Below are 57,045 nucleotides of genomic sequence, written 5' to 3'. Positions count from 1 at the left end.
TCTCGGTCAGGGACGTCCGCTTCACCAGCTCGTGCTTCCACTGCCGGGCCGAGACGGTGTTGGTGACCAGGATCAGCGTGGTCGCCTTGGCCCGCGCCATCGCGCCGGCGCCGACCAGCGTCTTGCCGGCGCCGCAGGGCAGCACCACGACGCCCGAGCCGCCGTGCCAGAAGCCCTCCACGGCCTGCTCCTGGTACGGGCGCAGCGCCCAGCCGTTCTGGTCCAGCTCGATCGGGTGCGCCTCGCCGTCGACGTAACCGGCCAGGTCCTCGGCCGGCCAGCCCAGCTTCAGCAGCGTCTGCTTGATCTGGCCGCGCTCGGACGGGTGCACCACGACGCTGTCCGGGTCGATGCGGTCGCCGACCAGCGGCTGCACCTTCTTGGAGCGGAGGATCTCCTCCAGGACGGGGCGGTCGGTGGTGGAGAGCACCAGGCCGTGCGCGGGGTGCTTGGTGAGCGTCAGCCGCCCGTAGCGCGACATGGTCTCGGCGACGTCGACGAGCAGCGCGTGCGGCACCGGGTACCGGGAGAACTGCACCAGTGCGTCCACGACCTGCTCGGCGTCGTGGCCGGCGGCCCGCGCGTTCCACAGCCCGAGCGGGGTGACCCGGTAGGTGTGGATGTGCTCCGGCGCCCGCTCCAGCTCGGCGAACGGCGCGATGGCCCGACGGCAGGCGTCCGCCTGCTCGTGGTCCACCTCCAGCAGCAGCGTCTTGTCGCTCTGGACGATGAGGGGTCCGTTCACGCGCCTCGCCTTTCGCTCTGTGGTGCGGGCTGTGGTGCACAGTCGTGGGGACGTGGGCCGCCGGGGGCGGTCGAACGTGCCAAACGTCCAGTGTGCCGCATCGCACTGACAGGGCGGCCCGGGTCCGGCGGACGGGCTCGTGGGGCGCCGCGGGAGCCGGGCTCAGACCGCGTCGTCGGCCAGTTCCGCGACGCCCGTGATGCGGTGGAGGGGGTAGGTGCGGACCTCGTCGGAGGTGTGGTCGTAGGCGGTGACGAAGCCGCCCTCGACGCGGACGGGGGCGATCACCCGCTGGCTGGCGGCGCCGTCCGCGTTGACGTAGCCGATCCAGACGGGGGAGCTGGTGAGGACCGCGGCCTGCATGGTGGCCAGGGTCTCGGCGGAGGTGGTGCGGGGCAGGGCGCCCGGGGTGCGGGGCGAGGTGTCGGCGGGGGTCGACGGCGTCGCGGGGCGGGGGCCCGGGGATGGTTTGCGTTCGGCGGTGGCGGCGAGGTCGCCGGCGCGGATGGCGCGGACCGCGGCCGTAAGGAGGGTGGTGTCGGGCGGCGGCGGGCCGTCGGGCACGGGGGTGGGGGCGGTGCGCGGCGGGGTGCGGTAGGCGTCGGCGCGGGCGATCAGGACGTCGCCGGCGGCGGACTCCGCGGCCGGGGCGAAGCCCATCGCCCTTAGGCCGTCGAGGAGTTGGTCCGGGGCGGACTGGGCGGCGAGCACGGTCGGGGCCAGCCGGCGCAGCCGCAGGGCGGCGGCGCGGCGGTCGGCGAGGATCTCGGAGAGCAGCGCGTCGTCGTCGCAGCGGACGTAGGCGGTGGCGGCGCCGACCCGCAACTGGCCGTGTCTGCGGGCCACATCGTCGATGAGGTACGCGAGCGGCTGGGGCACCGGGGTGCGGGAGTGGGCGGTCAGGAACTCCTGGAGCTCGGCGGCGGACCGGCCGGCGTCCAGGGCGCGGCGCACCGAGCCCGGCGTGAAGCGGTAGACCGTGGCGCCGCCCTTGGACTCGATGTCGGCCAGGGTGCCGAGCGCCTCGGCGAGCGGGCGCTGCAACGGGCCGGGGGCGACGGCGGTCAGGTCGGCCTGGAGCAGGACGTGGTCGAGCGGTTCGGGCAGCAGCGGGGCGAGCAGGACGGCGGCGCGGCCGGCTGCGGTGGCCGCCTCGGCGGGGGTGAGCGGGCGGGACGGTTCCTCGGTGCCCGCCATGGGCGCGTCCGGGGCGGCGCCGATGAGGGCGCGGCCGTGGGCGGCGAGCGCGCCGCGGCCCGTCACGCCCAGCAACTCGGCCTCGGTGAGCGTCCATTGGGCGAGCCGGGAGCGCAGGTCGTCGACGGGTGCGGGCCCGGTCGGGGCGTCCGGGGACGCGGGCGCGGGGGCCGACGCCGGGGGCTGGGCGGCCGGTGCGGCGGCCCGGAGGGGGCGTTCCCAGCGCAGGCGGGCGAGCAGGGCCGGCTCCGGTACGGAGCTGCCGGGCGGGAGCGTGGCCAGGAGGGACAGGACGCGGTGGCGGACCTCGGGGGCGGGGGAGCGGTCGAGGTGCGGGCCGAGGGCGGCCAGGGCGCGGCCCTTGGTGTCGGCGGTGCCGACCACTCCGGGGGCGCGGGTGGCCGGCAGCCAGGCGGTGACCAGGATCGACCAGCGCTCGGGGTCGGGGAGTTGGAGCCACTCCTCGGCGGCCGGGGTGGCGGCGTAGCGCTCGTCGGCCTCGCCGTCGGAGGCGATCAGCCCGGCCGCGTAGGCGAGTTCGAGCCAGAAGGCGGCGAGCTGCTCGGTGGTGTCCAGGGCGGTCGCGGTCCGCTTGAGGTCGCGGACGCTCAGGCCGCCGGCGCGCAGGACGGGCGGGCCGCCGAGGTCCCACTCCTTGAGCAGCTCCTCGATGGTGGCCAGCGCGGTGAACGCCTGGCCCGCGGCGGTGTTGTCCACAAGCTGTGGATCGCGGGCGGTGGCGGCCGGGGCGAGGTCGGGCGGCGTCGGCTCCGGCGCGTGGTGCGCGCGCCCGGCGCGCAGGTGGAGCGCGGCCTCCCGGGGGAGGACGACGTTGCGGGCGCCGGCCGGGAGCAGCAGGCCGCGGTCGAGGAGCCACGTGAGATGGGCGGCCGGCCGGTCGGTGACCGCCCCGTACGGCGGGCCCCACAGCAGCCTGTCCAGGACGGCGACGGCCTCGGCGGGCGCCGCGTCCAGCAGCGCGGCCATCCGGGCGCGGTCGGAGAAGAGGTCGGTGAGGGCGGCGACCGCGGACACCGGGTCGTGGGTGCCGGGCAGGCCGGCCGCGGCCAGCAGTTCCTGGAGCCGGCCGGGCGACGTCCCGGCGGTGGCCTCGGCAACGGTCGGGCCGAGGCCGGTCGGCGACGGGCGGGCGGGGCTCGGGGTGAGCAGTTCGCGGGCGGTGCGGACCAGGCGCAGCCGGTCGTCCGGGCCCCACACCAGCGCCTGGGCGCGCAGCTCAGCCACCGCCCCGGGCAGCGCGGCAGCGACCGCCGCGTCGCCGGCGTCCCCGGCCATCAGCGCCGCCAGCGTCGGGTACGGGCACGGGTCCGGCGCGACCGCCAGCGCCTCGGCGGTCTGGAGGGCGAAGGCGTCGAGTCGTTCCACGGCGCGGACCACCGATGCCCGGGTGCCGGCCCGGGTGGCGAGCTGCGTCAGGTCGCCGGGTACCGGGTTGAGCAGGTCGGGCCGGGCCCGCAGCAGCCCGGCGAGCCCGTCGTCGGAACGCGTCCGGAGCTCCTCGGCGAGGGTGCGGGGGGTAGCGGTGGTCATTGGTCCAACGGTAGCCGGGCGGGGGTGGCGGCGGGAGCAGGCGACGGGCGCGGATCGGGACGGGCGGGGTGGTGGCGGGGGCGACGGGGGCGGGACGCCCGGCGCGGGCGCGGGCGGGCGGGTGTGCCCGGGCCCGGGTACGCCGCGGTGCCGGGGTGGGGCACGCGGTACCGTCGGAGCAGCAACCAGCGCACGCCGCAGGGGTTTTCGTGGGGATCGAGAGCGAGCAGCTCGTCTTTGACTATCTGAGCCGGGTGGGCGACCTGGCCCAGCAGTGGGGGCTGCCGTCGGGCGCCCGGATGCGGCTGGTGGCCTCGCTGCGGGCCGAGATCGACGCGCAGAAGGCCGAGCAGAAGGCCGATTCGGTGTCCGGCGTGAAACGGATGCTGGCCCGGCTGGGGACGCCGGAGGCGGTGGTGCGGGCCGCGGCCGAGAAGGAGGGCGGGGCCGGCCCGGAGGGCGGCGGGACGCCCCGGCCGGCAACCCCGGCGCCCGCACCGGCCCCCGCACCCGCTCCCGCGGAACCGGGCCGCCCCGCGCAATGGGCCGGCGCCCGCGAGAAGTTGGGCGGACTGCTGGGCAAGGTGCCCGCGCCGCGCGACGGCGACGAGCCGGAGCCGGGCGGCCGCCGGCCCGGTTTCCTGAAGAAGCGCCTCGACCCGCCGGCCGCCCCGGCCCCGTCGGTCGGCGCCCCGCCCCATCTGGCCGGCGCCGACGAACTGGGGGACGCCGAGGACCCGCCTGATTGGTGGCGGGTGGAGGCCGCGCCCTTCGGGATGGAGCCCATGGCCTCCGGGGCGGCGGACACGGTGCCCGGCTTCGTCGGCGGCATCGAGATCCCCGAGGTCTGGGACCACCCCGAGGACGAGGACGAGGACGAGAAGGAGGCCGGGGGCGAGGGCAAGGACGGGGACGGCGGGGACGGCAAGGGCACGCCGTCGCTGGTGAAGGGCCTCCCCAAGGGCCTGGCCTGGGGGCTGACGAAGGCCCCCTCGAAGGCCCCCTCGAAGGCCCCCTCGAAGGACCTGGCGCAGGACCCGTCGAAGAGCCCGTCCCAGGACCTTTCCACGGCCCCGTCCACGGTGCCGGAGGGGGACGGCGCCAAGGCCCCGGGCCCGATCCTGCCGGCCCTGTTGCGGCGGACGCTCGGGCCCCGGCGGGCGGCCGCCCCGGCCGGGCCCGCGCCCGCCGCGGAGCCCGTGCAGGACGGCGCGGGCAAGCCGGTGCCGATGCCGCTACGGGCCTGGCTCAGCCCGGTGTTGACGCTGGCGGTGCTGCTGTTGGTGGCCGGCGCGGTGGTCGGCTCCTGGCTGGCGCTGGCCGGCGGCTGGGGGCTCGCCTACATTTCGCACCGGCTCAGCCGCCGGGAGACCAAGTTCGCGGCGCTGGGCGTGCCCGGCCTCGTCGGCGGCAGCCTGATCGGCTGGATCTGGGGCCGGGCCACCGGCCGTTGGGGCGACCCGATTCCCCCGGGCCACCTGGGGCAGGAACTCCTCGCCGGTCTCCCGGTCGCGGTGCGCGTGGCGGCGATCGCCTCGGCGCTGTTCCTGCTGTGGCGGATGCGGCGGACGGCGGCGGGCTGAGGCGCGGCCCGGGCGGCGGCCCCAACCGCCGCCCGCGGCACGTCACTTCTTGGCCAGGCGCTGCTGGATCTCGTCGAGGATCTTGTCGGCGGCGGTGTAGCCGATGCCCTGGATCCAGAGCTGGTCGTCGACGCGGAGCGACTTGCCGTCCTTGACCGCCCGGAGGTTCTTCCACAGGGGGCCGGTGGTGATCTGGGCCTCCTTGGACTTCTCGGGGCTGCCGTAGGTGGAGTAGAAGACGGCGTTGGCGTCGGCCTTGGTGATCTGCTCCGGGCTGACCTCGACCATCAGGCCGTCCTGGGCGCCGTCGACGACGGAGGTGGGGCCGGTGCCGATGTCGTCGAGGAGGGTGCCGATGTAGCTCCGGCAGCCGTAGACGCGGGTGTCGGCGCCGTCCACGAAGCGGACGACGTTGGTGCGCAGGGCGCGGGCCTTGGCCGGGCCGCCGAGGGACTGGGTGACGCGTTCGGCGTGCGCCTGGTAGGCGGCGACGGTCCGCTTGGCCTCGGGGATCTTGTTCAACGCGGCGGCGTGGACGGCGAAGTTCTGCTTCCACGGGTAGCCGGTGGTCTCGGTCATGACGGTCGGCGCGATCTTCTTCAGCTCGGCGTAGCGCTGGCCGTCGCGGACCTTGCTGGTGAGGATCAGATCGGGTTTGAGGGCGGCGACCGCCTCCAGATTGGGGGCGCCGATCTTGCCGACGTCCTTGATGCCGGCCAGTTTGTCCTTGGGCAGGTAGTCCAGGAAGCCGGAGTCGGCGTCCGTGCGGGTGGCGCCGACGGGGGTGACGCCCAGGGTGAGCGCGGAGTCCAACTCGGCGGTGTCCAGCACGACCACGCGCCGGGGGGCGTCGGGGACGCTCACCTCGCCCATGGCGGTGTGGACCGGGTGGCTGCCGCCGCCCTTGGGTGCCGGCTCGGGCCAGGAGGTGGTGGGCTGCGCCGGGCAACTGGCCGCCTTGAAGCTGCCGTTGGGGCCGGCGGCGGAGGCGCCGGAGTCGTTGCCGTTGCCGCAGGCGGTGAGCAGCAGCGCGCCGGCGGCGACGGCGGCCGCGGCGCGCGCGGCGGTGCGGCGGGACCGGCCGGCGGCCGCGGTGGAGCGGGAGTTGGCCGGGTCGGGGGAGTGGGTCATCGCCGGGTGGGGGGAGTGGGTCATCGCTGCCCTTTCGGCTCGACGGCGGGACGGTCGGCGGGGTGGGTGCCCCGGGGAACGTGCGTCACTGCCGGGGTTTCCCCTCCCAGGGGCGGCCCGGAACCACCAGGGGCGAGCCGGTTACCGGGTCCGGCACGACCACCGACGCCAGGCCGAAGACCTCCTGGACCAGGTCGGCCGTGACGACCTCCGCGGGGCGGCCCTGGGCGACGACCCGGCCCGCCTTCATGGCCACCAGGTGATCGGCGTAGCGGGCGGCCTGGTTGAGGTCGTGCAGGACGGCGACGACGGTGCGGCCGCGGTCGTGGTTGAGCTGGCGCACCAGGTCCAGGACCTCCACCTGGTGGGCGATGTCCAGATAGGTCGTCGGCTCGTCCAGGAGGAGCAGATCGGTCTCCTGGGCCAGCGCCATGGCGATCCACACCCGCTGGCGCTGGCCGCCGGAGAGTTCGTCGACCGGGCGGTCCGCCAGCGCCGCCACGTCGGTGCGGGCCATCGCCTCGGCGACCGCCCGCTCGTCCTGCCCGGACCACTGCTGCCACCAGCGCTGGTGCGGCTGCCGGCCGCGGGCCACCAGGTCCGCGACGGTGATCGCCTCGGGCGCGACCGGGGTCTGCGGGAGCAGGCCGAGCGACTGGGCGATCTTCCGGGTGGGGATGCGGGCCAGGTCCGTGCCGTCCAGGAGGACCGCGCCGCGGCGCGGCCGCAGCAGCCGCCCCAGGGCGCGCAACAGGGTCGACTTGCCACAGGCGTTGGGGCCGACGACGACGGTGACCGCGCCGTCGGGCACGTCCAGGTCCAGGCCCTCGACGACGGTGCGTTCCTCGTAGGAGAGGGTGAGGTCGCGGGCCGTCAGGCGGGCCCCGGCGGGTTCCTGGGTGGCGGCGGCCGCCTCGGCGGTGGGCCGCGGTGTGCCGGTACCGGTCACGCTTGTCCTCCTGTGGCCCGGCCACGGGCCCGGTGGCCCCTGACGATCAGCCAGATCAGATACGGGGCGCCGACCGCGGCGGTCAGCACGCCCACCGGCAGCTCGGTCGGCGCGAGCAGCTTGCGGGCGAGCAGATCGCCGAGGACGACGATGACGGCGCCCAGCAGCGCCGAGCAGAAGAGCGGGATCTGCGCGGTCCGGGTCAGCCGGCGGGCGATCTGCGGGGCGAGCAGCGCCACGAAGTCCACCGGCCCGGCCGCGCCGGTCGCCATCGACGCCAGCACCACCCCGACCGCCACCAACCCGAGCCGGGTGCGGCCCAGATGGATGCCGAGCGCGGTCGCGGTGTCGTCGTCCAGGGAGACGGTCCGTTGGGCCCGCGCCGCCCACAGGACGGCCGGCAGCAGCACCAGCAGCGCCCATCCCAGGGGCGCCACCTCCGCCCAGCCGCGCCCGTTGAGCGAACCGGTCATCCATACCTGGGCCTGCTGGGCCACCAGGTAGTCGCCCTTGGTCAGGAACAGTTGGGTGACCGAGCGCAGCGCCACCGCGAAGCCGATGCCGATCAGCACGAAGCGGGTGGCGTGCAGCCCGCCGCGCCAGGCGAAGGCGTAGACCAGCGCGGCCGCCAGCACCCCGCCGGCCACCGAGACGTACGGCAGCATCGCGGAGGACGTGACGCCGAAGGTCATCGCGCCGACCGTCACCGCGCCCGCGCCCTGGGTCACGCCGATGATGTCGGGGCTGGCCAGTGGATTGCGGGCGACGGTCTGGATCAGCCCGCCGGCGACCCCGAAGGCCGCGCCGACCAGCAGCCCGACCACCATCCGCGGCAACCGCAGCGTCCTGACCACGAGTTGCTGCGCGGACTCCTCGCCCACCAGCACCCTGAGCACCTCGGAGGGCGCCACCCAGCTCTCGCCGGCGCACAGGTACGCCACGCACACCACGGCCAGCAGGGCGGCCAGCGCGGCGGCGACGACGGTGGCGCGGCGGTGCAGCAGGAAGGAGCCGCGGCCGGCCCGGACCAGCGCGTAGCCGGCGGGGCGGGCCACCGGGCGGGCGGCGGGAGCGGCGGGGGAGTGGGTGGGTGCCGTCATGCCGCCACCGCCCGCCGCCGGACCAGAGTGACCAGGAACGGCACGCCGATCAGCGCGGTCATCACGCCGGCCGGGACCTCCGACGGCGGGAAGAGGACCCGCCCGACGGTGTCCGAGACCAGCACCACGACCGGCCCGAGCAGCGCGGCCATCGGCAGCGCCCAGCGGTGGTCGCCGCCCACCAACGCCCGGGCCAGGTGCGGCACGGCCAGGCCGACGAACGCGATCGGGCCGGCGGCCGCGACACCCGCGCCGGTCAGCACCGTCGCGCCCAGCCCGCCGACGATCCGCACCACGGCGACCTTCTGCCCGAGCCCACGGGCGACATCCTCGCCCAGCGCCAGGGCGTCCAGGCCGCGCGCAACCGACAGCACCAGCACCGCGCCGACCAGCAGGAACGGCCAGATCTGGGCGGCCACCGCGGCGTCCCGACCGGTCAGCGAGCCGACCTGCCAGAACCGGAACTCGTCCAGCGCCGCGGCCTTGGTGGTCAGGATCGCCATCGACACCGACACCAGCAGCGCGTTGATCGCGGCGCCGGAGAGCGCCAGCTTGACGGGCGTGGCACCGCCCCGGCCGCGGGTGGCGATGCCGTAGACGACGACGGCGGCGACGCCCGCGCCGGCGAACGCGAACCACACGTAGCCGGTCAGGGTGTGCACGCCGGCGAAGGCGATGGCGGCGACCACGGAGGCCGCCGCGCCCTGGCTGATGCCGAGGATGCCGGGGTCGGCGATCGGATTGCGGGTCAGGCCCTGCATGACCGTGCCGGCCATCGCCAGCGCGGCGCCGACCATCAGGCCGATCAGGGTGCGCGGCAGCCGCAGGAACCGCACGACCTGTGCGGCGTCGTCGCTGCCGCCGTGCACGAGGGCGTCGAGGACCGCGGACGGCGCGAACGCGCGGCTGCCGACGGCGAGCGAGAAGACCACGGCCAGCAGCAGCGCCACCACCGCCCCCGCCGTCAGGACGAGCCGCCGGCTCCGCTTTCGGTGCGTCACGGGCATGGCATCACGGGTGTCGGGTCCATTCACGCGGTCTGGAGCTGTTGGTACGGACCCGCGGTCCATGCACGGCGGCCGCGGGTTAGGTAAGGCAAGGCTAACGGTACGTCCCGGTCGGGTCGGCACGCAGGCACAATGGCAGGCATGGCTGCGCACCCCCTGACCGTCGGGTTCGACCTCGACATGACGCTGATCGACTCCCGCCCCGGAATCAAGGCCGCCTACGAGGCGCTCGCCGCCCGCACCGGGACGTACGTCGACGCCGATGCCGCGATCACCCGGCTCGGACCGCCGCTGGAGCAGGAGATCCGCCGGTGGTTCCCCGAGGAGCGGGTGGCGGAGATCAGCGACCTCTACCGGGAGCTGTACCCGACGCACGCGATCGCGGGCTCGCTCGCCATGCCGGGCGCCCGGGAGGCGATCGACGCGGTGCACGCGGTCGGCGGCCGGGCCGTCGTCGTCACCGCCAAGTTCGAGCCCAACGCCAAGCTGCACCTGACCCACTTGGGCATCGCCGCGGACGCGGTCATCGGCTCGCTGTGGGCGGAGGCCAAGGCCGAGGCGCTGCGCGAGCACGGCGCACGGATCTACGTGGGCGACCACACCGGCGACGTGCGCGGCGCGCAGGCCGCGGGCGCGCTCTCCGTCGCGGTCGCCACCGGCCCGTGCGACGCCGCCGAACTGCGCGCGGCCGGCGCCCGGGTGCTGCTCGACGACCTGACGGACTTCCCGTCGTGGCTGGATCGTTACGTGGCGGATTCCGCTCGTTACCCGGCGGACGGCGCCGACGGGGACGGGCCGACCGCGGCCTGCGCCTGACGGCGTTGGGCGGCCACGGAACGCACCACTCCGGCACCCGCGATCAGGAAACCGGCGCCCATCAGCATGGACACCCAGTAGAACTCCCACGGCAGCGGGTGCGTGCCGAGGAACAGCGGCAGCACTGTGGCGAGAGTGGCCAGCGCGCCAACTAGGAATACGATCGCGCCGATTCGGACCAGCAGATCCCCGGCCTGGGGAGTTTCGTCAGACACCTGACCAGGGTAAGTCCGGCGCAGAGCCGCCGAGGATCCCCCTGGCGACGTCTTGTCACCGGGCCCCGGACCATTAGCCTTGGTGTAGGCGGGCTTGGCGGCCCGCTGCACTGTTATCCAGACCCATTTTTCCCCGCCGCGGCGCCCGCAGCGCCGCCGGCAAAACCAGCCCAGCATTTTCCCGACGAGTACGAGGACGAGGACAGACGTGCCTACCGGCAAGGTCAAGTGGTTCAACAGCGAGAAGGGCTTCGGCTTTCTCTCCCGCGACGACGGCGGTGACGTCTTCGTGCACTCGTCGGTGCTGCCCGACGGCGTGGACGCGCTCAAGCCGGGCCAGCGCGTGGAGTTCGGCGTCGTCGCAGGCCAGCGTGGTGACCAGGCACTGAGCGTCATCCTCCTCGATCCGGCCCCCTCGGTCGCCGCGGCCCAGCGCCGCAAGCCCGACGAACTCGCCTCGATCGTCCAGGACCTCACCACGCTCCTGGAGAGCGTCACCCAGCAACTGGAGCGCGGGCGTTACCCCGACAAGGCGCACGGCGGCAAGATCGCCGGCATGCTGCGGGCGGTCGCCGACCAACTCGACGTCTAGGACCGTCAGACGAACCTCAGCGCATCGCGGCCGAGGGGCGGCACCAGTCCCTCGGCCGCGGCACGCGTGAGCAGCCCGCGCACCGCGGCGTAGCCGTCCTCGCCGAGGTCGGCGGTGAACTCGTTGACGTACAGCCCGATGTGCTGGTCGGTGACCTTCGGGTCCATCTCCTGGGCGTGCTCCAGGACGTACGGCCGGGACGCCTCCGGGTCGTCCCAGGCCATCCGGACGGACGTGCGGATGGCATCGGCCAGCCCGCGCAGCACCCCGTCACCCAGCGACCGCTTGGCGATGATCGCGCCCAGCGGGATCGGCAGCCCGGTGGTCCGCTCCCAGTGCTCGCCCATGTCCGCCAGGCAGTTCAGCCCGTAGTCCTGGTACGTGAAGCGGGCCTCGTGGATGACCAGGCCGGCGTCGACCTTGCCGTCCCGCACGGCCGGCATGATCTCGTGGAACGGCAACACCACGACCTCGCCCACCCCGCCCGGCACTTGGTCCGCCACCCACAGCCGGAACAGCAGGTACGCGGTGGACCGCTCGCTGGGCACCGCGACCGTCTTGCCCACCAGGTCCGCCGCGCCGCCCGGCTGACGCGTCAGCACCAGCGGGCCGCAGCCGCGGCCCAGCGCCCCGCCGCAGGGCAGCAGCGCGTACTCCTCCAACACCCACGGCAGCACCGCGTACGACACCTTCAGCACGTCCAACTCGCCGCGCTCGGCCAGGCCGTTGGTGATGTCGATGTCGGCGAAGGTGACCGCCAACTCGGGCGCGCCCGGGACCCGGCCGTGCGCCAGGGCGTCGAAGACGAAGGTGTCGTTCGGGCACGGCGAGTAGGCGATGGACAGCGGGCCGGTCATGGGGTCCTCCGGGGGGTGTGGGGCGGCGGTGCCGCATCCGGGGCCGCCGCGCGGACGCCGGTCACGGCTCCGGGGAAGGCGCGGAAGGCGTCGGTGAGCGCGGCGAGGGCGGGGCCGATCCGCCAGGCGGCGCGGTCCCTGGGGCCGACCGCGTTGGAGATCGCACGGACCTCCAGCACCGGTAGGCCGTGCGCGGCGGCCGCCTCGGCGACCCCGAAGCCCTCCATCGCCTCGGCCAGCACGCCGGGGTGACGGGTCGCCAGCTCGGCGGCGCGGGCGGCGCTGCCGGTGACCGTGGACACCGTGATGACCGGGCCGACCGCCCCGCCGGACGCCGCGGCGACGGCCGCGACCAGCGCCGGGTCGGGGCGGTGCGCCACCGTCCCGAAGCCGAGCTCGGTGACCGGCACGAAGCCCTCGGGCGTCTCGGCGCCCAGGTCGGCGGCGACGATCGCGTCCGCCACGACCAGCGAACCCAGCGGTGCGGCGGGCGCGAAGCCGCCGCCGATGCCGGCCGAGACCACCAGCTCGTAGGGGGTGCCGGCCAGGGCCGCGGCGGTCAGCGCGGTGGCGGTGCCGGCGGCCGCGGCGGCGGGGCCGACGCCGGCGGCCAGCACGTCCGGGGCCGGGGCGCCGGCGGGCGCGCGGTGCAGTGCGCCGCCGCCCGGCAGCGTCGCGACGCGAGGGCCGTCCGCGGCCTCGTCGACGGCCAGCGCGGCGCACACCGCGTCGCGCTCCGCGGCCACCGCGGTGACGACCAGCGCCCGCATCAGGCGCCCTGCCCCGCGTGCCGGTCCCCGGCCCGTGCGCTCAGTGCGCTCAGTCCTTCTGCTTGAGGTTGAAGTGCCACATGGCCACCGGGCCCTGGCCGGTGCTCTTGCCGGCCTCGGCGACCAGCAGCGTCACCTCGTCCAGCGAACCGGTCTGGCCGGTCGCCGGGTTGGTCTGCTTGAAGAGGTCGTCCGCGTTGAAGGTGCGGTACGTCTCGGTGCTCGGCGCGCGCATCAGCGGCTGCCCGCCGATGACGAACCAGCCGGCCTTGGCCACCTTCGGGTCGACGCCCACGCGGACCTGCTCACCCGGGCGCACCGTGATGGTGTCGCCGCCCTTCTTGGTGATGCAGGTCTTGAGGGCCGCCTGGTCGAGGGACTTGCCGTCGCCGTCGCAGCCGGGGGTCACCTCCGCCGTCACCGTCTTCGTGCCGACGGTCACGGTCGCCAGCGCGGTCGGCTGCTGGCAGGCGGAGAGGGTGAGCAGGCCCAGGGACACGGCACCGAGGGCAGCGGCGGCGCGGCGGCCCTTGCCCCGGGAGATCAACGCAGCGGTCATACGGGCAGGCTATCGGGCGTCCCGGTGCTCGCCACGCGCGGGTGCGGCGCGCCGCACCCGCGCGCGCCGCCGGAGGGCGCCAGCGACGCCGTCACGCCACCCGGGGCGTCGGCCGCCCGCCCCGCCCGCCCGCGTCGAGCAGCCCCCGCACGGCCAGCACCGCACCCACCGCCACCAGCACCGCGGCCATCGCCAGCCCCAGCACGCCCAGCAGCGGCAACGCGATGCCGAGCGCGCCGCCCACCACCCACGACATCTGGAGCACCGTCTCGGACCGGGCGAACGCCGACGTCCGCACCGCCTCCGGCACATCGCGCTGGATCATCGCGTCCAGCGACAGCTTCCCCAGCGCCTGGCACAGCCCCGCGGCGGCCGCGGCCGCCGGCACCACCAGGACCGCCAACACCGCGTAGAACAGCGCCGCCACCACCATGACGCCCAGCGCCAGCCCCAGCACCGCCGCGACGATCAGCTCCGGGGCGCGCGCCTTCAACCAGGCGCCGACCGCCGTGCCCAACGCATTACCGGCGCCGGCCGCCACCGCGACCAGCGCCAGCGACACCGCCGGGCCCAGCCCGCCCAACGGGCGCTCGCGCAGCAGGAACGCCAGGAAGAAGGTGAGGAAGCCGGAGAGCGCGCGCAGCGACGCGTTCGCCTGGAGGCCGTGCAGCACCGACGGGCCGACCGTCCGCAGGCCGGGCCGCGCCCGTCGGCCGCCCGGGCCGGCCGTCCCCGCGCCGTTCCGGGACGCCAACCGGGCCCGGGCCTCGCCCCGGCCCGAATCCACCTTGTGCGGCAACGAGAACGACAGGAACGTCCCGGCCACGAACACCGCACAGGCCGCGTACAACGGCCAGGCCGGCCCGATCAGATGCAGCCCGGCGCCCAGCGGCGCCGCCGCCGCGGTCGCCAGCAGCCCGGCCAGCGTCACCCGGGAGTTGGCCCGCACCAGCGAGATCTGCCGGGGCAGCAGCCGCGGCACCACCGCGCTGCGCACCACCCCGTACCCCTTCGACGCCACCAGCACGCCCAGTGCCTCCGGGTACAGCGCCAGCCCGCCGCCGGCCGCCGCCCCCGTCAGCATCAGCGCCAGCACCGCGCGGGCCAGCATCGCGCCCGCCATCGCCGCCCGGCGGCCGTGCGGCAGCCGGTCCAGCAGCGGCCCCACCACCGGCGCCAGCAGCGCGAACGGGGCCATGGTGACCGCCAGATACAGCGCCACCCGCCCCCGCGCCTCGTGCGTCGGCACCGAGAAGAAGACCGTCGAGGCCAGCGCGATGGTGATCAACACGTCACCCGCGGAGTTCACCGCGTGCAGCTCGATCAGCTTGGCCAGCCCGGATTCCCCCGCGCCCTGTGCGTGGGTGGCGCGCCGGACTCCCCGGGCCGCGCCGGTCAGCGGCCGGTGCAGCGCGCGCCCGGCCGCCCGGCCCGCCCGGCGGGCCCGCGACCCCCTCGACGCCCTCGCGGCAGCCACCCGGCCATAGTGCCCCAACTCGCCGCAGATACGGCGTTTTCTCCCTGACCCTGGGCGGGGCGTCCGCGGGCGCCCGGATCGGGCGCCGGCCCACCCGCCGGGTCACCCTCGAAGAGATTTGCCGCTCCCGCCGAGGGGTCGCACAGCGCTGAAGGGGTAGCGTGTCCAGAGCGCCACCGGCGGTCCCTTCCGGCCGCGTACCTCATTTCCCTGCGATCGCGCAGAATAGGACGTAAGAGGTGCGCTTGACCGAACGATCCAGCCGGGCGCGGACGTCGACGCGGTCCCCAGGTCCGCTCCGCCCGCCCCCGGTACCCACCGGTCGTCCGGACAGGACCAGGACAGCTCCGGCTGGCGCGCTCGTGAGACGGCGTGGAAGAGAGAATCGATTCTTGTGAGTGCAGCGATGCGAAGCCGTACCCCTGACCGCCTGTGCGCCGAGGCGGTTGACCTCGCCCGCACCGCGGCCGAAGAGGTCGGGACGCCCGGCATGGTCGGCGACCACATCACGGCCGTTGCCGAGGGGGACCGCGTCGTCACCCACCTCTTCGACTGCAGGGAGCCCGGCTACCGCGGCTGGCGCTACGCCGTCACCGTCGCCCGGGCCTCCCGCGCCAAGGTCGTCACGCTGGACGAGTCCGTCCTGCTGCCCGGCCCGGACGCCATGCTGGCCCCCGAGTGGGTGCCCTGGAGCGAGCGGCTGCGCCCCGGCGACATGGGCCCCGGCGACCTGCTGCCCACCGAGGCCGACGACCTCCGCCTGGAGCCCGGCTTCAGTGGCGAGGACACCCCGCCGCCGAACTCCCCGGTCGCCGAGGGCATGGCCGCCGACGTCGCCGACACCGAGGAGGCCGACGTCGTCGCCGGCTCGCCCGCGGTCCAGCCGGTGCCGGCCCGCGGCAGCATCGCCGCGGTCGCCGAGGAACTGGGCATGGGCCGCGCCCGGGTCCTGTCCCGCTACGGCCTGCACGCCGCCGCGGACCGCTGGGAGGAGTCCTTCGGCCCCAAGACCCAGATGGCCCAGTCGGCCCCCGCCACCTGTATGACCTGCGGCTTCCTGGCGCCGATGGCCGGCTCGCTGCGACCGGCGTTCGGCGTCTGCGCCAACGAGTTCTCCCCCGCGGACGGCCGCGTCGTCTCGCTGTCGTACGGCTGCGGGGCGCATTCGGAGGCGGCGGTCATGCCGAAGCCTCCGCGGCCGGCGGAGCCGGTGCTGGACGAGACCGTTGTCGAGCCGGTCTCGATCCGGCCGGCGGCCGATGGCGGCTCCGTTGAGGACGGCGGGCCGGCCGAGGAGCTCGGCCACAGCTAGGCGCTCGGCGCTGGGCCTGCTTCCCACGTTTGTGGGTTTCCCGCCGTGGGGGTTGCTCGCTGTTGGCGAGGGGGTTGTTGGGCGGGGGCGCCGCGGTCTGTTCGTGGTGGCGGGAGTGGGCCTGCGGCGCCGGTGTTGTGGACTGCTTCGCTTTACGTCCACAACACAGGCGCCGCAGGCCCACCCTCTCCCGTGATGTTGGGCGGTGCCCGCCCGGTGGTGGGTGGGGGGACCACCAGGCCGTCGTGGTAACCCTGAGGCCAGAGGCGTGGGTTGGGGACGTCCACCCGGAGCCTCGTTCTTCACTCCCCCCGCATCCGGCACCCACCCCACAACCTCCCGCCCACGGCGCAAACCCCCGCGGCGGGGCAGCCGACAACGTGGGAACCCCGTCGGGACAGTACGGTCGGGGCAGACACGTCATCACGAGGGAGACGAGAAACGTGGCAGGTATGCCGTGGGTGCGGGGCGCGGACGACGGCGCCGACCCGTTCGGTACGGCCCGGTTGCGGCGCGGGGTGCTGGACGCCTGGGCCGCCTCGCCGGCCCGGTTCCGGGAGGACGCCAACGCCGAGGAGGACCTCGCGCTCGGCGGCTACCGCGACCGGCTCGCCGTGGAGCTGGCGCAGAACGCGGCGGACGCGGCGGCCAGGGCCGGTGTCCCCGGCCGGCTGCGGCTGACCCTGCACGCCGCGAACGGCGGTGCGCCCGCGGTGCTCGTCGCCTCCAACACCGGTGCCCCGGTGGACGCGACCGGCGTCGAATCGCTCTCCACGCTGCGCGCCTCGGCGAAGCGGGAGAGCAGCGTGGCGGCCGGCACGGTCGGCCGGTTCGGCGTCGGGTTCGCCGCGGTGCTGGCGGTCAGCGACGAGCCGGCGCTGGTGGGCCGCACCGGTGGCGTCCGCTGGTCGCTCGCCGAGGCCCGGGAGCTGACCGAGGCGGTGGCCGCGCACAGTCCGGGACTGGGTGGTGAGTTGCGCCGCCGCGAGGGCCACGTGCCGCTGCTGCGGCTGCCGTTGCCGGCGGAGGGCACCGCGCCCGAGGGGTACGACACCGCGGTGGTGCTGCCGCTGCGCGACGGCGCCGCGCAGGACCTCGCCGAGCGGCTGCTGGCCGGGATCGACGCGGCGCTGCTGCTGACCCTGCCGGGGCTGGCCGAGGTCGTGGTGGAGACGCCGGAGGGCGCCCGGACGTTGACCCGGCGTCAGGACGACGCACACGTCCTGATCGAGGACAGCGAGCGGGGGAGCACCCGGTGGCGGGTGGCGAGTGCGGGCGGCTCGCTGGACGCGGCGCTGTTGGCGGACCGGCCGGTCGAGGAGAGGCTGCGGCCGTCCTGGTCGGTGACCTGGGCGGTGCCGGTGGACGAGGCCGGGGCGCCGGTGCGGCCGGGCACCGCGCCGGTGCTGCACGCGCCGACCCCGACCGACGAGCCGCTGGGGCTCCCGGCGCTGCTGATCGCCTCGTTCCCGTTGGAGCCGACCCGGCGGCACGTCGCCCCGGGGCCGCTCGCGGACTTCCTGGTGGGCCGGGTGGCCGCCGCGTACGCGGAGCTGCTCGGCGCCTGGCAGCCGGTGTCGACCGGCACCCTGGACCTCGTTCCGGGGCCGCTGGGCAAGGGCTGGCTGGACGGCGAACTGCGGCGGCAGGTACTGGAGTTGCTGCCCCGGGTGCGGTTCCTGCCGAGCGCGGCGGCCGGCGTCGGGGCGGCGGAGGCCGCCGGGTGGGACGAGGAGGAGGCCGCCGAGCGGTGCGTCCTGCGTCCGGTGGATGCCGAGTTGCTGGAGGGCGCGGGCGCGGCGACCGTCGCGGTGCTGGCGGAGCTGTTCCCCAGTCTGCTGCCGGCCGGCCTCGAACGGCGTTCGGAGCTGCGGGCGTTGGGCGTGGGCCGGGTGCCGCTCACCGAGATGATCGACCGGCTGGCGGGCGTGGAGCGCTCGCCGCAGTGGTGGCGGCGGCTCTACGACGCGCTGGCCGGCACCGACCCGGACCGGCTCAGCGGCCTCCCGGTGCCGTTGGCGGGCACCGGGCGGACCGCCATCGGGCCGCGCCAGGTGCTGCTGCCGCTGCCCGGCGGGGACGCCGCGGACGAGGGCGCGGGGAGGCACGGCGCGCTCACCCGGCTCGGCCTCAAGGTCGCCCACCCCGACGCGGTGCACCCGCTCCTGGAGAAGTTGGGCGCCACCCCGGCCGCCCCGCGCGCCGTGCTGACGACCCCTCAAGTGCGGGCCGCGGTCGCCAACTCGCTGGACGCCGACGAGGACGCCTACGACATCCTGGAGGACGAGCTGGCGCCGGGCGCCGGGGTGCCGCTGGGCGCCGAGGAGCTGGCCGAGACGGTCCTCGGGCTGGTCCGGGACGCCAATCTGACGGCCGGAGACGAGCCCTGGCTGGCCGCGCTGGCGCTGCCGGACGAGGACGGCGAGCTGGCGCCGGCGGGTGAACTGGTGCTGCCCGGTAGCGACTTCGAGCGGATCATCCGTGCGGGCGAACTCGCCGGGTGCGACGCCGAGTTGGCGCGGCGCTGGGGCGAGCAGCCGCTCGCCGCGGTGGGCGTGCTGGCCACCTTCGCGCTGGTGCGGGCCGCCGATGTGGTGCTCGACCCGGACGAACTGGAGCCGCGCGACAGCGACTTCCCCGAGCCGGACGACGCCGGGCTGCTGGACGCGGTCGACGTGTGGTGCGAGGACCTCCTCGACGCGCTGCAATCGGGCGACGAGTGGGCCGCTGTGCCGCCGGTCGTCACCGAACTGGTCGCGGTCCGCGACCTCGACCTGGTCGCCGACGACGCCTGGCCGCAGGTCCTCGAACTGCTCTCCCAGCCGCCGCTGCGGGACGCCCTGACCGCCCCGGTGCGGGTGCTGCTGCCGGACGGCACCACGGAGTCGGTGCGGCCGTACACCGCCTGGTGGCTGCGCGGTCACCCGGTGCTGGACGGGCGCCGCCCCGCCGGGTTGCGCGCCGCCGGCGGCGACCCGCTGCTGGCCGGCCTGTACGAGGCGGCGGACGCGGGGCGGGTCGACGCCCAGGTGCTGCGCGCCCTCGGGGTGCGCACCTCGGTCGGAGCGCTGCTCGACGAGCCGGGCGGCTCGGCCGAGCTGCTGGCCCGCCTGGCCGACCCCGACCTCACGGTGGGCATCGGGCAACTCCACGCCCTGTACGGCCTGTTGGCGGAGCTCGACCCGGACCAGGTGACGCTGCCGGACGAGCTGCGGGCCGTCGTCGACGGGGCGGTCCGGGTGGTGGACGCGGTGGACGCGCTGGTCGCCGATGCCCCGGACCTGATGCCGCTGGCGGGCGGACGCGCGCTGCTGCCGGTGCGGCCGGCCCGGGCCGTGGAGCTGGCCGAGTTGTTCCAGGTGCGGCGGCTGAGCGAGGAGATCGCCGCGGAGGTCCGCTCCGAGGGCGCGGTGCACGAGGTGCCCGGGGCGGTGCGGGCGCTGCTCGGCCCGGCCACCCCCGCCTCGTACGTCGAGCACGAGGAGCTGCGGGTCGAGGGGCCCGACGGCGCCGCCGAACTGGACTGGCGGTGGACCCCGGACGGCACCCTGCACGCCGCGACGCTGGAGGGCGTGGCGGCCGGGCTGGCCTGGGCGAGCGGGCAGTGGCCGCGCCGCTTCGAGGTCGCGGCGCTGCTGGAGGACCCGGAGCGGGTCGACGAGCTGGCCCGGGCGCGCTGGTTCGACTGAGGCTGGCGCCGCGACGGCCCCTGTCGGGCGACAGGGGTCGTCGCGGAAGCTGCACGGGGTGACTCAGGCGGGGAAAACCTCGTGGGCAACGGCAGCGACGAAGGTTGTCCACCCCTCCGGCTTGATCAGAAAAGCCGGACCACTGGGCTCCTTGGAGTCGCGGACGGCGACTCTGCCGTAGGGGGGCCGGGTCAGGTCGGCGACTTCTGGCGGAAGCCAGTGGCAAGTAGGCGCCGACGGCCCGGTGTTGGTCGCGGGCGCATGCCCGGCGTGCTGCGCGCGCCTCACGCGGGGAACCGTCTCCCCACCCACCGCCAGGCCACCTCCAGCAGCACCGCCGCCACCGCCGCGATGGCCACCGCCGTCCACGGCATCGTCGTGCCGACCAGCCGCAGTTCGAAGAAGCGCTGGAGCCAGGGCGTCGCCAGGACGACCAGGAAGCCCAGACCCATCAGCAGGACCAGGCCGATCCGCCACCACGTGTAGGGGCGGGCGATGATCGCCAGGACGTACAGCGCGGTGAGGAAGAGGGTCAGGGTGGCGACGCTGGTCTGTGCGCTCAGGGCGTCCGGGCCGGTGTAGTAGGAGCGGGCCAGCAGATAGGTGGCGAACGCCGCGACGCCGGTGATCAGGCCGGACGGGACGGCGTAGCGCATCACCCGGCGGACGAAGTGCGGCCGGGCGCGCTCCGTGTTGGGCGCCAACGCGAGGAAGAAGGCCGGGACGCCGATGGTCAGCGTCGACAGCAGCGTCAGGTGCCGGGGCAGGTACGGGTAGGGGATCTGGCAGCAGGCCACCAGGACGGCCAGCAGCACCGAGTAGACGGTCTTGGTGAGGAAGAGGGTGGCGACCCGGGTGATGTTGCCGATCACCCGGCGGCCCTCGGCGACCACCGAGGGCAGCGTCGCGAAGCTGTTGTTCAGCAGCACGATCTGGGCGACCGCCCGGGTCGCCTCGGAGCCGGAGCCCATGGCGACGCCGACGTCGGCGTCCTTGAGGGCCAGCACGTCGTTGACGCCGTCGCCGGTCATCGCGACGTAGTGGCCGCGGGACTGCAGCGCGCCGACCATCTCCCGCTTCTGTTGGGGCGTGACCCGCCCGAAGACCGCGCCCTCCTCCACGGCCCGCGCCAGCGCCTCCGGATCGTCGTGCGGCAACTGCCGCGCGTCCACGGGGGAGTCGGCGCCGGGCAGCCCCAGCTTGCCGGCGACCGCCCCCACCGACACCGCGTTGTCGCCGGAGATCACCTTCGCCTGGACGCCCTGGTCCGCGAAGTAGCGCAGGGTGTCGGGGGCCTCCGCGCGCAGCCGCTGCTCTAGGGCGACCAGGGCGACCGGGCGCACCTCGCGGGCGACGTCGGGGTGGTCCAGCGGCCGGGTGGCGCGGGCCAGCAGCAGCACGCGCAGGCCCTGGGCGCCGAGTTGATCGATCTCGGGCAGCAGCGCGTCGTCGGCGGGGAGCAGCACGTCGGGCGCGCCGAGCAGCCAGTCACCGTGCTCCCCGTCGGGCGCGGTGAGGGCCGCGCCGCTGTACTTGCGGGCGGAGGAGAACGGGAGGGTGGAGGTGCACTGCCAGGACTCCGGGGCCGGGCAGGCGTCGACGATGGCCTGGAGGGAGGGGTTGGGGCGCGGGTCGGAGGCGCCGAACGCGCCGAGCACCCGCCGCAGGTGGTCCGCGTCCTGCCCCTCCAGCGGCCGCAGTTCACGGACGTCCATGCCGCCCTCGGTGAGGGTGCCGGTCTTGTCCAGGCAGACCACGTTCACCCGCGCCAGGCCCTCGATCGCCGGCAACTCCTGTACCAGGCACTGCTGGCGGCCCAGCCGGATCACGCCGATCGCGAAGGCGACCGAGGTCAGCAGCACCAGCCCCTCGGGGATCATCGGCACGATCCCGGCGACCATCCGGCGCACCGCGGCATCGGCCGGCAGCCCCAGCGTGAGCAGATGACTGAAGATCAGCCCCAGCGCGGTCGGCACCATCATCCACGTCACGTACTTGAGGATCTGGCTGATGCCGCTGCGCAGTTCGGAGTGGACCAGGGTGAACCGGCTGGCCTCCTCGGCGAGCCGCGCCGCGTACGCCTCCCGGCCCACCTTGGTCGCGGTGAACGCGCCGTTGCCGGCGACCACGAAGCTGCCGGACATCATCGGGTCACCCGGCTTCTTCACCACCGGGTCCGCCTCGCCGGTGAGCAGCGACTCGTCGACCTCCAGGCCGTCGGCCTCCAGCACCTCGCCGTCGACGATCACCTTGTCGCCGGGGCCGAGTTCGAGGACGTCGTCGAGGACCACCTCGGAGGTGGGCACCTCCACGGCCGCCCCGTCGCGCCGGACGACCGGCCGGGACTCGCCGATCAGGGCCAGGCCGTCCAGCGTCTTCTTGGCGCGCAGCTCCTGGATGATGCCGATGCCGGTGTTGGCGATGATGACGAAGCCGAACAGGCCGTCCTGGAGCGGGCCGACGATCAGGATGATCACGAACAGGACGCCGATGATGGCGTTGAAGCGGGTGAAGACGTTGCCGCGGACGATGTCCGCGGTCGAGCGGGAGGACCGCAGGGGAACGTCGTTGACCTCGCCCCTGGCCACCCGCTCGGCGACCTCGGCGGCGGTCAACCCGCGGCGCGCCACCTCCCGGCCCCCGCTGGCGGGCCGGCCGCCGGGCTCCGGTTCCTCGACTTCGGTCTTCGCCGGGTCCGTCATGCCCTAGACGTTACGGGCGGATTGCCCGCTTCACCCGCTGGCGGTCGACAGAAGTGATCTGCGGGATTCTGTCCGGTTGCGCGGCAACCTTCGAAGGTGCGGGCGGCGTCCGGTGGGGCGGGTGGGGCGTCAGGAGACCTCGGAGGCGGTGGCCGCGGCGGCGGCCCGCTTGATCGCGGCGTCGCGCTTGCGGACGTACCAGACGCCGAGCAGGCCGAGCCCGCCGCCGGCCAGGCAGGTCCACAGGAACCAGGTGTGCCCGTGGTCGGCGTACCAGCCGTAGAAGGGGAGTTGGGCGAGGAAGAGCACGAACCAGATGACGGTGCCGCCGGTGATCGTGCCGACGACGGGACCTTCGAGCGGCGGCGGGGCGGCGCGCAGTTCGGACTTCTTCCACATGGGGTTCAGCTTACGGGGCCGGGTGCGGCGGCGATCCGGGACCGCGGACCGGGCGCCCGCGGGGGCCTCCGGGCAGGCCGCACAGGGGTCTACGCGCGGAGATAGCGATCAACGAATTGTTTATTCATACTGAACCTTTCCGAAACTGACTGGTTCGGATCGTTGATTCCTCCAATCTGATCCCTCCATGCTGTTCCGGTTCATTGGTTGTTTGCTCCGCCGCCCGTGCGCGTCCCGGCTTTCCCGACGGGCCGCCCGCTCCGGCCCGTACGACTGAGGTCCTGCATGTCGCCCTCGACCCCCACGCCGGTCGACACCGTGAAGAGCCCTGGCGCTCAGCCGCCCAGGAACGGACTCGACCGCTTCTTCAAGATCTCCGAGCGGGGGTCGACGGTCGGCCGCGAACTGCGCGGCGGACTGGCCACGTTCTTCGCCATGGCGTACATCGTCGTGCTGAACCCGATCATCCTCGGGGCCGGCGTCGACAAGTACGGTCACCACCTCGACAACGGCCAGCTGGTCACCGCCACCGCCCTGATGGCCGGCCTGGGAACGATCCTGATGGGCCTGATGGGCAACGTCCCGATCGCCATCGCGGCCGGCCTGGGCATCAACGCCGTGGTCTCGCTCCAGCTCGCCCCCAAGATGAGCTGGCCGGACGCGATGGGCATGGTGGTGCTCGCCGGTCTGGTGCTGATGATCCTGGTCGCCTCCGGGCTGCGGCAGCGGGTGATGGACGCCATCCCCAACGGGCTGCGGCGGGCCATCGCGATCGGCATCGGCCTGTTCATCTCGCTGGTCGGCCTGGTCGACGCGGGCTTCGTCAGCCGCAATCCGGACGCCGCGCACACCACCGTCCCGCTCAGCCTGGGCGAGGGCGGTCAGCTCAAGGGCTGGCCGGTGCTGGTGTTCGTGCTCGGCCTGGCGCTGATGTTCGTGCTGACGGTCCGCAAGACCAAGGGCGCGATCCTGATCGGCATGGTCACCATGGCCGTCGTCGCGATCATCATCAACGCGGTGGCCACCATCCCGGACGCGGCCTGGGGTCTGGCCGTCCCGAACGTCCCGGACAAGATCATCGGGGCGCCCGACTTCGGACTGATCGGACACATCAGCCTCTTCGGCGGCTTCAAGGAAGTCGGCGTGCTGACCGGCTGCCTGTTCGTCTTCACCGTGCTGCTGTCCGGCTTCTTCGACGCGATGGGCACCATCATCGGCGTCGGCGAGGAGGCCGGGCTGCTGGACAACGAGACCGGCAACCTGCCCAACATGGGCCGCATCCTGATGGCCGACGGCATCGCGGTCGCCGGCGGCGGCTTCGGCTCCGCCTCCGCCAACACCTGCTTCGTGGAGTCCACCGCCGGCGTCGGCGAGGGCGCCCGCACCGGCCTGGCGAACCTGGTCACCGGCGGGCTGTTCCTGCTCGCGCTGATCTTCACGCCGCTGGCGACCGTCGTCCCCTCGCAGGCCGCCACGCCCGCGCTGCTGGTCGTCGGCTTCCTGATCATGTCCGCGAACGTGCGGGACATCGACTGGAGCGACTTCACCGTCGCCGTCCCGGCGTTCCTGACCATCGTCTCGATGCCGTTCACCTACAGCATCACCAACGGCATCGGCCTCGGCGTGCTCGCTTTCATCCTGCTGCGGTCGGTCACCGGACGCTTCAAGGAGATCCCGTGGCTGCTGAACGCGGTCGGGGTGTGCTTCCTCGTCTACTTCCTGCTCAACCCGATCGAGCAGGTGCTCGGGGTCAGGTAGGGGCCGGCGCGTAGCGCCGTCTTCTGGGGGCGGAGGTCGGGTGACGGGAGGGCCGGCCGGGGCCCGCGGCCGCCCCCGTCACGAGGGGCTGGCCGCCGACCCCCAGCCGTGCAGTCGCTCGGTCTCGTCGACCGAGATCGACAGTCGTTCGTCGAAGTCCTCGCGGATGAGCGTCCGGACCACATAGTCCTGGACGCTCATTCCGCGTTTTGCGGCATGCCGCCGAATGCGCTCCAGTAGCTCCCCGTCCACGCGCAGGCTGAGCACTCTCGATCCCATACGGACACGGTCCTCGCAGGGCGCGGTCAGGTGTGGCGCTTTCCCAGACGTCCTCACTCATATGGGTGATTCCGGGGCACCGGGAGAACCGTGGACGGGCGCTTTCTTTAGAAAGGCTAATGAGCTATGCTAACGACCATGCCGGAACTGTCCAACGGCGCCGACGCTGACGCCGTAAACGCGCTGCGCGGCGCCGTGATGCGCCTGTCGCGCCGCCTCAAGCACCAGCGGGTCGACGAGTCCCTGAGCCCCACCGAGATGTCGGTGCTCGGGACCCTCGCCCGGTGCGGTCGCGCCACCCCCGGCGAGCTGGCCCGCAAGGAGCACGTGCAGCCGCCGTCGATGACCCGCATCGTGGCGATGCTGGAGGCCAAGGGACTCGTCCGGCTTGAGGCGCACCCCGACGACCGCCGCCAGAAGGTGGTCACCCAGACCGAACAGGCCGAGGCGATGCTCGAAGAGAGCCGCCGCCGGCGCAACGCCTGGCTCGCCGAGCTGGCCTCCGGGCTGGACGAGGACGAGTGGGCCAAGCTGCGGGCCGCCGCGCCCGTGCTGGAGAAACTCGCACAGCTGTAGATCCCTGCCCTAGGAGGCGAACCCACGTTGAGTACGGGACCCGGAGCACACTCCGCCCCCGCACCGAACTCCGACGACGCCCCCGGCCGTGACGCCGGTGACCCCGCGCCGCGGACGGGCATGTTCAGCTCCCTCCGCATCCGCAACTACCGCCTCTTCGCCACCGGTCAGGTCGTCTCCAACACCGGCACCTGGATGCAGCGCATCGCCCAGGACTGGCTGGTGCTCAGCCTCACCGGCTCCTCCGGCGCGGTCGGCATCACCACCGCGCTCCAGTTCCTGCCGATGCTCCTCTTCGGCCTCTACGGCGGCGTCCTCACCGACCGCTTCGGCAAGCGCAAGCTGCTGCTGTGCACCCAGTCCGCGATGGGGCTGATCGGCCTGGCGCTGGCCGGCCTCACCCTCACCGGGCACGTCCAGGTCTGGCACGTCTACGCCGGCGCCTTCCTGCTCGGCCTGGTCACCGTCGTCGACAACCCGGCCCGGCAGGCGTTCGTCTCCGAGATGGTCGGCCAGCGCGACCTGCGCAACGCGGTCAGCCTGAACTCCGCCAACTTCCAGTCCGCCCGACTGATCGGCCCGGCCGTCGCCGGCGTCCTGATCACCGCCTTCGGCAGCGGCTGGGCCTTCCTCTTCAACGGTCTGTCGTTCCTCGCCCCGCTCACCGGCCTGCTGATGATGCGCACCGCCGAGCTCCACAAGGTGGACCGCGTCCCGCGCAGCAAGGGGCAGCTCCGGGAGGGCCTGGCCTACGTCCGTCACCACCCCGAACTGATCTGGCCCATCGTCCTGGTCGGCTTCATCGGCACCTTCGGCTTCAACTTCCCGATCTGGCTGACCGCCTTCACCTACAAGGTCTTCCACGCCGGCGCCGGCACCTACGCGCTGTTCAACGGGCTGATGGCGGCCGGCTCGCTGATCGGCGCGCTGCTCGCCGCCCGCCGGGCCGGCTCCCGGCTGCGGATGCTGGTCGGCGCGACCCTGGTCTTCGGCCTGCTGGAGTGCGTCGCGGCCCTGGCCCCCGGGTTCTGGGTCTTCGCGGCGCTGCTCGTCCCCATCGGCATGGTCGGCCTGACCATCAACGTCACCGCCAACTCCAGCGTCCAGATGGCCACCGACCCGGCCATGCGCGGCCGGGTGATGAGCCTGTTCATGATGGTGTTCATGGGCGGCACACCGCTCGGCGCACCGGTCGTCGGCTGGGTCACCGACGCCTACGGCCCGCAGGTCGGCTTCCTCGCCGGCGGCGCGATCTCCATGGCGGCCGCGGTCCTGGTCGGCCTGGCCCTGGCCCGGTCCGGCGGGCTCCGCCTCAAGATCGACCTGCGGCGCGGGCACCGGCACGTCGCCTTCGTCCCGCGGGTGGGCCCGCCCGGCGAGACGTCGGAGGGGAAGCTGACGGCCGCCGCCTAGCACGCTGCGCGGCGGCGGGGGTGGGGCAAGACTGGCCCCATGAGACTCTTCGCCGCCGTGCTGCCCCCCGACCACAGCCTCGGGCAACTCGCCGCGGAGATCGGCCGGTTGAAGCGACTGCCGGGCGCCGACCGGCTGCGCTGGACCGGCCACGACGGCTGGCACTTCACCCTGGCCTTCTACGGCGAGGTGCCCGACGACGCCCTCCCCGAACTGCGCGAGCGGCTGGCCCGCGCCGCCCACCGGCACGCCCCCTACGAGCTGCGGATCGCCGGCGGCGGCCGGTTCGGCGACCGGGTGGTGTGGGCCGGGGCGGACGGCGACCGGCCGGCCATGCGGCACCTCGCGGACGCCGCCGAGGCCGCCGGCCGCCGGGCCGGCCTGTCCAGGGGCGAGCACCGCCCCTACACCCCGCACCTCACCCTGGCCAGGAACCGCACCGGCCGCCTCGACCTCGCCCCCTACGCAGCGGCGCTCGCCGACTTCGCGGGCAGCGCCTGGACGGTCGAGGAGATCGCCCTGGTCCGCAGCCACCCGCCGACGCCCGGCGTCCCGGGCGCCCAGCCGCACTACGAGCCGATCGGACGCTGGCCGCTGGGCGCCTGACGCCGCCCGGCCGGCCGTTGGGACCGGGCCGGTGCGGCGCCCGCCGGCGCCCCGGTTACGCTCAAAGGGTGGATCCCAAGACCCGTAACCGGATCATGTCCGGGCTGCTCGCCGTGCTGCTGATCGTCGTCATCGTGGCGGCCGCACTGCGCTGATCCGCACCGACCTGTGCCGTCACCCGCCGCCGCTCACCAGGCGAACGCCTCCGGCGACGGCCCGGGCCCGGGGAAGACCTCGTCCAGCCCCGCCAGCAGCTCCGCCGACAACTCCAGCTCCACCGCGCGCAGCGCCGAGGCGAGCTGCTCGGCGGTGCGCGGGCCCACGATCGGACCGGTCACCCCCGGCCGGGTCAGCAGCCACGCCAGTGCCACCTCGCCCGGCGCCAGACCGTGCCGGTCGACCAGGTCCTCGTAGGACTGGATCTGCGCCCGGATCGCGGAGTTGGCCAGTGCGTCCGCCGACCGGCCGGAGCCCGACCGGCCCGACCCGCCGCCCTCCTCCGCCTTCCGCAGCGCCCCGCCCAACAGCCCGCCGTGCAACGGCGACCAGGGGATCACGCCCAGCCCGTAGCCCTGCGCGGCCGGGATGACCTCCATCTCGGCCCGCCGCTCGGCGAGGTTGTAGAGGCACTGCTCGCTGACCAGCCCGTACGAACCGCGGCGCGCGGCCGCCTCGTTGGCCTGGGCGAGGTGCCAACCGGCGTGGTTGGAGGAGCCCACGTAGAGGATCTTCCCCTGCTGGACGAGGACGTCGACGGCCTGCCAGATCTCGTCCCAGGGCGTGTCCCGGTCGACGTGGTGGAACTGGTACAGGTCGATGTGGTCGGTGCCCAGCCGCTTGAGGCTGGCGTCCACGGCCCGGCGGATGTTGAGCGCCGAGAGCTTGTCGTGGTTGGGCCAGGCCGGCGGCCCCTCCGGCGCCATGTTCGCGTACACCTTGGTGGCCAGCACGGTCTTGTCCCGCCGCCCGCCGCCCTTGGCGAACCACGAGCCGATGATCTCCTCGGTACGGCCCTTGTCGGCGCCGAACCCGTAGACGTTGGCGGTGTCGAAGAAGTTGATACCGGCGTCCAGCGCCGCGTCCATGATGGCGTGACTGTCGGCCTCGTCGGTCTGCGGCCCGAAGTTCATCGTCCCGAGGACGATGCGGCTGACCTTGAGTCCGGTGCGCCCCAACTGCGTGTACCTCATGGTCGCCCAGCCAAGCGGTTGGAGTCCGCTCAAGGCAAGGGCTCGGGCGGGCGGTCGACGACGGCGGGGTTCTGCGCCGGCCCCGGCTAGCGGGCGTAGGGGCCGCCGACCTCCCACGCCTGGTGCATCGCGTCGGCGAACGCGCCCGCGAGCAGGTGCTCGCCGAGCGCCGACGGGTGCGTGCCGTCGTACGTCGACCGGTCGATCTCCCACCCGGCCGGCTCGGAGGCCAGCAGCAGCGGCGAGTTCGGGGTGGAGAGGTCGGCCACCGCCTTCGCCAACAGCTCGTTGAAGCGCGCGCACTGGGCGCCGAAGGGCGGGTCCGCCAGCGCCCGCACGTTGGGTATCACCGGCAGCAACACCGCCCGCACGCCCGGCCGGGCGGCCCGCGCACCGGCCACGAAGCGCCGCACGTTCTCGGCGGTCTGCTCCGGGTCGGTGTAGAAACCGAGGTCGATCAGGCCGAGCGACACCAGCAGGGTGTCGGCCCGGTACGTCCGCACGGCGTCCTCGATGGCCGGCGCCATGTGCAGCCAACCCTCGCCCCAGCCGGCGAGGTGACACCGAGCGGCCTCGGGGAAGGCGGGGTCCGCGTAGGCGGCGGAGTCCGGGCTGTCGGTGGCCGGATCATGAAGGGCCCGCCGCGGCCCGACGAAACGGTGCGGGCGGGGATACGTGGCGCTCAGGTGCTGCCACATGCGGTAACGCCACGTGTAGTCGCCGGAGCGGCCGATGGTCATCGAGTCCCCGACGCACATGATCCTCATCGGCCCAGCGTAAGCGCTGCGCTGGGCTGGGTTCCCACGTGGTTGGCTGTCCCGCCGTGGGCCTGCGGCCGGCTGGTTCCCACGTGTTGGCTTTCCCGCCGCGCGGGTTGCGGCTCCGCTGCCGGTCCGCTGCGCGGGGCGGGTGGGGTTGTTGTCCGCTGCGCGGGGCTGTTGGGGTGCGGTGACGGGCCTGCGGGGTGGGTGTGCAGGACTGCTTCGCTTTACGTCCTGCACACCCACCCCTCCGGCCCGTCCCCTCCCGTTGGGGGTGGGTGAAAAACGGTGAGTGGAGTCTTCTCCCGGTGGGTCAACTCGGGTCGCTGGGTTGAGTGGTGACCGTCAGGAGACATAGGCGTGTGAGCCTGAGTGGTGACCGTAAGAGGACAGGCGGCCCAAGCAACCGGGCGGTGACCGTCAGCGGACCACAGTGGCCAGCCCCATCCCAGAGAAATCCACCCACTCAACGGGAGGGGACGGGCCGGAGGGGGTGGTGTGCCAGACGTAAAGCGAAGCAGTCTGGCATGCCGCCCCCGGAGGCCCGTCACCGCAGCCGACAGCCCCGCGCAGCGGACCAGACAATTCGACCCGCCCCGCGCAGCGGACCGGCAGCGGACCGGCCCGCGCCGCAGGCGCAAAGGACAGCAACCCGCGCGGCGGGAGAGCCGACAACGTGGGGGCACGCCGACATCGGCGTTACAGGCGCCCGACGACGTGGTCGATGCAGGCCGTCAGGGCCTCGACGTCGGCCGGGTCGATCGCCGGGAACATCGCGACCCGCAACTGGTTGCGGCCCAGCTTCCGGTACGGCTCCGTGTCGACGATCCCGTTCGCGCGAAGGACCTTCGCGACGACGGCCGCATCCACGTCGTCGGTGAAATCGATCGTGCCGATGACCTGCGACCGCTTCGCGGGGTCCGTGACGAACGGGGTCGCGTACTTGGCGTCCTCGGCCCAGTCGTAGAGCGCGCGGGAGGACGCGGCGGTGCGGGCGACCGCCCAGTCCAGGCCGCCCTGGCCGTTGATCCACTCCAACTGCTCGTTGAGCAGGAAGAGGGTGGCGAGGGACGGGGTGTTGTACGTCTGGTTCTTCAGGGAGTTGTCGATCGCCGTGGGGAGCGAGAAGAACTCCGGGACGTGGCGGCCGGACGCGTGGACGGCGCGGGCGCGCTCCAGGGCGGCGGGGGAGAAGACGCCGAGCCAGAGGCCGCCGTCGGAGGCGAAGGACTTCTGGGGGGCGAAGTAGTAGACGTCGGTCTGGGCGATGTCCACCGGGAGGCCGCCGGCGCCGGAGGTGGCGTCGACCAGGACCAGGGCGCCCTCGTCGGCGCCGGCCACCCGCTGGATCGGGGCGGCGACACCGGTCGAGGTCTCGTTGTGGGTGAACGCGTAGACGTCCACGCCGGCTTCGGCGACCGGGTCCGGGTGGGTGCCGGGGTCGGCGGAGATGACGGTGGGCTCGGCCAGCCACGGTGCCAGCTTGGCGGCCTTGGCGAACTTGGAGGAGAACTCGCCGAACGAGAGGTGCTGCGACTTGTTCTCGATCAGCCCGTGGGTCGCGATGTCCCAGAACGCGGTGGAACCGCCGTTGCCGAGAACGACCTCGTAACCCTCGGGGAGTTGGAAGAGGTCGCGCACGCCCTGCCGTACCTTGCCGACCAGGTTCTTGACCGGGGCCTGGCGGTGTGAGGTGCCGAGCAGGGAGCTACCGGTGGCGGCCAGCGCGTTGAGCGCCTCCGTACGCACCTTGGAAGGGCCCGCGCCGAAGCGTCCGTCGGCGGGCTTGATGTCAGCGGGGATCTGGATATCAGCCACGAGGGGCAGCCTAAGGGGTCGCGCGGGTGCCGGGTGGAGAGTCCAGCCGGTGAGATGAGCGACAGTTGGAGTGTGGACACGGGGTGTCATGGAGGGCGGCTTGATGTGACCCGCTGTGGTCGCGGCCGGGGGCGCTACCGGCGGTCCGTCGCGACGGGGGATGCGTAGCGGGACGAGAGCGCCGCGGCGGTGTCGGCGAGGACCCGGCGGGCCTCGGGCGGGTCCAGGACCTCCAACGAGTCGCCGAACTGGAGGAGTTGACGGACGGCGGGGAGGACCGGGTAGCCGAGCTCCAGGATGGCCCAGTCGGTGGCGTCGTCCGTCCGCGGGGGCGCCGCTGCGCGCGGTCGGCCCGGCCCTCCGCGACGAGCTGCGCGAGATGTCGTACGCGGAGTCCGACACCATCCACCGCGACCCCGCCGACCCGCACGCCTACGACGGCGACAACGCGCTGCTCGACGGGTTGGACGCGGCGGCACTGCGCCGGGTCGCGGCGCTGACCGGGCCGGCCGCGCCGGTGATGGTGGTGACGCAGCTCAACCACTTGGGCGGCGCGCTGGCGAGCGGCCCGGCGGGTGCGGTGGGCCACCGGGAGGCGCGGTTCGCGCTGCGGGTGCTGTCGCCGCTGGGCGAGGCCGGCCGATCCCGAGGGGGACCTGGCGACCGTACGGGCGGTGCACGCCGAGGCGTTGGGCGTCGTCGAGCCCTGGCGGCTGGGCCGGAGCGTGAACTTCGTCCTCGGCGCGCGGCGGGGGCGGGCGGATGCCGCGGAGGTGGGGCGCAGCACCCATGGCGCGCCGGATCGTGCCCGGTTGGCGGGGCTCAGGGCGGCGCACGATCCGGAGAACGTGTTCCGCTGCCATGTGTACGACGGGGCGTAGGAGAGGCGGGGACGCGGCGGCGCGGGGCGATGGCCGGTCGCCCGTCCCGGCCCCGACTCTTGATCCGGGACGCCCCCTAGTGGGCAGGCTGGGGGCATGGCTGATCGCACGGAGACGGACAAGTACGAGGACGGCGGGCCGGAAGCGGGCGGGCGGAGCGGCGGCGGGCACCGCCCGGGCCGGTCCGGGACCGACCGGGCGGCGGCCGCCCGGCGGGACCTGGCGCGCGAACTGGCCGCGGCGGTACGGGGCGAGGTCTCGGCCGCCGCCGGGGACCGGGCGCTGATGACGATGGACGCCTCCAACTACCGGCGGGTCCCGGACGCGGTGGTCGCGCCCATGGACGCCGAGGACGTCGCCGCGGCCCTGAAGGTCTGCCGGGAACGCGGCGTTGCGGTGGTGCCGCGCGGCGGCGGCACCAGCATCGCCGGGCAGGCCACCGGCACCGGCGTCGTCCTGGACTTCACCCGCCATCTGCGCCGGATCGTCGCCCTCGACCCGGAGGCCCGCACCGCCGTCGTCCAGCCCGGCGTCGTCCTGGACGACCTCCGGGCGGCGGCCGCCCCGCACGGCCTGACCTTCGGGCCCGACCCGTCCACCCACAGCCGCTGCACCCTCGGCGGCATGATCGGCAACAACTCCTGCGGCTCCCACTCGGTGGCCTGGGGCACCACCGCCGACAACGTCCACACCCTGGACCTGCTCACCTACGGGGGCGAGCCGGTGCGGGCCGGCCGCGGCACCGACCACGAGGGCCGCCCCACCGGCCTCCCGCCGCGGCTGCGGGACGGCGTCAAGGCGCTGGTGGACGGCGAGTTGGCGCTGCTGCGCACCGGATACCCCACCGGCCTCCCGCGCCGCATCTCCGGATACGCCCTGGACGCGCTGCTCCCCGAGTCCGGCACCGACCTGGCCCGCGCCCTCACCGGCAGCGAGGGAACCCTCGGCGTCCTCACCGGGGCCACCGTCCGGCTCGTCGAGGCGCCCGCCGCCCGCGCGCTGGCCGTCCTCGGCTACCCGGACGAGGGCGCCGCCGCCGACGCCGCGCACACCCTGCTGCCGCACTCCCCGCTGACGGTCGAGGGCATGGCCACCGACCTCGTCGGGGCGGGCGCGGCCGGGCTGCCCGCCGGCGGCGCCTGGTTGTTCGTCGAGATGGGCGGGGCGAGCCCCGCCGAGGCCGCCGCCCGGGCCGAGGCGCTGTGCCGCGCGGCGCGGGCGGACGGCGCCGGCGACCACCTCGTCGTCACCGACCCGGCCGACCAGCGCGCCCTCTGGCGCATCCGCGAGGACGCCTCCGGCACGGCGACCCGGATGCCGGACGGCAGAGAGGCGTGGCCGGGTTGGGAGGACTGCGCGGTACCGCCCGCCCAACTGGGTCACTACCTAAGGGACTTCCGGGGTCTGCTCGCCCAATACGGGCTGCGCGGCACCCCCTACGGGCACTTCGGGGACGGCTGCATCCACGTCCGGATCGACTTCGACCTGCTCACCCCGCCCGGCATCCGCCGCTTCCGGGAGTTCTCCGGCGACCTCGCCGACCTGGTGGTGGCGCACGGCGGCTCGCTCTCCGGCGAACACGGCGACGGACAGGCCCGCGCCGAGCTGCTGCCCCGGATGTACGGCGACGAACTGGTCGGCCTCTTCGGGCGGTTCAAGGACCTGTGGGACCCGGCCGGTGGCCTCAACCCCGACATCCTGGTCCGCCCCGCCCGCCTCGACGCCAACCTCCGCTTCGCCCCGCTGCCCCAAGGGCCGGTCCCGGTGGAGTTCGGCTACCCGCACGACGACGGCGACTTCTCGGCCGCGGTGCGGCGCTGCGTCGGCGTCGCCAAGTGCCGTACGGAGACGCTGGGTTCGGGGTCGGCGGACGTCATGTGTCCGTCCTTCCGCGCCACCGGTGAGGAGCGGCACTCCACGCGCGGGCGCGCCCGGTTGCTGCACGAGATGCTGGCGGGCGAGGTGGTCACCGAGGGCTGGCGGGCCCCGGAGGTACGCGACGCCCTCGACCTGTGCCTCTCCTGCAAGGGGTGCCGCAGCGACTGCCCCGTTGGCGTCGACATGGCCACCTACAAGGCGGAGTTCCTGCACCACCACTACGAGGGCCGGATCCGGCCCGCCGCCCACTACGCCATGGGCCGCCTGCCGCAGTGGCTGCGCGCCGCGGCCCCCGCGGCGCCGGTCCTCAACGCGCTGGCCCGCACGCCGCTGGCCGCGGTCGCCAAGCGGGTGGCCGGGATCGCGCCGGAGCGGGAGATCCCGGCACTGGCGCGGGAGACGTTCCGACGGTGGTGGTGGCGTCGGCACGCCACGGCGGGTGCGCCCACCGGCGGCAGGACGGTGGTCCTGTGGCCCGACACCTTCACCGACCACCTCTCCCCGGAGGTGGGACGGGCCGCCGTCCGGGTCCTGGAGGCCGCCGGGCTGCGCCCGTTGCTGCCGCCCACCGCCCCCCTCGGGACGCGCTCCCCGTTGCCCCGCCTCCGCCGCCCCGGCCTGTGCTGCGGCCTGACCTACGTCTCCACCGGCCAACTCACCCAGGCCCGGGCGGTGATGCGGCGCACCCTGGACGCGCTGAGCCCGCTGGTGCGCCCCGGCCGCCCCCTGGTCGTCCTCGAACCGAGCTGCGCCGCCGCCCTCCGCACCGACCTGCTGGAGCTGCTCTCCGACGACCCCAGGGCGGCCCGACTCGCCGCCTCCGTCCGCACCTTCGCGGAGGTCCTGGAGGAACTGGCCCCCGACTGGGACCCGCCCCGCCTCGACCGGCCGGTCGCCGGCCAGACCCACTGCCACCAGCACGCCGTGCTCGGCGACGCCGCCGACCGGCGACTCCGTGAACGGGCCGGCCTGGAGGGCACGTTGAGCGGTGGCTGCTGCGGCCTCGCCGGCAACTTCGGCTTCGAACGCGGCCACTACGACGTCTCGGTCGCCTGTGCCGAGGACCAACTCCTGCCCGCCGTCCGGGCCGCGGACCCGGACGCCGAGCTCCTCGCCGACGGCTTCTCCTGCCGGACGCAACTCGCCCAGCTGGGCGACCGCGCTCAACTCGGCGGGCGCCGGGGGCGGCATCTCGCGGAGGTGCTGGCGGAGGCGTTGGATCAGGGTCGGGAGGTGGAGGGAGAACTAGAGGGGTAGCGGGCGGGTTAGCGGGAGGGCTGGGGACGGTGTGGGTCTGTATCCGTTGGTCTCCGGGCGTCCGCGGGTCCGTTGGGGGCGGGGCTAGCCCAGGACCTCGTGGGCCAGGGTCACCAGGTCCGGGATGCGGGGGTGGCCAGGGCCGTCGCGCCAGGCGAGGACGACCGGGACGGGTGGGGCGTCGGTCAGCGGGACGTAGGCCATCGCCGGGTGCGGGTGCATGCCGGCGGTGGCCGAGGTGGTGACCCCGATCGCGCGACCGCCGGTGATGGCGGCGATCCAGTCGTCGGTGTTGCCGATGGTGATCGTGGCGGAGGGGCGGGCGTCCGGGGGCCAGAGGTCCAGGGTGGTCGTGCCGGAGACCGTGTTCAGGGCGAGGGTGCGGTGGGCGAGGTCGGCGAGGGAGAGGGCGGGGCGGGCGGCCAGGGGGTCGTCGGCGGGGAGGCCGGCCACCCGGGGCTCGGTCGTGAGCTGCTCGGTGACCAGACCGGGGACGTGCACCTCGCCGCGGAGGAGGGCCGCGTCGACGTCGCCGCGGGCGAGGCCGGCCGTGCGGTCGTCGATGCGGAGGAGTTCGAGGGGGGTGTCCGGGTGTTCCTCGTGCCAGCGGCGGAGCAGCGTGGTGGTGTCCGCGCCGGCCGCGGACCAGGCGTGGCCCAGGCGGAGCGGCCAGCCGGTGCGGTGGCGGCCGTGGGCCAGGGCGCGGTCGAAGGCGGAGACGGCCAGGGCCGCCTGGTCGCGGAAGGCGAGGCCGTCCGGGGTGAGGGCGAGGTGGTGGGTGGTGCGTTCGACGAGGCGGGTGCCGAGGGTCTCCTCAAGCTGACGGAGGGTGCGGGAGACGGCGGGCTGGGTGAGGTGGAGGCGTTCGGCGGCGCGGGTCACGCTGAGGGTGTCGGCGATGGCGAGGAAGCAGCGGAAATGGCGCAGCTCGGTGCTCATGCGTGCGGAGCATAACAGCGGGCGAAATGGCATTTCAGGTGCCGGATCGGGGGCCTTAGCGTGGGGGTGTGAACGCTTCCCCCGGGTCCTTTGAGGCTGCGCCGTCGGGTCGGTCGTCGGCCGCGTCTTCGTCGTCTTCGTCCTCGCCTTCGTCCTCGCTGTCGTCCTGGTCCTCGTCCTCGTCGTCTTTGTTGTCGTCCTCCGGGTCGTCCGACGGGTTGGGGGGCGGTGGCGGGATAGCCCAGCCCGTGCCGGCGTCGCCCGAGGTGTTGTCGGCCGAGGCAGGGGCGGCGGCGCATGGGCTGGGCGGTGGCGGTGGCGATGGCGGGAGCGGTACGGCTTCGGCGCGGGCGCGGGCGCGGGCGCGGGCGCGGGCGCGGTTGGGGTCGGTGGCGTTGGTCATCGGCGGGATCGTGTCGGTGCAGTTCGGGGCGTCGGTGGCGGTGCTGCTGTTTCCGCGGGCCGGGGCGTTGGGGGTCGTGACGCTGCGGCTGATCGTGGCGTCGTTGGTGCTGTTGGTGGTGTGCCGGCCGAAGGTGCGGGGTTACGGGCGGGGGGATTGGGCGACGGTGGTGGCCTTCGGGGTCGCGTTGGCCGGGATGAACTCGCTCTTCTACCAGGCGATCGACCGGATTCCGTTGGGGGCGGCGGTCACGCTGGAGTTCCTGGGGCCGTTGATCCTGTCGGTGGCGACGTCGCGGCGGATGCTGAGTGCGGTGTGGGCGTTGCTGGCACTGGGGGGCGTGGGGTTGTTGGGGCGCGCGGGGTTCGATGGGCTGAATCTGGTGGGGGCCGGGTGCGCGGTGGCCGCGGGTGGGCTGTGGGCCGCGTACATCCTGTTGTCGGCGCGGACGGGGCAACGCTTCCCGCAGGCCGATGGGTTGGCGTTGGCGATGACGGTGGCGGCGGTGTTGAGCCTGCCGTTGGGGGTGGCCAGTGCGGGGGCGGCGCTGCTGAATCCGGTGACGGTGGGGTTGGGGGCGGCGGTGGCGTTGATGTCGTCGGTGCTGCCGTACACGTTGGAGTTGTTGGCGCTGCGGAGGCTGCCGGCGTCGGGGTTCGCGGTGATGATGAGCCTGGAGCCGGCCGCGGCGGCTACGGCGGGGTTCTTGGTGTTGGGGCAGGCGTTGGGGTGGGTGGAGTTGGTGGCCATTGGGTTGGTGGTTGTGGCCAGTGCGGGGGCCGTGTTGAGCGGGGCGCGACGCTGAGTTGAGGTCGGCTTCGGCCGCTGTTTGGTAGCTGCGGCTTGGTGGGGGCGGGCCCCTTGCGGGTTCCCTTACGGGGTGGGGCCGGAGGGGCTGTCCCGGGGTACGTCCTCGGTGCGGGCGCCTCTGGTCTGTGAGATGAGGAATGCCCGGGGCTTTGCTCCAGATCCTGCGGGCGCACCCCGGGACATCCCCTCCGGCCTACGCCGTTGCCGACTTTCCGCCGGTGGGCCTGCACGCCGGACACGCGCAGGGTGGGAAGCGGCCCGGCATGTCGTCGACGAGCTGTGCTGGGTCGTCGGCCCGGACGACGACGGTACGGAGCGGGGTGCGCTTGCCGGTCGTCGATACCCGGTAGACGGAGAGCGTCATCCGACGCGGGCTGATCTTCACCGGGGCCGCCCGCGGCGCATTTCCGTACGCTCACGAATCCAGGCGGCCAGCCGGAACACCTCGGAAGCGGAAATTCCGCCCAGTTCGACCCGCCCCCGTTCCATGACGGGATAACCGCCGCGGAGCGACGGAAAGACGAACCCGGCTGTTGCTAATGCCGACGCCAACTCCTGCGCGGCCTGCTGTCCTTGGGCCAAAGCACTGTCCCCGGATGAGGGGTTCTGCTGATTCATGCCTCCCAGCGTCGACGGGTCTGCATAGCCTGAAAAGTAATGACGCGCGTACGGAGCGTGTCTGTCGCTGTGCCCAAGGAGGCGTGATGAATGCAGGCGATGGTGGGGAGCGGGTGTCGACGGCGCTGCGGGTGTTCGGGACTCAGTTGAAGCTCTTCCGCGAAATGAACTCGCTGAGTCGCGAGGAGTTGGGGCGCCGACTTGGCTACGCGTCCCACACCATCAAGGCGTACGAGTTGGCCCAGCGCATCCCGGAGGCGGAGACGGTCGAGCGCGCGGACGAGGTGCTGGGCGCGAGGGGAGTGCTCCGGGCCGCGATTCCACTGCTGGAGGAGGCACAGTACCCGCCGTTCTTCCGGGACTTGGCGAAGTTGGAGCGGTCGTGTGAGCGTCGATGCTCGTACGAGACGCTGGTCGTGCCGGGGCTATTGCAGACGGAGGACTATGCGCGTGCGGTGATCGAATCACATGTCCCTGTTCATGCCGACGACCAGGTGGAGCGACTGGTTGCAGGCAGGCTCGAAAGGCAGGGGCTACTCACCCGCGGGGGCCGGCCGCCGGTGCACTTCGTCGTCGAGCAGTGTGCGCTGGAGCGTCCGATCGGCGGTCGGAAGATCCACCGAGAGCAGATGGCAAGGATCTTGGAGCAGCTACAACTGCGCAATGTATCCCTTCAGGTTATGCCTACGGACACCGAGGAACATCCGTGTATCGACGGCGCGTTGGTCTTGCTGGAGATGCCCGATTCGCGCACGCTGGGTTACGTCGAGGGCCATGCAAGGAGTCAGCTCGTGTCCGACCGGAAGAAGGCCTCCGAACTCGTGGAACGCTATGCCATGATCCGTACGCAGGCCCTGTCCACCAGGGAATCCATGCAATTCATCGAGAAGTTGGTGGGGTAGGAAATGAACAACGAACTGACGTGGTGCAAGTCGAGCTACAGCGGCTCCGCCGGCGGCGAATGCATCGAGGTTGCCACCGGCCCGGCTGCCTCGCGCGTCCACATACGTGACTCCAAAGACGCAACCGGCCACCACCTCACCGTCAGCCGCGTCGCCTGGGCTGCTTTCGTCCGCGACGCCGCTGGGTTCAACTCCTAGGGCGCGTGGATGCGGTTGATCCGCGCACTGGCGTTGCCCATCAAGCAATCCACCCAAATCGTCGAGCAGTTGGCGAGGTAGGAATGAACATCGACCTGACGTGGCGTAAGTCGAGCTACAGCGGTTCCGAGGGTGGCGAATGCGTCGAGGTTGCCACCGGTCCGGCTGCCTCGTGCGTCCACATACGTGACTCCAAAGACGCAACCGGTCCCCACCTGACCCTCGGCCCCGTCGCCTGGGTGGCGTTCGTGCGTTATGCGGCCGAAGTCGTGCCTGTCCGGAGGTAGTTCGGGGCGCGGGGTCGGCGCGCCGAGACGTTCCTTGGTGCGGCATGGCAGAAAATCATGCAGGCGTGCTTGATTGTTTCTCGTTGCGCTGGCACTCTCGGGGCCGCATCACCGCAGCGTTCAACGTGCCCTGCCCGTAGGGGAGATGGGCTTTCGGCGTGGATGAGGAGACCGGGCGATGGCCGATCCGCGGGAGGTTCGGGAGGTCCTTGAGGATCTTCGGGCCGAGGGTGAGGAAGTGGACGGGCTGGTGGCGGGGTTGCCGGAGGGGGAGTGGCGGCGGGCCACGCCGGCCGTCGGGTGGAGCATCGCGCATCAGGTTGCGCACCTGTTGTGGACGGACGAGCGGGCGGTGCAGTCCGCGGTGGACCCCGAGGGGTTCCGGCGGGAGGTGGCGGCGGCGTTGGCGGCGCCGGAGACGTTCGTGGACGAGGGGGCCGAGCGCGGGGCGCGGCTGCCGGCGGCGGAGTTGTTGGGGCGGTGGCGGGCCAGTCGGGCCGAGTTGCTCACGGTGCTGGCGGGGCGGCCGGTGGGCGAGAAACTCCCGTGGTACGGGCCGCCGATGAGCGTGGCGTCGATGGCCACCGGGCGGCTGATGGAGACCTGGGCGCACGGGCAGGACGTGGCGGATGCGCTGGGGGTGCGACGGGTGCCGACGGCCCGGTTGCGGCATGTGGCGCGGATCGGTGTCAGGGCCAGGGACTACGCGTATGCGGTGCGTGGACTGACGCCGCCGGAGGGGGAGTTCCGGGTGGAGTTGGTCGGTCCGGGTGGGGAGCAGTGGGCGTTCGGGCCGGAGGACGCCGGTCAGCGGGTGAGCGGGGCGGCGTTGGACTTCTGTCTGCTGGTGACGCAGCGGGTGCATCGGGACGATGTGGCGCTGGTGGCGGTGGGGGCGGACGCCGAGCGGTGGCTCGGGATCGCGCAGTCCTTCGCCGGACCGGCGGGGGCCGGGCGGGCGCCGGGCGAGGCGCGGCGGTGACGGGCGTGCGGGAGCCGCTGCGGATCGGGAACGCGTCCGGTTTCTACGGGGATCGGTTCGAGGCCGTGCGGGAGATGTTGACGGGTGGGGCGCTGGACGTCCTGACCGGCGACTACCTGGCCGAGTTGACGATGTTGATCCTGGGGCGGGACCGGCTGAAGGATCCGCGGTGGGGGTACGCCAAGACGTTCCTGCGGCAGATGGAGGAGGGGCTGGGGCTCGCCGTCGAGCGCGGCGTGCGGATCGTCACCAATGCGGGGGGACTGAATCCGGCCGGACTCGCCCGCGCTCTGCGGGAGTTGGGGGAGCGGGTCGGGGTTCCGGTGCGGGTGGCGCATGTCGAGGGTGATGACCTGGTGGGGCGGGGGTGGGGGGAGGGGGTCCTCACCGCCAACGCGTATCTGGGGGGTGCTGGCATCGCGGAGTGTCTGCGGGCGGGCGCGGACGTCGTGGTGACCGGGCGGGTGACGGATGCGGCGCTGGTCAGTGGGCCGGCCGCGGCGCACTTCGGGTGGGCGGCGGACGACTACGACCGGCTGGCGGGCGCGGTGGTCGCGGGGCACGTGGTGGAGTGCGGGACGCAGGCGACGGGTGGGAACTACGCGTTCTTCCGGGAGTTGGGGGACGTGCGGCGGCCTGGGTTTCCGGTGGCGGAGATTCATGCCGATGGCAGCGCTGTCATCACCAAGCACCCGGGGAGCGGGGGCGCGGTGAGCGTGGGGACGGTCACCGCCCAGTTGCTGTACGAGACGGGGGGTGCGCGCTACCTGGGGCCGGATGTGACGGCGCGGCTGGACACCGTGCGGCTGGCGGAGGTCGGGCCGGACCGGGTGCGGATCGACGGGGTGCGGGGGGAGGCGCCGCCGGCCACGCTGAAGGTCGGGCTGACCCGGATGGGCGGCTGGCGCAACGAGGTGGTGTTCGTGCTCACCGGGCTCGACATCGACGCCAAGGCGGCGCTGGTGCGGGGGCAGGTGGAGGACGCGTTGGGGCGTGTGAAGCGCCGTCCGCGGGAGGTGCGTTGGTCGCTGGCGCGGACCGGTCGCGCGGACGCGGGGGTGCAGGAGGAGGCCAGTGCGCTGCTGCGGCTGGTGGTGCGGGATCCGGACCCGGAGGCCGTGGGGCGGGCGGTGAGCGGGGCGGCGATCGAGCTGGCGTTGGCCAGTTATCCCGGTTTCCACGTGACGGCGCCGCCGGGGAAGGGCGCCCCTTACGGGGTGTTCGAGGCGGCGTACGTGGCGGCGGAGGGCGTGCGGCAGGTGGCCGTGAGGGACGACGGGGAGCGGGTGGAGGTGCCGCATGTGCCGCCCGTTGTCGGTGAGTTGGAGGTGGTGGCGGCGGAGCTTCCGGTGCCGTTGCCGGACGGGCCGACCCGGCGGGTTCCCCTGGGGATCGTCGCCGGGGCCCGTAGTGGGGACAAGGGCGGGGCGGCGAACGTCGGGGTGTGGGTCCGGACGGAGGACGCGTGGCGGTGGCTGGCGCATGAGCTGACGGTCGAGCGGGTGCGACAACTGCTGCCGGAGGTCGCCGAGTTGGAGGTGCGGCGCACGGTGCTGCCGAATCTGCGGGCGGTGAACTTCACCGTCGAGGGGCTGTTGGGGGAGGGGGTCGCCGCGCAGGCGCGGTTCGACCCGCAGGCCAAGGCGCTGGGGGAGTGGCTGCGCTCCCGCCATGTGGAGATACCGGAGGTGCTGCTGTGACGGTGCTGAGGAGTGCGCTCGATACCGCCGGCGCCGAGTACCGCGAGCGGCGGGCGGCGATGCGGGAGAAGCTGGGGGAGGTGGCGGGGGAGCATGCCAGGGCGTTGGCGGGCGGCGGGGAGAAGTACGTCGAACGGCACCGCAAACGGGGCAAGTTGCTGGCCAGGGAACGGATCGAGTTGGTGGTCGATCCGGACACGCCGTTCCTGGAGCTGTCGCCGCTCGCGGGGTGGGGCAGCGACTACGCGGTGGGCGCGTCGCTGGTCACCGGGGTCGGGGTGATCGAGGGCGTGGAGTGCCTGATCACGGCGAATGATCCGACGGTGCGCGGCGGGGCGAGCAATCCGTGGACGCTGAAGAAGGCGCTGCGGGCGAATGAGATCGCGTTCGCCAACCGGCTGCCGGTGGTCAGCCTGGTGGAGTCCGGCGGGGCCGACCTGCCGAGCCAGAAGGAGATCTTCATCCCGGGCGGGGCGCTCTTCAAGGACCTGACGCGGCTGTCCGCGGCCGGGATTCCGACGGTGGCGGTGGTCTTCGGGAACTCGACGGCCGGGGGCGCGTACGTGCCCGGGATGTCGGACCACGTGATCATGGTGAAGGAGCGGGCCAAGGTCTTCCTCGGCGGGCCGCCGCTGGTGAAGATGGCGACCGGCGAGGAGAGCGACGACGAGTCGCTGGGCGGGGCCGAGATGCACGCCCGGACGTCGGGGCTGGCGGACTACTTCGCCCTCGACGAGCCCGACGCACTGCGGCAGGCCCGGCGGGTGGTGGCGCGGCTCAACTGGCGCAAGGCGCACGCCGATCCGGGGCCCGCCGAGCCGCCGAGGTACGACGAGGAGGAGCTGCTGGGGATCGTGCCCGGCGACCTCAAGGCGCCGTTCGACCCGCGGGAGGTGATCGCGCGGATCGTCGACGGGTCGGACTTCGACGAGTTCAAACCGCTGTACGGGGCGAGCCTGGTGACCGGGTGGGCACGGCTGCACGGCTATCCGGTGGGCATCCTGGCGAACGCGCAGGGGGTGCTGTTCAGCGAGGAGTCCCAAAAGGCGGCGCAGTTCATCCAGTTGGCCAACCAGCGGGACATCCCGCTGGTCTTCCTGCACAACACCACCGGCTACATGGTCGGCAAGGAGTACGAGCAGGGCGGCATCATCAAGCACGGCGCGATGATGATCAACGCGGTGTCGAACTCGCGGGTGCCGCACCTGTCCGTCCTGCTGGGCGCCTCGTACGGGGCCGGGCACTACGGGATGTGCGGGCGGGCCTATGACCCGCGGTTCCTGTTCGCCTGGCCGAGCGCCAAGTCCGCGGTGATGGGGCCGCAGCAGCTCGCCGGGGTGCTCTCCATCGTGACGCGCGCCTCGGCCGCGGCGAAGGGGCAGCCCTACGACGAGGAGGCGGACGCGGGGCTGCGCGCCATGGTGGAGCAGCAGATCGAGTCCGAGTCGCTGCCGATGTTCCTGTCCGGGCGGCTGTACGACGACGGCGTCATCGACCCGCGCGACACCCGCACCGTCCTCGGCCTGTGCCTGTCCGCCGTCCACACCGCGCCGGTCGAGGGCGCGCGGGGCGGCTTCGGCGTCTTCCGGATGTGAGGTTCCCGTGACAACGACTGATTCCGGTGAGATCCGTTCGGTGCTCGTCGCCAACCGCGGGGAGATCGCCCGGCGGATCTTCCGCACCTGCCGTGAACGGGGCATCGCCACCGTCGCGGTGTACTCCGACGCGGACGCCGCGGCCGCGCACGTGCGGGAGGCGGACGTCGCGGTCCGGCTGCCGGGCGAGGCGGCCGGGGAGACCTATCTGCGCGGCGAGTTGATCGTCAAGGCGGCGCTGGCGGCCGGGGCGGACGCGGTCCACCCGGGGTACGGCTTCCTCTCCGAGAGCCGGGAGTTCGCCGCGGCGGTGGCGGACGCGGGGCTGGTGTGGATCGGGCCGCCGCCGGCCGCGATCGCGGCGATGGCGTCCAAGACGCGCGCGAAGGAGCTGATGGCGGCGGCGGGGGTGCCGCTGCTGGCGCCGGTCGATCCGGCCGCGGCCGGCGCGGGGGACCTGCCGCTGCTGGTGAAGGCGGCGGCCGGTGGCGGTGGACGGGGCATGCGCATGGTGCGCGAACTCGAAGCCCTGGACGGCGAGTTGGCGTCGGCGCGGGCGGAGGCGGCGGCCGCGTTCGGGGACGGCGAGGTCTTCGTCGAGCCGTATGTGGAGGGCGGGCGCCACGTCGAGGTGCAGGTGCTCGCCGATGCGCACGGCACGGTCTGGACGCTGGGCACCCGGGACTGCTCGCTCCAGCGCCGGCACCAGAAGGTCATCGAGGAGGCCCCGGCACCCGGGTTGCCCGACGGGCTCCGGGACGCCCTGCACCGGGCCGCCGCGCAGGCCGCGCGGGCCATCGACTACCGGGGCGCGGGCACCGTCGAGTTCCTGGTGTCCGGCGACGGCCGGGCGTACTTCCTGGAGATGAACACCCGGCTCCAGGTGGAGCACCCGGTCACCGAGGAGATCTACCGGCTCGACCTGGTGGCCCTCCAACTGGCCGTCGCCGAGGGCCGACCGCTGCCGGCCGCGCTGCCCGAGCCGCGCGGCCACGCCGTCGAGGCCCGGCTCTACGCGGAGGACCCGGCGGCCGGCTGGCAGCCGCAGACGGGCACCGTGCACCGGATCGAGGTACCGGACGGCGTCCGGCTGGACTCCGGCATACGGGACGGCGATCAGGTCACCGTCCACTACGACCCGATGCTGGCCAAGGTCATCGCCTGGGCGCCGACCCGCGCCGAGGCGATCCGCAAGCTGGCCGGCGCCCTGGACCGGGCCGAGATCCACGGCCCGGTCACCAACCGCGACCTCCTCGTCCGCTCGCTGCGGCACCCCGAATTCGCCGGCGCCGGCGGACTGGACACCGGGTTCTACGACCGCAACCTCGGCGCCCTGACCGCCCCGGAGACCGCCGGCGACGCGCTCTGCGCGCTGGCCGCCGCGCTCGCCGACGCACACGGCCGCTCCCGCTTCGGCGGCTTCCGCAACGTCCCCGCCGGCCCGCAGACCAAGCGCTACGCCCACGGGGAGGCCGTCCACGAGGTCCGCTACCGCCTCGGGCGGGACGGGCTGGACGCCGAGGGCTTCCCCGGCGTCCGACTGCTCGGCCTGGCCGCGGACGAGGTGGTGCTGGAGGTCGACGGGGTGCGGCGGGCGTTCGCGGTCGCCCGGTACGGCGACCGGGTGTACGTCGATGCGGCGTCCGGCGCCCGGGCGTTGACCGCACTGCCCCGGTTCCCGGACCCCGCCGCCCGTAGGGAGCCCGGTTCGCTGCTGGCCCCGATGCCCGGCACGGTCGTCCGGATCGCGGACGGGCTGGCCGAGGGCGACCGGGTCACGGCCGGCCAGGTGCTGCTGTGGCTGGAGGCCATGAAGATGGAGCACAAGATCACCGCACCGGTGGCCGGCACGCTGACCGCCCTTCCCGTCCGCACGGGCCAACAGGTCGAGGTGGGCACGCTGCTCGCCGTCGTCACCGATTGATCCGGCGCGCCCAACGGGGCCGTGTCGCGGCCCCGTTACCCGTAGGCACTCACTCACCGCCCCAGGAGCCGTCATGAGCAACGCCCTGAGCAACCCCGTGATCGAGTCCGAGGAACACCGCGCCCTGCGCGCCGCCGTCGCCGCGCTCGGCAAGCGCTACGGCCGGGAGTACTTCGCGGCCGTCGTCGCCGACGGCGGGCACACCGACGAGCTGTGGCGGGAGGCCGCCAAGGCCGGCTACCTCGGCGTCAACCTCCCGGAGGAGTACGGCGGCGGGGGCGCCGGAATAACCGAACTCTCCCTGGTGCTGGAGGAGTTGGGGGCGGCCGGTTGCCCGCTGCTGATGCTGGTGGTCTCGCCGGCGATCTGCGGCACGGTCATCGCCCGCTTCGGCACCGAGGAGCAGAAGCGCACCTGGCTGCCGGGGCTGGCCGACGGCAGCCGCAAGATGGCCTTCGGCATCACCGAGCCGGACGCCGGCTCCAACTCCCACCGGATCACCACCACCGCCCGTAGGGACGGCGGGGACTGGATCCTCAACGGGCGGAAGATCTTCGTCTCCGGCGTCGACATCGCCGAGGCGACCCTGGTCGTCGGCCGCACCGAGGACGCCCGCACCGGGAAGCTCAAGCCCTGCCTGTTCATCGTCCCGCGCGAGACGCCCGGCTTCGGCCGCAGCCCGGTACCGATGGAACTGGCCGCCCCGGAGAAGCAGTTCGAGCTGACCCTGGACGACGTGCGACTGCCGGCCGAGGCCCTGGTGGGCGACGAGGACGCCGGGCTGCTCCAACTCTTCGCCGGCCTCAACCCCGAGCGCGTCATGACCGCCGCGTTCGCCCTCGGCATGGGCCGCTACGCGCTCGCCAGGGCCGTCGACTACGCCCGCACCCGCCAGGTGTGGAAGGAGCCGATAGGCGCCCACCAGGCCCTCGCCCACCCGCTCGCCCAGTGCCACATCGAACTGGAGCTGGCCGCGCTGATGACGCGCAAGGCGGCGCTGCTCTACGACGCCGGTGACGACCTGGCCGCCGGCGAGGCCGCCAACATGGCGAAGTACGCCGCGGCCGAGGCCGCCGTCCACACCGTCGACCAGGCCGTGCACACCCTGGGCGGCAACGGCCTCACCCGGGAATACGGGCTGGCGTCCCTGATCACCGCCGCCCGGGTGGCGCGGATCGCGCCGGTCAGCCGGGAGATGATCCTCAACTACGTCTCGCACCAGTCCCTGGGCCTGCCCAAGTCGTACTGAGGCCGCGGTTCTCCGCTCGCCGAGCAGGGCGGTGCGCCGGCCCCCGGCACCAACGGGGCCGGCGTACCACCGCCCGGCACACGGGAAGGAAGGTCCCCGCGGCCCCCGCCGCACCCATCGCCGCCCCAGGGAAAGGACCCCATGGCGTCGCCGACGTCCCACCGCCCGCACGTCTTCCGCAGCGCCCACCCCGACGTCGCCCCCGTGGAGTTGCCGATTCACGAGGCCGTCCTCGGGCGCGCGGCCGCCCACGGCACCCGTCCCGCCCTCATCGACGCCCTCACCGGCGCCACCCTCGACTACGCCCGGCTCGACCGGCACAGCCGCCGCCTGGCCGCCGCGCTCGCCGCCTCGGGGCTCCGCAAGGGCGACGTGCTGGCCCTGCACAGCCCCAACTCCCTCGTCTTCCCCGTGGTGTTCTACGCCGCCTCCCGCTGCGGCGCCGCGGTCACCACCGTCCACCCGCTCGCCACCGAGGCCGAGTTCGCCCGCCAGTTGAAGGACTCCGGGGCGACGTGGATCGTCACCGTGGCGGCCCTGCTGGACGTCGCCCGCGGCGCCGCCCAACGGGCCGGCACCATCGCCGAGATCCTCGTCTGCGACCGCGCCGAGGGCCACCGCTCCGTCCTCGACCTGCTCGACGGCGACCACCCGGAACCGGACCCGAGGATCGACCCGGCCACCGACCTCGCCGCGCTCCCGTATTCCTCCGGCACCACCGGCACCCCCAAGGGCGTGATGCTCACCCACCGGAGCATCGCCACCAACCTCGCCCAACTGGCGCCGCTGATGCCCAACGGCGCCGAGAACCGCATCCTCGCGGTCCTTCCCTTTTTCCACATTTATGGGCTTACCGCCCTGATGAACGCCCCCCTCCGCCACGGCGCCACCGTCGTGGTGCTGCCCCGCTTCGACCTCCGCCAGTTCCTGACCGCCATCCAGGAACACCGCATCACCGACGTCTACGCCGCGCCCCCGATCGTCCTGGCGCTCGCCAAGCACCCGCTGGTCGACGCGTTCGACCTGACCTCCCTCAAGCGCCTGGTGTGCGCCGCCGCCCCGTTGGACGCCGCACTCGCCGCCGCCTGCGCCCGCCGGCTGGGCCTGCCCGCCGTCCTCCAGGCGTACGGGATGACCGAACTCTCCCCGGGCACCCACGTCGTACCGTCCGACGCCGTCGCCCCGCCACCGGGCGCCGTGGGCACCCTCCTGCCCAGTACGGAAGCGCGCATCGTCTCCCTGGAGACCGGCCGGGACCTCGGACCGGGTGAGAGCGGCGAGATCCTCATCCGCGGACCGCAGGTGATGAAGGGCTACCTCGGACGCCCCGCCGAGACCGACGCGATGATCGACGCCGACGGCTGGTTGCACACCGGCGACATCGGCCGGATGGACACCGGCGGCTGGCTCCATGTCATCGACCGCGTCAAGGAGTTGATCAAATACAAGGGCTACCAGGTCGCCCCCGCCGACCTGGAGGCGCTGCTGCTCGCCCACGAGGCCATCGCCGACGCGGCCGTCATCGGGGTCGACGACGAGGACGGCAACGAGGTGCCCAAGGCGTTCGTGGTGCGTCAACGGGGGGCCGCCCTCACCGCCGACGAGGTCATCGCCTACGTTGCAGGCCGGGTCGCCCCCTACAAGAAGGTGCGCCGGGTGGAATTCCTGGACAGCGTCCCGCGCGCCACCACCGGAAAGATCCTCCGGCGCGAACTGCGCGCCAGGGAAAGGAGTTCGACGCCCCGATGACGGACGTGGAGCGCGCCCACGAGCGCGGAATCACCACCCTCACCCTCAACTCCCCCCACAACCGCAACGCCCTCTCCACCCGCCTCGTCACCGAGCTGCACCGGGCCCTCGCGGACGCGGGCGCCGACGACGCCGTCCGGGCCGTGGTGCTCACCCACACCGGCACCACCTTCTGCGCCGGCGCGGACCTCTCCGAGGCCACCTCGGGCGCCCCCAAGGACGGCCCCCTCGCGCTCGCCGGCCTGCTCCGGGCCCTGGTGGAACTCCCCAAACCGGTCGTCGCCCGGGTCACCGGCCACGCCCGCGCCGGCGGCCTCGGCCTGCTGGGCGCCTGCGACCTCTCCGTCGCCGGCCCCGAGACCACCTTCGCCTTCACCGAGGCGCGGCTCGGTCTCGCCCCCGCGGTGATCTCGATGCCGCTGCTGCCCCGTATGGACGCCCGGGCCGCCGCCCGCTACTACCTCACCGGCGAGAAGTTCGGCCCCACCGAGGCGGCCCGGATCGGCCTGGTCACCCTGGCCGCCGACGACGTCGACGCCGAACTGGCGCCCCTCCTGGACGGGTTGCGCAAGGGCTCCCCCCAGGGCCTGGCCGAGTCCAAGAAGCTGGTGACGGCCCAGGTCCTGGCCGCCTTCGACCGCGACACCGACGCGCTCGCCGAACGGTCCGCGCGGCTCTTCGGCTCCGCGGAGGCCCGCGAGGGCATGACCGCCTTCCTGGAACGACGGGCCCCGGCATGGGCGCACTGACCCCCGCCCGCGGCGCCAAGGAGCCCCAGCAGGAACGCAGCCGCGCCACCCGGCTCAGGCTGCTGGAGGCCGCCGTCGCCTGCCTCGCGGAGCGCGGCTGGACCGGCAGCACGGTCTCGGTCGTCGCCGAACGGGCGGGCGTCTCACGAGGCGCCGCCCAGCACCACTTCCGCACCCGCGAGGACCTGTTCACCGCGGCCGTCGAGCACGTCGCGGAGAAGCGGCAGAGCGCGCTGAAAGCGGCACTGGCCCACGAATTGCCTCCGGCCGGGTCGCCGGCCCGTACCTCACGCATCGTCGAGGAACTCGTCGGCCTCTACACCGGCCCCCTCTTCCGCGCCGCGCTCCACCTATGGGTGGCGGCCTCCGACGAGGCCCAACTCCGCGACCGCGTCACCGCGTTGGAGGCCCGCGTCGGCCGCGAGGCGCACCGCACGGCGGTGGCCCTCCTGGACGCCGACGAGTCCGTCCCCGGCGTCCGCGAAACGGTCCAGGGGCTCCTCGACATGGCCCGAGGGCTGGGCCTGGCGAACCTCCTCACGGATGATTCGCCCCGACGCAGCGGGGTGGTCGCGCAATGGGCACGCATCCTCTCCGAGGCGCTGCCGTAGGGCCTGCGGCCGGCTGTTGCCCACGTGGTTGGCTGTCCCGCCGCGCGGGTTGCTGTGTTTTGCGCCTTGCGGCGCGGGCCGGTCCGCTGCCGGTCCGCTTGCGCGGGGCGGGTCGAGTTGTCTGGTCCGCTTGCGCGGGGGCGGGGGTGGGGTTGTTGTCCGCTGCGCGGGGCTGTTGGGGTGCGGTGACGGGCCTGCGGGGTGGGTGTGCAGGACTGCTTCGCTTTACGTCCTGCACACCCACCCCTCCGGCCCGTCCCCCTCCCGTTGGGGGTGGGTGAAAAACGGTGAGTGGAGTCTTCTCCCGGTGGGTCAACTCGGGTCGTTGGGTTGAGTGGTGACCGTAAGAGGACAGGTGGCCCAAGCAACCGGGCGATGACCGTCAGCGGACCACAGTGGCCAGCCCCATCCCAGAGAAATCCACCCACCCAACGGGAGGGGACGGGCCGGAGGGGGTGGTGTGCCAGACGTAAAGCGAAGCAGTCTGGCATGCCGCCCCCGGAGGCCCGTCACCGCAGCCGACAGCCCCGCGCAGCGGACCAGACAATTCGACCCGCCCCGCGCAGCGGATCGGCAGCGGACCGGCCCGCCGCAGGCGCCACGGCGGGAAAGCCACCAACGTGGGCAGCAGCCGGCCGCAGGCTCACGGCGGGAAAGCCACCAACGTGGGCGGCAGCCGGCCGCAGGCTCACGGCGGGAAAGCCACCAACGTGGGCGGCAGCCGGCCGCAGGCCCACGGCGGGAAAGCCACCAACGTGGGGGAACAGGCCACAGCCTAAAGGCGGGCAATCCCGTCGTAGCCGGCGATGGACTCCGGCCGTCGGCCCGCCGGTCCCACATAGCGGGCAGACGGGCGCACCAGGCGCCCGGTCCGCTTCTGTTCCAGGACGTGCGCGCTCCACCCCGCCGTGCGGGCGCAGGTGAACATGGACGTGAACATGTGGGCCGGGACCTCAGCGAAGTCCAGGACGATCGCGGCCCAGAACTCCACGTTGGTGGCCAACACCCGGTCGGGGCGCCGGTTGTGGAGCTCCTCCAGGGCCGCCTTCTCCAGGGCCTCGGCGACCTCGAAGCGCGGTGCGCCGAGCTCGCGGGCGGTGCGGCGCAGGACCCGCGCCCGCGGGTCCTCGGCGCGGTAGACGCGGTGGCCGAAGCCCATCAGACGCTCGCCCCGGTCCAGCGCCTGCCGGACGTAGGCGGCCGCGTCGCCGGTCCGCTCGATCTCCTCGATCATGCCGAGGACGCGGGACGGCGCACCGCCGTGCAGCGGCCCGGACATCGCGCCCACCGCGCCCGACAGGGCGGCCGCCACATCGGCGCCCGTGGAGGCGATGACCCGGGCGGTGAACGTGGAGGCGTTCATGCCGTGCTCGGCGGCCGAGGTCCAGTACGCGTCAACGGCCTTGACGTGCTTGGGGTCGGGCTCGCCGCGCCAGCGCTTCATGAAGCGCTCGACGACCGTCTCGGCCTTGTCGATCTCCCGCTGCGGAACCATCGGCAGGCCCTGGCCGCGGGCGGACTGGGCGACGTAGGACAGCGCCATCACGGCGGCCCGGGCGAGGTTGTCGCGGGCGGTCCGCTCGTCGATGTCGAGCAGCGGTTTCAGGCCCCATACGGGCGCGAGCATGGCGAGGGCGGACTGCACGTCGACCCGGATGTCGCCGGAGTGCACCGGGATCGGGAACGGCTCGGCGGGCGGCAGCCCCGGCGTGAACGCCCCGTCGACCAGCAGCCCCCAGACGTTCTCGAAGGACACGTGCCCCACGAGGTCCTCGATGTCCACCCCGCGGTAGCGGAGTGCGCCGCCCTCCTTATCGGGTTCGGCGATCTCCGTCTCGAACGCGACGACTCCCTCAAGCCCGGGAACGAAGTCGGACATCAGGCGGCTCCTCAAGATGGGGACGGCAGTCGGCCCGTGACCGACTGCCGTCCGGTCGAGTCTCTTTCGGCGCCGGTGCGGTTACGCGGCTGCGCCGGCAGCTCGCGGTCCGTACCGGTCACCCCGGTGATGCCCCGCCAGGGCAGGGGCCACGCGACGGTCTACGCCCATGGAGGGTCGGTCCACGGGTACGGGCCGTCGCGCAGGGCGCGCCGCGACGGCCTGAAGACGGACACGATAACTTCCGGTGTCCAAGGGCCACAGTGGGCCGGGCCATGATTTTGGCGGGTTCATCAGCAGCGGGGAAGCGTGACGTCCGGCACACTGGGCGATTTGCTGACGGGAGGGTTACGTCCCGGCGACGAGGGGCAGACTTCCGGCCCACCCGGCTGCCCGTCAACGGGCCGATGCTGCAAGATGAGGCCGTGCATCCCGCCGATATGCCTTCCGCCGACACCCCCGACCCGTCCTCGATGCGCGCGCACTACCGCGCCGAGGGCATCACCGAGTCCGAGCTCGCCGCGAGCCCCTACGACCAGTTCGCCCGCTGGTTCAAGGACGCGGCCGTGGCCGGTCTGCACGAGCCGAACGCCATGGTCGTCTCGACGGCGGACGCCGCCGGCCGGCCCAGCTCAAGGACCGTGCTGCTGAAGGCATTCGACGAGCGCGGCTTCGTCTTCTTCACCAACTACACCAGCCGCAAAGGCCGGGACCTGGCCGCGAACCCGCACCTGTCGCTGCTGTTCCCCTGGCACCCGTTGGCCCGTCAGGTCATCGTGACCGGCACCGCCGAGCGCATCGGCCGGGACGAGACCGCCGCCTACTTCCGCACCCGCCCGCACGGCTCCCAACTGGGTGCCTGGGCCAGCGACCAGTCCGCGCCGATCGCCTCCCGCGACGAACTGGAGCGCTCCTACGCGCAGTTGGCGGCCCGTTACCCGGAGGGCGAGCAGGTGCCGGCGCCACCGCACTGGGGCGGTTACCGCGTCACCCCGGAGGCGATCGAGTTCTGGCAGGGGCGGCTCAACCGCCTGCACGACCGGCTGCGGTACGCCCGCGAGGGCGCGCCCGAGGCCGGCCAGTGGCGGGTGGAGCGCCTCGCGCCCTGAGGGGCGAGTGGTGGTGCGGCGCCGGTCGGGGCCGCACACGCAGACGACCCGCGGGCTGTCTCCTCCGCGCTCGGTGGCGCGAAGGGCCGGTCGGACGAACCGGCAGCCCGCGGGTCGGGTGACTGCTTGGGATTGGGCCGGCTGAGCGCATCTGCAGTATGCGCTGATCCGGCGCTGCACTTCGGTGAAGCGTCGGGCTGCTAGCCCGCAGCCACCTCACGCGTCCGGTGCGAAATCATCTGCCGAACCACCTCCCTTCTCGTGTACCCCATACGTTAGGAACCGCCCCGTCCCGGCACAACAGGTTTTTTCTCGGGGTGCTTGCGGGGTGCTTCCGGGTCCCTTTCGGGACGGTATCCGGGGCTGTTTTCCGGGCCGGTTCTTTGCGGGGGCGGGGCCCGGTGGGCGGCGATTTCCGGGAAAGGGGTGTGTTCCACGTCACGTTCCAGTTGAATGTCCCCACGTGGAGCACGTGCGGCCGCGTTCGTAAGGGGTGCCAGTGACTGCCTCGTCAGCTTCTTCGGCCTCGTCGGCCTCGTCGCCGCAACAGCCTGCGTCCGCCGGCCCGCCCGGCCCACGGGTGCCGGGGCAGGCCACCTCCGGACCCCCGGGCGCCGGGCCCGAACAACCTCCGGACGCCGACGACTCCGGGCTGCTCGCCGCCCTCCTGGACGGCATGGACGCCGCCCTGATGGCCTTCGCCGCCGACGGGACGGTCACGCACTGGAACCACGAGGCCGAGCGCATCCTGGGCTGGACCACCGAGGAGGCGGTCGGCCGCAGCGGCCTCACGGGCTGGGCGGTGCGCACGGAGGACGCCGACGGCGTGCGGTCCGCGCTGACCGCCACGATGCGCGCCGCCGGCCGCCAGGTGCACGACTTCACCCTGCTCGCCAAGGACGGCCACCGCGTCCTGGTCCGCACCCAGTCCTCGGCGGTGCGCGCCCCCGACGGCCGGGTCGTCGGGGCCTACTGCGCCTTCAGCGAGTCGCACACCCAACTCGACCTGGAACGCGCGGTGGCGCTCAGCGAGGCGCTCTTCGAGGAGGCGCCCTGGGGCGTGGTGCTGATCGACGCCGACCTGCGCCCCGCGGTCGTCAACGCACACGCCGCCCGCGCCTTCGGAACGGGCCGTACGGCGCTGCTGGGCCGCCCGTTGGGCGACGTCCTGGTGCAGGGCGTCGAGGAGTTGGAGAGCGCCCTGACGCACGTCCTGGCCGAGGGGCCGCCGCCGGCCGTCGCCGAGCTGTGGGTGACCCTGCGGGAGGGCGAGGGCGAACTCCCGCGCCGGTGCTGGCGCAGCGGCTTCGTCCGGCTCTCCTCGCCGCTGGCGGAGGAGCCCGTTCCGCTCGGCGTCGCCTGGCTCTTCCAGGACGTCACCGACGCCAAACGGGCCGAGCAGGACGGTTCCCTGCTGCGCTTCCGGGCCCACCAACTGCACCGCGCGGGCCGGGCCGCCGCCGAGTGCCCGGACCCGGCCGAGGCCGCGGCGGTCCACCTCGACTTCGCGCTGGCCGGCTTCGCCGACCACGCCCTGGTCGACCTCGTCCACACCTCGACCCCGGCCCCGTACGGGGCGGTGGAAGCGGACGCCGAGTGGGACGCGGAACCGTCGCCCACCGGGGGCGGCCCCGACGGCGCCGCCCCGGAAGGGGCCGGGCCCCCGCGGCTGGTGCGGGTGCTGGCCTCCCCGGCGGGCGAGCCCGGCCCCTCGGAGGCGGTCCCGGCCACCGGCATCCCGGTGGCGTACGCGCCCAACCACCCGGCGCTCCAGGCGTACGGCCGGCGCGGCTCCGTACGGGCCAGCGCCGGCCCGGCCCCGGCCGACGGCTGGGCGGCCGCCCGCAATTGGCCGGACGGCACGGTGCACGGGCTGTGTGTGGTGCTCCGCAGCCGCGGCCGCACCCTGGGGGTCGCCACCTTCCTGCGGGCCCCCGCGCGCCGCCCCTTCGACCGCCCGGACGCCGACTACGCCGAGGAGGTCGCCGCCCGCATCGCCGCCGCCCTGGACCTCGCGGGGGCGGGCGGGGCATGAGGGCGGACGGGGCGGTGGTGACGGGGCGGGCGCCCGTTGGAGGCTCAGTGCCGGTAGAAGATCCGGTCCGCGTACTCCCGCATCACCCGGCCGTTCCACTCGTGCCCGCCGTCCACGTTCCCGGAGCGCAGCAGCGGGGGCTGGTCCCCCCGCTCGGCCAGCGCGCCGGCCGCCGTCGCCACCACGGCCTGCATGATCGCGCTGGTGACGACCGTCGAGGCGGGCGCGAACGGCGCGTCGATGCCGGGCAGCGTCAGCTCCGCGTCGCCGACCGGGATCCGGCTGTCCAGGACGATGTCGCAGTGGTCCTTGAGGTAAGTCCCGGAGGAGTGCCGGGACTTGGTGGCGTCGGCGTAGGCCACCGAGGTCAGGCCGATGACCTTGATGCCCAGGGCCCGCGCGTTGATCGCCATCTCCACCGGGAGCGCGTTCCGCCCGGAGAGCGAGATGATCACCAGCACGTCGCCGCGCTCCAGCGGGCTGGTGTCCAGCACCGCGCCGGCCAGCCCGTCGACCCGCTCCAGCGCGCTGCCCAGCGTCGCCGGCCGGACGTCGACCCCGACGACCCCGGGGACGGACAGCAGGTTCATGATCGCCAGCCCGCCGGCGCGGTACACGGTGTCCTGGGCCGGCAGCGAGGAGTGGCCGGCCCCGAAGGAGAAGACCCGGCCGCCGGCGGCCACGGTGTCCGCGATCAGCCGCCCGGCGGCCGTGATCCGGTCGCCCTCGGCGTCGCGGACCTGCCGCAGCAGGTCGATCGCGGCGTCGAAGTACCGCCCGGCCAGCCCCTCGCTCCGGTCGCTCTCAGCCATTGCCGCGGGCCCCTCTCGTCGCGTCTGGATGGGATCCCCGGCGGGATCCGTGGCGGGCCGTCACCGGCCCGTCACCGGCGCGCCGCCGCCTCGTGGCGCAGTGGCCCGGATCACGTTGCGGTCTGTACCAGTGCGCTGTCAATACGCCGGGCAATGCACCCGTTGAACCGGCCCGCAAGGGTCCGCTGGGCGGACGAGGAGACACCGATGTCAGTGGGATGCGTCAGAATTGAATCCAGGGCCACCGCACGACATATCGAGGGGCACGCATGTCCGGACTGATCGACACCACGGAGATGTATCTCCGCACCATCCTCGAACTGGAAGAGGAGGGTGTGGTCCCCATGCGCGCCCGCATCGCGGAGCGGCTGGAACAGAGCGGCCCGACGGTCAGCCAGACCGTGGCCCGCATGGAGCGAGACGGCCTGCTGACGGTTGCGGGCGACCGACACCTGGAGCTGACCGAGGAGGGCCGCCGGCTGGCGACGCGGGTGATGCGCAAGCACCGCCTCGCCGAGTGCCTGCTGGTCGACGTCATCGGCCTGGAGTGGGAGCAGGTGCACGCCGAGGCGTGCCGCTGGGAGCACGTGATGAGCGAGGCGGTCGAGCGCCGCGTCGTGGAGCTGCTCCGCCACCCCACCGAGTCCCCGTACGGCAACCCGATCCCGGGCCTGGAGGAGCTGGGCGAGAAGGCCGAGGCCGACCCGTTCCTGGACGCCGGCATGGTGAGCCTGATGGATCTGGACGCCGGCGCCGACGGCAAGACGGCCGTGGTGCGCCGGATCGGCGAGCCCATCCAGGCCGACGCCCAGCTCATGTACACGCTGCGGCGGGCCGGGGTGCAGCCGGGCGCGGTGGTCAGCGTGACGGAGTCCCCGGCCGGGGTGCTGGTCGGCAGCAGCGGCGAGGCCGCCGAGCTGGACGCCGAGATCGCCCAACACGTCTTCGTCGCCAAGCGCTGACGCCCCCGCGGCCCCAGGCGCCCCGCGGCCGGCGGCCCGTGCGCGGCACCGGCCGCCTACGCTCCGCACCGCCAGCCGACCACTCCCGCGAGCCCGCTGAACTGCGCCGATGCGCAGGCCGGCGGGCTCGTTCATGGGGTGTCAACTCCGGTGGCGATGAACGGTCTTGTGCGAATCCGTGCGGATCGGCCGGTCTCGTGTCACCCTGGCGCTGACGCATGGCCATGCGTCGTCACTCCCGCGTGATGCGTCGACGGCCGAGGGGGCTCGGATGCGTCCACCGAGATCGGTCGGGGACGGTCAGGGCCCCGGCGCTGCGAGCCGCCGGGGCCCTGCCTCCCCATGTCCCCCCACCGTGACCCGGAGCCCCGAGCTCTCAGGGTCGTTCCCCACGGGCCCCCTTCCCGGTAGGGCCCGCCTCCCGGCAGATGTCTCCCCGTGGTGGCCGTGGCCAATCACGCAGC

Annotated in this window: 49 protein-coding genes and 1 pseudogene (1 of these 50 cut by a window edge); 26 read left to right on the top strand and 24 right to left on the bottom strand. The window is 73.8% G+C overall.

Annotation, left to right across the window (positions count from 1 at the left end):
* Together PV796_RS16340 and PV796_RS16335 are read right to left on the bottom strand one after the other, a co-directional pair.
* Positions 1-745: pseudogene (locus PV796_RS16340) on the bottom strand (DNA repair helicase XPB) (its annotated part extends 890 nt beyond the left edge of the window); the annotation flags it as partial.
* A 162-nt stretch (positions 746-907) separates the two neighbouring features.
* Positions 908-3,493 carry a helicase C-terminal domain-containing protein gene (locus tag PV796_RS16335; protein ID WP_274913927.1) on the bottom strand — a complete coding sequence of 862 codons (2,586 nt, stop codon included), beginning with the start codon at positions 3,491-3,493 and terminating at the stop codon, positions 908-910.
* A gap of 209 nt (positions 3,494-3,702) precedes the next feature.
* Here PV796_RS16335 and PV796_RS16330 point away from each other — a divergent pair, with 209 nt between their 5' ends.
* Positions 3,703-5,076: a hypothetical protein gene (locus PV796_RS16330; protein WP_274913925.1), complete on the top strand. Its 1,374-nt coding sequence runs from the start codon at positions 3,703-3,705 to the stop codon at positions 5,074-5,076.
* Positions 5,077-5,118: 42 nt separating this feature from the next.
* Here the strand turns inward: PV796_RS16330 and PV796_RS16325 are convergent, their stop codons facing one another.
* The 4 genes from PV796_RS16325 to PV796_RS16310 all read right to left on the bottom strand — a co-directional run bounded on the left by PV796_RS16325 (position 5,119) and on the right by PV796_RS16310 (position 9,263).
* Complete coding sequence (locus PV796_RS16325) at positions 5,119-6,231, bottom strand: ABC transporter substrate-binding protein (protein ID WP_274913924.1); 1,113 nt, start codon at positions 6,229-6,231, stop codon at positions 5,119-5,121.
* 61 nt (positions 6,232-6,292) lie between these two features.
* Positions 6,293-7,084, bottom strand: coding sequence for an ABC transporter ATP-binding protein (locus PV796_RS16320; RefSeq protein ID WP_274919060.1), 792 nt, complete (start codon positions 7,082-7,084; stop codon positions 6,293-6,295).
* Between the two features lie 68 nt (positions 7,085-7,152).
* Entirely contained in the window at positions 7,153-8,256 is a 1,104-nt protein-coding gene (locus tag PV796_RS16315; RefSeq protein ID WP_274913922.1) for a FecCD family ABC transporter permease, read from the bottom strand.
* The gene (locus PV796_RS16310; protein ID WP_274913921.1) at positions 8,253-9,263 is read right to left on the bottom strand and encodes a FecCD family ABC transporter permease; all 1,011 of its coding nucleotides are present in this window, start codon (positions 9,261-9,263) and stop codon (positions 8,253-8,255) included. Before PV796_RS16310 ends, PV796_RS16315 begins: the two co-directional genes overlap by 4 nt.
* Before the next feature lie 141 nt (positions 9,264-9,404).
* Here PV796_RS16310 and PV796_RS16305 point away from each other — a divergent pair, with 141 nt between their 5' ends.
* Entirely contained in the window at positions 9,405-10,079 is a 675-nt protein-coding gene (locus PV796_RS16305) for an HAD family hydrolase (protein WP_274913920.1), read from the top strand.
* Here the strand turns inward: PV796_RS16305 and PV796_RS16300 are convergent.
* Positions 10,028-10,294: a hypothetical protein gene (locus PV796_RS16300; protein WP_274913919.1), complete on the bottom strand. Its 267-nt coding sequence runs from the start codon at positions 10,292-10,294 to the stop codon at positions 10,028-10,030. The two genes, PV796_RS16305 and PV796_RS16300, sit on opposite strands and share 52 nt — an antisense overlap.
* A gap of 208 nt (positions 10,295-10,502) precedes the next feature.
* On the opposite strand from PV796_RS16300, the gene PV796_RS16295 reads away from it, so the two are divergent.
* Positions 10,503-10,886 (top strand): cold-shock protein, encoded by a 384-nt coding sequence (locus PV796_RS16295; RefSeq protein WP_274913918.1) that lies wholly within the window; start codon positions 10,503-10,505, stop codon positions 10,884-10,886.
* 5 nt (positions 10,887-10,891) lie between these two features.
* On the opposite strand, the gene PV796_RS16290 is transcribed toward PV796_RS16295, so the two are convergent.
* The 4 genes from PV796_RS16290 to PV796_RS16275 form a co-directional block, all read right to left on the bottom strand.
* Complete coding sequence (locus PV796_RS16290; protein WP_274913917.1) at positions 10,892-11,743, bottom strand: 1,4-dihydroxy-6-naphthoate synthase; 852 nt, start codon at positions 11,741-11,743, stop codon at positions 10,892-10,894.
* Complete coding sequence (locus PV796_RS16285) at positions 11,740-12,513, bottom strand: futalosine hydrolase (RefSeq protein WP_274913916.1); 774 nt, start codon at positions 12,511-12,513, stop codon at positions 11,740-11,742. Before PV796_RS16285 ends, PV796_RS16290 begins: the two co-directional genes overlap by 4 nt.
* A gap of 49 nt (positions 12,514-12,562) precedes the next feature.
* Positions 12,563-13,072 (bottom strand): hypothetical protein, encoded by a 510-nt coding sequence (locus PV796_RS16280; RefSeq protein ID WP_274913915.1) that lies wholly within the window; start codon positions 13,070-13,072, stop codon positions 12,563-12,565.
* A gap of 91 nt (positions 13,073-13,163) precedes the next feature.
* On the bottom strand, positions 13,164-14,549 hold the full coding sequence (locus PV796_RS16275) for an MFS transporter (protein WP_274913914.1): 1,386 nt from the start codon (positions 14,547-14,549) through the stop codon (positions 13,164-13,166).
* A gap of 406 nt (positions 14,550-14,955) precedes the next feature.
* Between PV796_RS16275 and PV796_RS16270 the strand changes: the two genes are divergently transcribed.
* Both PV796_RS16270 and PV796_RS16265 read left to right on the top strand, forming a co-directional pair.
* Complete coding sequence (locus tag PV796_RS16270; protein WP_274913913.1) at positions 14,956-15,861, top strand: DUF3027 domain-containing protein; 906 nt, start codon at positions 14,956-14,958, stop codon at positions 15,859-15,861.
* Between the two features lie 452 nt (positions 15,862-16,313).
* Complete coding sequence (locus PV796_RS16265) at positions 16,314-19,550, top strand: sacsin N-terminal ATP-binding-like domain-containing protein (RefSeq protein WP_274919059.1); 3,237 nt, start codon at positions 16,314-16,316, stop codon at positions 19,548-19,550.
* 63 nt (positions 19,551-19,613) lie between these two features.
* Here PV796_RS16265 and PV796_RS16260 read toward each other — a convergent pair whose 3' ends face one another.
* The 3 genes from PV796_RS16260 to PV796_RS16250 all read right to left on the bottom strand — a co-directional run bounded on the left by PV796_RS16260 (position 19,614) and on the right by PV796_RS16250 (position 22,651).
* A complete protein-coding gene (locus PV796_RS16260) occupies positions 19,614-19,838 on the bottom strand; it encodes a DUF397 domain-containing protein (RefSeq protein ID WP_274913912.1) in 225 nt (74 codons plus the stop codon).
* On the bottom strand, positions 19,835-22,252 hold the full coding sequence (locus PV796_RS16255; protein ID WP_274913911.1) for a cation-translocating P-type ATPase: 2,418 nt from the start codon (positions 22,250-22,252) through the stop codon (positions 19,835-19,837). The genes PV796_RS16260 and PV796_RS16255 overlap by 4 nt, the downstream gene beginning before the upstream one ends.
* Positions 22,253-22,381: 129 nt before the next feature.
* On the bottom strand, positions 22,382-22,651 hold the full coding sequence (locus tag PV796_RS16250; RefSeq protein ID WP_274913910.1) for a DUF2530 domain-containing protein: 270 nt from the start codon (positions 22,649-22,651) through the stop codon (positions 22,382-22,384).
* 285 nt (positions 22,652-22,936) lie between these two features.
* On the opposite strand from PV796_RS16250, the gene PV796_RS16245 reads away from it, so the two are divergent.
* Positions 22,937-24,409, top strand: a complete 1,473-nt coding sequence (locus PV796_RS16245) for an NCS2 family permease (RefSeq protein WP_274913909.1) — start codon at positions 22,937-22,939, stop codon at positions 24,407-24,409.
* 78 nt (positions 24,410-24,487) lie between these two features.
* Here PV796_RS16245 and PV796_RS16240 read toward each other — a convergent pair whose 3' ends face one another.
* Positions 24,488-24,688 (bottom strand): hypothetical protein, encoded by a 201-nt coding sequence (locus PV796_RS16240; RefSeq protein WP_274913908.1) that lies wholly within the window; start codon positions 24,686-24,688, stop codon positions 24,488-24,490.
* A gap of 138 nt (positions 24,689-24,826) precedes the next feature.
* Between PV796_RS16240 and PV796_RS16235 the strand changes: the two genes are divergently transcribed.
* From PV796_RS16235 to thpR, 3 genes are read left to right on the top strand one after another with little or no spacing between them, the layout of a single operon-like run.
* Positions 24,827-25,264, top strand: a complete 438-nt coding sequence (locus tag PV796_RS16235; RefSeq protein ID WP_274913907.1) for a MarR family winged helix-turn-helix transcriptional regulator — start codon at positions 24,827-24,829, stop codon at positions 25,262-25,264.
* 27 nt (positions 25,265-25,291) lie between these two features.
* On the top strand, positions 25,292-26,677 hold the full coding sequence (locus tag PV796_RS16230) for an MFS transporter (protein ID WP_274913905.1): 1,386 nt from the start codon (positions 25,292-25,294) through the stop codon (positions 26,675-26,677).
* Between the two features lie 39 nt (positions 26,678-26,716).
* Positions 26,717-27,283 carry an RNA 2',3'-cyclic phosphodiesterase gene (thpR, locus tag PV796_RS16225; RefSeq protein ID WP_274913904.1) on the top strand — a complete coding sequence of 189 codons (567 nt, stop codon included), beginning with the start codon at positions 26,717-26,719 and terminating at the stop codon, positions 27,281-27,283.
* Between the two features lie 188 nt (positions 27,284-27,471).
* On the opposite strand, the gene PV796_RS16220 is transcribed toward thpR, so the two are convergent.
* The 4 genes from PV796_RS16220 to PV796_RS42375 all read right to left on the bottom strand — a co-directional run bounded on the left by PV796_RS16220 (position 27,472) and on the right by PV796_RS42375 (position 31,531).
* Positions 27,472-28,473, bottom strand: coding sequence for an aldo/keto reductase (locus PV796_RS16220; RefSeq protein WP_274913903.1), 1,002 nt, complete (start codon positions 28,471-28,473; stop codon positions 27,472-27,474).
* Positions 28,474-28,559: 86 nt separating this feature from the next.
* Complete coding sequence (locus tag PV796_RS16215; RefSeq protein ID WP_274913902.1) at positions 28,560-29,240, bottom strand: GDSL-type esterase/lipase family protein; 681 nt, start codon at positions 29,238-29,240, stop codon at positions 28,560-28,562.
* Positions 29,241-29,933: 693 nt separating this feature from the next.
* A complete protein-coding gene (serC, locus tag PV796_RS16210) occupies positions 29,934-31,052 on the bottom strand; it encodes a phosphoserine transaminase (RefSeq protein WP_274913901.1) in 1,119 nt (372 codons plus the stop codon).
* A gap of 134 nt (positions 31,053-31,186) precedes the next feature.
* The gene (locus PV796_RS42375) at positions 31,187-31,531 is read right to left on the bottom strand and encodes a hypothetical protein (protein ID WP_446750600.1); all 345 of its coding nucleotides are present in this window, start codon (positions 31,529-31,531) and stop codon (positions 31,187-31,189) included.
* Positions 31,532-31,726: 195 nt separating this feature from the next.
* Here PV796_RS42375 and PV796_RS16200 point away from each other — a divergent pair, with 195 nt between their 5' ends.
* Positions 31,727-31,933, top strand: coding sequence for a hypothetical protein (locus PV796_RS16200; protein WP_274913900.1), 207 nt, complete (start codon positions 31,727-31,729; stop codon positions 31,931-31,933).
* Positions 31,934-32,029: 96 nt separating this feature from the next.
* Positions 32,030-35,068, top strand: coding sequence for an FAD-binding and (Fe-S)-binding domain-containing protein (locus PV796_RS16195; RefSeq protein ID WP_274913899.1), 3,039 nt, complete (start codon positions 32,030-32,032; stop codon positions 35,066-35,068).
* Between the two features lie 84 nt (positions 35,069-35,152).
* Here the strand turns inward: PV796_RS16195 and PV796_RS16190 are convergent, their stop codons facing one another.
* The gene (locus PV796_RS16190) at positions 35,153-36,007 is read right to left on the bottom strand and encodes a LysR family transcriptional regulator (protein WP_274913898.1); all 855 of its coding nucleotides are present in this window, start codon (positions 36,005-36,007) and stop codon (positions 35,153-35,155) included.
* A 55-nt stretch (positions 36,008-36,062) separates the two neighbouring features.
* Positions 36,063-36,410 (bottom strand): hypothetical protein, encoded by a 348-nt coding sequence (locus PV796_RS16185; RefSeq protein WP_274919405.1) that lies wholly within the window; start codon positions 36,408-36,410, stop codon positions 36,063-36,065.
* Between PV796_RS16185 and PV796_RS16180 the strand changes: the two genes are divergently transcribed.
* Positions 36,310-37,215: an EamA family transporter gene (locus tag PV796_RS16180; RefSeq protein WP_274919058.1), complete on the top strand. Its 906-nt coding sequence runs from the start codon at positions 36,310-36,312 to the stop codon at positions 37,213-37,215. The two genes, PV796_RS16185 and PV796_RS16180, sit on opposite strands and share 101 nt — an antisense overlap.
* A gap of 386 nt (positions 37,216-37,601) precedes the next feature.
* On the opposite strand, the gene PV796_RS16175 is transcribed toward PV796_RS16180, so the two are convergent.
* Positions 37,602-37,838, bottom strand: a complete 237-nt coding sequence (locus tag PV796_RS16175; protein WP_274913897.1) for a hypothetical protein — start codon at positions 37,836-37,838, stop codon at positions 37,602-37,604.
* A gap of 86 nt (positions 37,839-37,924) precedes the next feature.
* On the opposite strand from PV796_RS16175, the gene PV796_RS16170 reads away from it, so the two are divergent.
* The 11 genes from PV796_RS16170 to PV796_RS16120 all read left to right on the top strand — a co-directional run bounded on the left by PV796_RS16170 (position 37,925) and on the right by PV796_RS16120 (position 49,784).
* Positions 37,925-38,740 (top strand): helix-turn-helix domain-containing protein, encoded by an 816-nt coding sequence (locus PV796_RS16170; RefSeq protein WP_274913895.1) that lies wholly within the window; start codon positions 37,925-37,927, stop codon positions 38,738-38,740.
* A 3-nt stretch (positions 38,741-38,743) separates the two neighbouring features.
* Positions 38,744-38,938: a DUF397 domain-containing protein gene (locus tag PV796_RS16165; RefSeq protein ID WP_274913893.1), complete on the top strand. Its 195-nt coding sequence runs from the start codon at positions 38,744-38,746 to the stop codon at positions 38,936-38,938.
* Between the two features lie 83 nt (positions 38,939-39,021).
* Positions 39,022-39,225, top strand: coding sequence for a DUF397 domain-containing protein (locus PV796_RS16160; protein ID WP_274913892.1), 204 nt, complete (start codon positions 39,022-39,024; stop codon positions 39,223-39,225).
* A gap of 178 nt (positions 39,226-39,403) precedes the next feature.
* Positions 39,404-40,207 carry a TIGR03084 family metal-binding protein gene (locus PV796_RS16155; RefSeq protein WP_274913891.1) on the top strand — a complete coding sequence of 268 codons (804 nt, stop codon included), beginning with the start codon at positions 39,404-39,406 and terminating at the stop codon, positions 40,205-40,207.
* Between the two features lie 5 nt (positions 40,208-40,212).
* Positions 40,213-41,907, top strand: a complete 1,695-nt coding sequence (locus PV796_RS16150) for an acyclic terpene utilization AtuA family protein (protein ID WP_274919057.1) — start codon at positions 40,213-40,215, stop codon at positions 41,905-41,907.
* Positions 41,904-43,502, top strand: coding sequence for an acyl-CoA carboxylase subunit beta (locus tag PV796_RS16145; protein ID WP_274913890.1), 1,599 nt, complete (start codon positions 41,904-41,906; stop codon positions 43,500-43,502). The genes PV796_RS16150 and PV796_RS16145 overlap by 4 nt, the downstream gene beginning before the upstream one ends.
* 7 nt (positions 43,503-43,509) lie before the next feature.
* Entirely contained in the window at positions 43,510-45,426 is a 1,917-nt protein-coding gene (locus PV796_RS16140) for an acetyl/propionyl/methylcrotonyl-CoA carboxylase subunit alpha (protein WP_274913889.1), read from the top strand.
* Positions 45,427-45,499: 73 nt separating this feature from the next.
* Complete coding sequence (locus tag PV796_RS16135) at positions 45,500-46,675, top strand: acyl-CoA dehydrogenase family protein (protein ID WP_274913888.1); 1,176 nt, start codon at positions 45,500-45,502, stop codon at positions 46,673-46,675.
* Positions 46,676-46,816: 141 nt separating this feature from the next.
* On the top strand, positions 46,817-48,424 hold the full coding sequence (locus tag PV796_RS16130; RefSeq protein ID WP_274913886.1) for an AMP-binding protein: 1,608 nt from the start codon (positions 46,817-46,819) through the stop codon (positions 48,422-48,424).
* Positions 48,421-49,173, top strand: a complete 753-nt coding sequence (locus PV796_RS16125) for an enoyl-CoA hydratase family protein (RefSeq protein WP_274913884.1) — start codon at positions 48,421-48,423, stop codon at positions 49,171-49,173. The genes PV796_RS16130 and PV796_RS16125 overlap by 4 nt, the downstream gene beginning before the upstream one ends.
* Entirely contained in the window at positions 49,161-49,784 is a 624-nt protein-coding gene (locus PV796_RS16120; protein ID WP_274913882.1) for a TetR/AcrR family transcriptional regulator, read from the top strand. The genes PV796_RS16125 and PV796_RS16120 overlap by 13 nt, the downstream gene beginning before the upstream one ends.
* Before the next feature lie 775 nt (positions 49,785-50,559).
* Here PV796_RS16120 and PV796_RS16115 read toward each other — a convergent pair.
* A complete protein-coding gene (locus PV796_RS16115) occupies positions 50,560-51,663 on the bottom strand; it encodes a citrate synthase 2 (RefSeq protein ID WP_274913881.1) in 1,104 nt (367 codons plus the stop codon).
* A gap of 407 nt (positions 51,664-52,070) precedes the next feature.
* Here PV796_RS16115 and pdxH point away from each other — a divergent pair, with 407 nt between their 5' ends.
* Both pdxH and PV796_RS16105 read left to right on the top strand, forming a co-directional pair.
* On the top strand, positions 52,071-52,772 hold the full coding sequence (gene pdxH, locus PV796_RS16110; RefSeq protein ID WP_274913879.1) for a pyridoxamine 5'-phosphate oxidase: 702 nt from the start codon (positions 52,071-52,073) through the stop codon (positions 52,770-52,772).
* A gap of 499 nt (positions 52,773-53,271) precedes the next feature.
* A complete protein-coding gene (locus PV796_RS16105) occupies positions 53,272-54,807 on the top strand; it encodes a PAS domain-containing protein (protein ID WP_376569732.1) in 1,536 nt (511 codons plus the stop codon).
* A gap of 44 nt (positions 54,808-54,851) precedes the next feature.
* On the opposite strand, the gene PV796_RS16100 is transcribed toward PV796_RS16105, so the two are convergent.
* Positions 54,852-55,619 (bottom strand): SIS domain-containing protein, encoded by a 768-nt coding sequence (locus PV796_RS16100; RefSeq protein WP_274913878.1) that lies wholly within the window; start codon positions 55,617-55,619, stop codon positions 54,852-54,854.
* A 269-nt stretch (positions 55,620-55,888) separates the two neighbouring features.
* On the opposite strand from PV796_RS16100, the gene PV796_RS16095 reads away from it, so the two are divergent.
* Positions 55,889-56,581 (top strand): metal-dependent transcriptional regulator, encoded by a 693-nt coding sequence (locus PV796_RS16095; RefSeq protein WP_274913877.1) that lies wholly within the window; start codon positions 55,889-55,891, stop codon positions 56,579-56,581.
* Positions 56,582-57,045 lie beyond the last annotated feature (464 nt).

Source organism: Streptomyces sp. WZ-12, assembly GCF_028898845.1.
Classification (GTDB): Bacteria; Actinomycetota; Actinomycetes; order Streptomycetales; family Streptomycetaceae; genus Streptomyces.
The sequence above is the reverse complement of the archived record's forward strand: the minus strand, read 5'-3'. Positions and strand labels throughout refer to the sequence as shown.

Bases quoted from the DNA above. Each gene is read 5' to 3' on its own strand.
- PV796_RS16335 (WP_274913927.1), bottom strand. From the start codon at position 3,493: ATGACCACCGCTACCCCCCGCACCCTCGCCGAGGAGCTCCGGACGCGT.
- PV796_RS16325 (WP_274913924.1), bottom strand. From the start codon at position 6,231: ATGACCCACTCCCCCCACCCGGCGATGACCCACTCCCCCGACCCGGCC.
- PV796_RS16315 (WP_274913922.1), bottom strand. From the start codon at position 8,256: ATGACGGCACCCACCCACTCCCCCGCCGCTCCCGCCGCCCGCCCGGTG.
- PV796_RS16310 (WP_274913921.1), bottom strand. From the start codon at position 9,263: ATGCCCGTGACGCACCGAAAGCGGAGCCGGCGGCTCGTCCTGACGGCG.
- PV796_RS16305 (WP_274913920.1), top strand. From the start codon at position 9,405: ATGGCTGCGCACCCCCTGACCGTCGGGTTCGACCTCGACATGACGCTG.
- PV796_RS16290 (WP_274913917.1), bottom strand. From the start codon at position 11,743: ATGACCGGCCCGCTGTCCATCGCCTACTCGCCGTGCCCGAACGACACC.
- PV796_RS16285 (WP_274913916.1), bottom strand. From the start codon at position 12,513: ATGCGGGCGCTGGTCGTCACCGCGGTGGCCGCGGAGCGCGACGCGGTG.
- PV796_RS16280 (WP_274913915.1), bottom strand. From the start codon at position 13,072: ATGACCGCTGCGTTGATCTCCCGGGGCAAGGGCCGCCGCGCCGCCGCT.
- PV796_RS16270 (WP_274913913.1), top strand. From the start codon at position 14,956: ATGCGAAGCCGTACCCCTGACCGCCTGTGCGCCGAGGCGGTTGACCTC.
- PV796_RS16265 (WP_274919059.1), top strand. From the start codon at position 16,314: ATGCCGTGGGTGCGGGGCGCGGACGACGGCGCCGACCCGTTCGGTACG.
- PV796_RS16255 (WP_274913911.1), bottom strand. From the start codon at position 22,252: ATGACGGACCCGGCGAAGACCGAAGTCGAGGAACCGGAGCCCGGCGGC.
- PV796_RS16250 (WP_274913910.1), bottom strand. From the start codon at position 22,651: ATGTGGAAGAAGTCCGAACTGCGCGCCGCCCCGCCGCCGCTCGAAGGT.
- PV796_RS16245 (WP_274913909.1), top strand. From the start codon at position 22,937: ATGTCGCCCTCGACCCCCACGCCGGTCGACACCGTGAAGAGCCCTGGC.
- PV796_RS16240 (WP_274913908.1), bottom strand. From the start codon at position 24,688: ATGGGATCGAGAGTGCTCAGCCTGCGCGTGGACGGGGAGCTACTGGAG.
- PV796_RS16235 (WP_274913907.1), top strand. From the start codon at position 24,827: ATGCCGGAACTGTCCAACGGCGCCGACGCTGACGCCGTAAACGCGCTG.
- thpR (WP_274913904.1), top strand. From the start codon at position 26,717: ATGAGACTCTTCGCCGCCGTGCTGCCCCCCGACCACAGCCTCGGGCAA.
- PV796_RS16220 (WP_274913903.1), bottom strand. From the start codon at position 28,473: ATGAGGTACACGCAGTTGGGGCGCACCGGACTCAAGGTCAGCCGCATC.
- PV796_RS16215 (WP_274913902.1), bottom strand. From the start codon at position 29,240: ATGAGGATCATGTGCGTCGGGGACTCGATGACCATCGGCCGCTCCGGC.
- PV796_RS16195 (WP_274913899.1), top strand. From the start codon at position 32,030: ATGGCTGATCGCACGGAGACGGACAAGTACGAGGACGGCGGGCCGGAA.
- PV796_RS16190 (WP_274913898.1), bottom strand. From the start codon at position 36,007: ATGAGCACCGAGCTGCGCCATTTCCGCTGCTTCCTCGCCATCGCCGAC.
- PV796_RS16185 (WP_274919405.1), bottom strand. From the start codon at position 36,410: ATGACCAACGCCACCGACCCCAACCGCGCCCGCGCCCGCGCCCGCGCC.
- PV796_RS16175 (WP_274913897.1), bottom strand. From the start codon at position 37,838: ATGAATCAGCAGAACCCCTCATCCGGGGACAGTGCTTTGGCCCAAGGA.
- PV796_RS16170 (WP_274913895.1), top strand. From the start codon at position 37,925: ATGAATGCAGGCGATGGTGGGGAGCGGGTGTCGACGGCGCTGCGGGTG.
- PV796_RS16165 (WP_274913893.1), top strand. From the start codon at position 38,744: ATGAACAACGAACTGACGTGGTGCAAGTCGAGCTACAGCGGCTCCGCC.
- PV796_RS16160 (WP_274913892.1), top strand. From the start codon at position 39,022: ATGAACATCGACCTGACGTGGCGTAAGTCGAGCTACAGCGGTTCCGAG.
- PV796_RS16155 (WP_274913891.1), top strand. From the start codon at position 39,404: ATGGCCGATCCGCGGGAGGTTCGGGAGGTCCTTGAGGATCTTCGGGCC.
- PV796_RS16135 (WP_274913888.1), top strand. From the start codon at position 45,500: ATGAGCAACGCCCTGAGCAACCCCGTGATCGAGTCCGAGGAACACCGC.
- PV796_RS16130 (WP_274913886.1), top strand. From the start codon at position 46,817: ATGGCGTCGCCGACGTCCCACCGCCCGCACGTCTTCCGCAGCGCCCAC.
- PV796_RS16125 (WP_274913884.1), top strand. From the start codon at position 48,421: ATGACGGACGTGGAGCGCGCCCACGAGCGCGGAATCACCACCCTCACC.
- PV796_RS16120 (WP_274913882.1), top strand. From the start codon at position 49,161: ATGGGCGCACTGACCCCCGCCCGCGGCGCCAAGGAGCCCCAGCAGGAA.
- PV796_RS16115 (WP_274913881.1), bottom strand. From the start codon at position 51,663: ATGTCCGACTTCGTTCCCGGGCTTGAGGGAGTCGTCGCGTTCGAGACG.
- pdxH (WP_274913879.1), top strand. From the start codon at position 52,071: ATGCTGCAAGATGAGGCCGTGCATCCCGCCGATATGCCTTCCGCCGAC.
- PV796_RS16100 (WP_274913878.1), bottom strand. From the start codon at position 55,619: ATGGCTGAGAGCGACCGGAGCGAGGGGCTGGCCGGGCGGTACTTCGAC.
- PV796_RS16095 (WP_274913877.1), top strand. From the start codon at position 55,889: ATGTCCGGACTGATCGACACCACGGAGATGTATCTCCGCACCATCCTC.